The following is a 57,671-nucleotide window of genomic DNA, read 5'->3' on the forward strand; positions in this document are numbered from 1 at the left end:
CGCCGGGCGGCTGGCTGCTCGTCGGGCGGACCGCGCTGACCCTGTTCGACGTACGCGCCGACCCGCCGGCCCGGCTCACCCCCGGCACCCGCGTCCGGCTGGTGTCCGCGTGACCCTCGCCGGCCGGCTGGAGGTGCTCCGCGCCGGGGCGCTCACCACCGTCCAGGACCAGGGCCGGCCCGGCTGGGCACAGCTGGGCGTACCCCGGTCGGGAGCCCTCGACCCGGCGGCCCTGCGGCTGGCCAACCGCCTGGTCGGCAACCCGGAGGCCGCCGCCGGCCTGGAGATCACCCTGACCGGCTGCGTGCTGCGGCTCACCCGGGCCGGCACGGTCGCCGTCACCGGCGCGCAGGCGGACGTGCGGATCGGCGAACGGCCCGGCGACGTGGGCCGCCCCCTCGCCGTGCCGGCCGGTACGGTGCTGCGGATCGGCCCCGCCCGGCGCGGGCTGCGCAACTGGCTCGCGGTGGCCGGCGGGATCGCCGTCGAGCCGGTGCTCGACAGCCGGTCCACCGACACCCTCTCCGGCCTCGGCCCGCCCCCGCTGTCCGACGGCGACACCCTGCCGCTCGGCACCCCGTCCGGCGACCCCGCGCCGGTCGACTTCACCGTCGGGCGGCCCGCCGCGGCGGAACTGCGGTTGGCGCTGCGCCCCGGCCCCCGGCACGACTGGTTCACCCCGGCCGCGCTGGATCTGCTGCTCTCCACCCCGTACACGGTGAGCCCGGTGGGCAACCGGGTCGGCGCGCGACTGACCGGCGCGCCGCTGCACCGCGCGGTGCCCGGGGAACTGCCCAGCGAGGGACTGGTGCTCGGTGCTGTGCAGGTGCCGGCGGACGGTCAGCCCCTGGTCTTCCTCGCCGACCACCCGACCACGGGCGGCTACCCCGTCGTCGGGGTGGTGGACGACGTGACCCCGCTCGCGCAGGCGCGGCCAGGCACTACGGTCAGGTTCCATGGACCTGAACGCTGACCTCGGCGAGGGATTCGGCATCTGGCGCCTCGGCGACGACGAGGCACTGCTCGACGTCGTGACCTCGGCGAACGTCGCCTGCGGCTTCCACGGCGGCGACCCGTCCACCATGCGCCGGGTGTGCGCCGCCGCCGCCGAGCGGGGCGTCGCGATCGGCGCGCAGGTCGGCTACCGCGACCTCGCCGGCTTCGGCCGCCGCCACATCGAGTACGGCTTCACCGAGCTGCGGGACGAGGTGACGTACCAGATCGGCGCGCTCGACGCCTTCTGCCGGATCTTCGGCACCCGGGTCCGCTACCTCAAGCCGCACGGCGCGCTGTACCACGCGGCGGCCGTGGACCAGGCCCAGGCCGCCGCGCTGGTCGCCGCGGTCAACGACTACGACCGCGAGCTGCCGGTGCTCTGCGCGCCCGGCTCGGTCCTCGCCCAGCTCGCCGCCGGCGCGGGCGTACAGGTCGTCGCCGAGGGCTTCGCCGACCGGGGCTACCTGCCGAACGGGTCGCTGGTGCCCCGCACCGCCCTCGGGGCGCTGGTCACCGACCCGGACCAGGTGGCCGAGCGGGCCGTCCGGATGGCCACCGAACAGACGGTGGTGGCCGTGGACGGCACCGTCATCCCCTGCCCGGTCGACTCGATCTGCCTGCACGGGGACACACCCGGCGCGGTGGCCTCCGCCGCCATGGTGCGCGCCGCGCTGCTCGACACGGGAGTGCAGCTGACGCCGTTCGCGTGACCCGGCGCCGGCACGGGCCGGCCGGGCCGGGCGCGGTGGCGGTCAGGCGTCCAGGCCGCGCAGGACCAGCGGAAGCCGCGCGACGGCCCCCTCGACCACCCGGACCGGTACGCCCCAGTCCTGCCGGGTGAGGTGGCAGGCGGCGTGCTCGACGTCGGCGTCGCACGTCGCCGCCTGCGCGGTCACCTGGAGCACCCCGCTCGGCACCGCGCCGTTGAGCACCAGCCGCCGGGACAACTCCGTGCCGGTACCGGCCCCCTCCAGCAGCAGCTCCGGCGGGGACGCGGAGACCACCAGCCGGGTCGACGGCCCGAACGTGTCGTCCAGCTGCTGCCCCGGGGCCGGAGTGAAGACCACGTCCAGCGTGACCTCGCCGGCCGCCACGTCGGTCGGCTTCCGCTCCGTACGGTGCCGGGGGCCGTCCACCGTGCTCGCCCCGGCGGCCGTCAGCGCGCCCGGGGCCAGCCGGGTCAGCCGGTGCGCCGCCGACTCCACCACCAGCACCCCGCCGTCGGCGGTGAGTACCAGGTCGCTCGGCTCGGCCAGCCCGTCGGCGACCGTGCCGACGAGGCCCGTCCCGGGGTCGTAGCGGCGGACGGCGCCGTTGTACGTGTCGGCGATCAGCACCGAGCCGTCCGGCAGCGCGCAGACGCCCAGCGGATGCTGCAGCAGCGCCGTGCCGGCCGGGCCGTCGACGTGGCCGAAGTCGAACAGCCCCTGCCCGACGGCCGTGCCCATGACGCCGTTCTCGACGTACCGGATCGCGCTGGTCTCGCTGTCGGCGACCCAGAGCCGGCTGCCGTCCGCCGAGACGGACAGGCCGGACGGCTGGGCCATCCACGCCTCGGCCAGCGGGCCGTCGCGCAGTGCCTCGACCGTGGTGCCGGCGTACATGCCGGCGGTGCGCTTGATCGGGTCGAACCACCAGAGCTGGTGGATGCCGGCCATCGCGACGACCACCCGGTCGTCGTACCAGGCCAGGTCCCACGGGGAGGAGAGGTCGACCGAGAGGGCGTCGTGGGCGTGGTCGTCGACGGTGGACCGCCACTGCCGACCGGTGCCGGCCACGGTGACCACCTCGCCGGATCCCCGCCGTACGCCCCGCAGCAGGTGGTTGACGGTGTCCGCCACCACCAGGTCGTACCCGGCGATCTCCGCCACGTGCTCCGGGAGCAGGCACACCCCCTGCGGCTCCGAGAAGCCGGCCGTGCCGGCCGGGCCGTCGGCGCGACCCCGGCTGCCCGAGCCGATCCGGCGCAGCACCGTCTCGCCGTCGGGAGCCAGCTCGACCAGCGAGTGCCGGGCCGAGTCGGACACCAGCAGGTTGCCGTCGCGGAGCACGACGGCCTTGCCGGGGAAGCGCAGCGTGGTCTCCGGCTCGGCGGGCGGCACGTACGGGCCGTCGCCCCGGTGCAGGGTGCCCTTCGCCTCGTGGGTGGCGATCAGTTCGTCGATCAGCCGGGCCAGCCCCTCGGCGTGCCCCTCGCCCGCCATGGTGGCCACGACGTAACCCTCGGGGTCGATCACGGCCAGCGTCGGCCAGGCCCGGGCCGCGTACTGCTGCCACATGTCCAGCTCGGGGTCGTCGAGTACGGGGTGGTGCACGCCGTACCGCTCGACGGCGGCGGCGAGGGCGTCGGGGTCCTTCTCGTGCTCGAACTTCGGCGAGTGGACGCCGATCACGACCAGCACGTCGGCGTACTTCTCCTCGAGCGGGCGCAGCTCGTCGAGCACGTGCAGGCAGTTGATGCAGCAAAAGGTCCAGAAATCTAGGATCGTGCAACGACCTTTTAGCGACTCGATCGTCAGGGCCTTACCGCCGGTGTTCAGCCAAGCCCGGCCGCGAAGCTCGGGCGCACGCACGCGAGGAGACATAACCCCATCGTGCCGCACCATCGGCCCCCAGCCGGCCCGACGGGGCTGCGGGAGAGGCGTACGCGACACCGCCTCGCCGAAGGTCAGCACGGCGGACGCCGTCCGATACCGGCCGTCTTGCAGGCGGTAGACCTCTGGAGGGCCGACGGGGCGCGACAGGTCGCCGGTCGCAACTAGCGCGGTGTGGTCGCGGTTGCGGCGCGGCTCGCCGTGCTCGACGCGGCGAACGGTTACGGCCGTGAGGCCGGCTCGGATCACGACAGCCGGGTAGGCGTCGTCGCCGACGACGATCGTTGCGGCCGAGCCGATGGCCGGGTGATCGTCCACGCCAGCAAAGGGCGGGGTGACGGTCCGTCGGCGCACAGAGGAAGCAACGGTGACGGCGGAGGGCATATGGGACAACGTAGTCGGGGGCGCCGACAAGCGTGGGGCGGCGCACGTAGCCCCGTGTACGGCGCATAAAAGGGCCCGCCCCGGGACGTCTCCCGCGCAGGTGGGAGACGTGGCCGGGGACGGGCGTCGAAGAGGCCCTACGCGCGAGCGCGGGCCCAGGTAAGGAAGCGGTCCGTCAGGTCGCCGGGCGGGTCCGCCGGGGTCAGCTCGGACAGTTGCGCGGTTGCCTCTTCCCTCAGTGTCGCGAGGTAAATCAACAGGCCGTGCGGTCCTCGCGGTACTCGGCCAACAGCGACAGCCGCGCGGCGCCACACGGCCAGGTGTGCCCGCAGACGCGGCACAGCCAGATCGGGCGGACGGGTAGGTGAGGGCGGGCGGTACGGCTCATGACGCCCACCGTCCGCCGTTGCCGCGCCGCTCCTGTCCCAGCGTGCGCAGCTCGCCGGCCAGGCCCCACAGGACTTGCGTCGCGATGTCGTTCCGCGGCGGCGCGGGGCGCATCGACGCGTGCTCGGCTTTCGGCTTCGCCGCCCGGCGCTCCCGGCACGGCACACACGCGCAGTGCCGGCCCCGCCGGGACCTGTGGCGCCCTCCTCGGTGTGACATGGGACCCCCTCCGTCGAGTCTGGAAGAGGGGCCGCCCCGCGGTTTGCCGGTACCTGAGGGCGGCCCCTCGACGAACGCGACCGCCGGGTTTCGGGTCCTCCACCGGCCGCGCCGTCCTGGTTCCACCCTCTACCGTGATTGCTTGATGGCGGAAGGTGTCCGACCATGGTGGAGAGTCGTTGGCGGCCCGTCTTTGCCCTGGTGAGGGGCTGTGAGGGCCACGCCGACCCAAACTGAGGGAGGCTTGGGGAAGTGGGCATGACGGCCGCGGAGATCCTGCTAGACGAGCTACGCCACGCCCGAACCTCGCGGGGGCTGAGTCAAGATGAATTCGGGAGGCTCATCAACTACTCAGGCACGCACGTCAGCGCCGTTGAGACAGGCACCCGCCCGCCTACCGCGGACTACGTCGCGGCCATCGACCGGGCCCTTCAGACAGGCGGGATGTTCACTCGACTCCTCGACCGCCTGTCTGACCTCGACGCCGACCCGCCATGGTTGCGCGAGTGGATCACCTATGAGCAGCAAGCGCGGGCGCTGCGCTGGTATGAAGTCGCGTGGATACCCGGCTTGCTTCAGACCGAGGCGTATGCCCGCGCCGTGTTCGGCAGCGACGGGCGACTCAGTGTCGCCGAGGTTGAAACGCGGGTTGCGGCGCGGCTGACGCGACAGAAGATCCTCTCGGGCGACGACCCGCTGCAGCTCGTGGTGATAGTGGACGAAACCGCCCTGCGTCGCCCCGTCGGCGGCGCGGCAGTCATGCGGGAGCAGCTTTTCCACCTGGTGCACCTCAACCAGAGCAGCCGGCGCGTGAGAATCCACGTCGTTCCGCAAGAAGTCGGCGCGTACGCTGGACTTGACGGGCCGTTCGTGATTGCGACCCTGCCGGACCTGACCGACATCGGTTACCTGGACAACCGGCTTCAGGGCCAGATTGTCGAACGGGTCGCGGCGGTGTCAGCGCTGCGGGAGCAGTGGGAAGCCACTCTCGCCGAAGCGCTGACTCTGCAACAGTCCACCGACCTGATATTGGAGTTGGCGAAGTCATGGACCTGACCGGCGCACGTTGGCACAAGAGCACTCGCAGCGGCAGCAACCAGGGGGCCTGTGTGGAGGTCGCCGACAACCTCGCGGCTGCGGTCTACGTCCGCGATACGAAGGACAACGGCGCGGGGCCAGTGCTGGCCTTCCCCCGCGAGTCCTGGCGGACGTTCGTCGCCCAGGTCGCCGAGCGGCGCTGACCGCTGCCGACACCTCGAAGCGCCCGTCTCAACCGTGAGGCGGGCGCTTCGTCGTGGGCGGGACGTGGGCGGGGCTAGGCACGCTACGGGCGGCGGTTGGGGCGTGTTGCGGGCGACGGCTGGGCGTACGCCCGGCCCGCCGCGGGCGTGCGGGCGGCGGTGTGTGGAACTCACGGCGGAGATGGCGACCAGCGCAACCACCCACGGCCGCAAGCTCCGTACGGTCCTCCGGCCATCTCTGTCGAAGATCCCTGCCCGGAGGGCAAACAGTCCTTGCCCGTCTACGACAAAACCGCTCAGTCCTACTGAAGCGGCCGTCGCCCTCGCATCACTCCTGATGTGGGCGTGAAGGCTCACGAACCAACTCAGTCCATGTCCTCTTCGTCCTCATCTTCCTCCGTGCTCTCGTTCCCGGACATGCTCTCGTACCCGGAGTGGACCAGCGCGGAGAAGCTGGGGTACTCCGTCGTGTCGCCGTACTTCGGTGCGAACTCGTAGGCGGCCCACTCGCCGTCCGGCCCGACGTCGGTCGGATCGAGCAGCCAGAAATCCTCTCCCCGGGCGATTTCGATAGACCGGCGAAACAACTGAACAATGTCCTCGTTGCCGGGTGTCGAGTCGTAGATCTCGGTCACGCGCCTGCCGGCCTCGCTGTCCCGCATCCACACGACGCGGCCGCACGGATGGACACCGTCCACCCAGGCATCCAGGCGCGTCCACCCGTCGCTCGCCAGGAAGAATCCCCGCAGGCTCGGTGGGAACCGCACTCCGAGCCGCTCCTCGGATGCCACCAGAGCTTTCTCCCGAGCAGGGGCTTCACCCAACCACGGCTCAACCCGCTCCCCTCGATCCAGAGCCTCCAACTGATCGTCGTCCAGCAGGTCGACCAACTCTTCACCGTCGGCCCGGACCTTCACGTACAGCTCGCCGTATCGCTTCAGAAAGACACGCCACTCCTCCGGCGTGGTCAGAACAGCGGCAACTTTATTCTTTTCGGGATCAGTTGTCTGACTCACGCCGACCATGGTGCCAGGTGGCTATGCCAATGCCGATGGCTGCCGACCGTACCGCGTGCGAGGGCCAGCACGTAGTTGCTGCCTCTGATGCGGGCGTGGCATTTGACGACACCGCCGAGCGTGCGCCCGCAGACTACCGAGCGGTAGACGTTGGCCGGGCTGGCCTGGACGCGGGCGCGCTGGCCAATTGTCGATGCCGGCCGCGGCTTGGATCACCAGACCCGTACGACGGGGGCGGGGCCACGGTGATCCGTGGCCCCGCCCTCACGCGTCGCGTTACTTGCCCGCCGGCTTGAGGCAGAGCACCCGGTCCGCCCCGCTGCCGGGAAGGACGACGTACGGCTGGCCGGGGTCGGCGCACTTGTCCTTGTTGGCGACCCGGGAGACCACCGTGAACGAGCCCGCCTCGCCGCAGGTCGCCGCCGCCGCGGTGTCGCCCGAACGCTTGACGCACGAGCCGACGGCCGGGTTGAAGCCGGCCGGCTTCTCGTCACCGCCGACCTTGCCGAGCAGGAACAGCAGGCCCAGCGGCACGGCGAGGATCAGTACGGCAGCCAGCAGCACCACCGCCAGCACCCGGCCGTTGCGGACCTTCGGCGTCGGCGCCTCGGTCTTCGGCTCGCCGGCCTCCGGCTTGAACGCGTCGAACCGGTTCTGCTCCGGCTCCGCGCCCCAGGCCGGGGCCGCCTGGGGCGGGCCGGAGTGGTGCGGCCCGCCGGGCGGGTACCCGCCGTGGTCCGGCTCACCGAACGGGTTCGGGCCCGGGGCGGGCACCGCGCCGTGCACGGCCGTTCCGCCGCCGGCCGACGGACCGGGGCCACCGAAGTGCTCACCCGGATGCTCGGAACCGCCGTGCGGGCGGGTTCCGTTCATCGGCCGGTTGCTGGGCACCGGGTCCGCGAACGACGGCACGCCGGGCGGGAAGGCGGGCGGGGCCACCCCCGGCCCGTCACCGAAGCCGTGCTGCTGCCCCGGCCCGTCACCGAAGCCGTGCTGCTCCCCGAAGCCCTGCTGCTCCCCGAAGCCGTGCTGCTGCGGCTCGTCGAACCGCTGCGGTCCACGGTCGTCGAACCGCCCCTGGCTGCCCGGGTCGTCGAAACGTCCCGCGCCCGGGTCGTCGTACCGCCCGGGCGTGCCGGCGTCGTCGTAGCGGCCCGGCGCGGCCGGGTCTTCGTACCGCGGCGGGGGCGGGTTGTGGTCCGCGTGGAACCCGTGCTCCTCCACCTGCGCCGGCTCGTCGACCGATTCCGGGCGGGCGGGGCGGCCGTACACCCGGGGCTGGGGCGTGGGCGTGCCGCCCGGGTGGACGGGCTGGTCGGCCGGGGGCATCACCCGGCTGGCCATCGGCACGGAGGCGCTCGCCGAGACGCTCCCGGCGCCGCCGGCGGGCACCTCACCGCCCGATACGGGTACGGCGGCCCGGGCGGCCGCGCCGGACTCCGCCGAGACCCGCGGAGTGGGCACGACCGGACCGGCGGGCGGCTGGGGTTCCTCCGTCCGGCCCCACCCGGCGTCGACGCCGGTCGACTCCGGGCCCGGCTGCTCCGAGCGCGCCGGCGGCTCGCCGGACGGGGTGAACTGGGCCGGCGGCAGGTAGTCGGCCGGCGGGGCGCCGGCCAGGCTGGCGCCCGGTACGCGCTGCTCCTGCGGCGGCAGCGGCACGGCGTTGGCCGGCGAGATGCCGGGTGCCGGGGCCGGCTGGTACAACGGCCGGTCCTCCGGCTGCCCGGGCTCCCAGCCGCCGGCCTGCTGCGGCGCGGCGGGTTCGGCCTCGGTGCGCCCCCACGCCTCACCCGGCGCCCAGGGCTCGACGTCCGGCACGGCGGGCCGTTCCGCGGACCACGGCTGCTGGCTTCCCGGGGCGCCCCAGGCCGGTGGCCCGTCCACGCCGGCGGTCGCGGTGGTCCGGGCCGGCGGCACGGAGGTCGGCTCCGCCGACGCCCAGTCGGGCTTATCCGGGCGGGTGTCCTGCGGCGGCGGCACGGGGGCGCCGCCCCACGCGCCGGTCGGGCCCGGCTCGTCCGCGGCGGGCCAGGCGCTCGTCGTGGGCTGGCCGCCGCCCTGCCCCGCAGGCCAGCCGCCGGAGCGGGCGGGGTCGTCCTGGTTGTTCCAGGCATCCTGGGGCAAGCTGGCCGGGGCGGGGACGCGGGCTGCGCCGCGGACGGCGGGCTCGGCCTGGCCCCACGCGGGCGGAGGCTGCTCGGCCACTCCGGTCCAGGCCGGCGCCGGCTGTTCGGGCTGGGCGGCGCCCCAGGCCGGCTGGGCGGCACCGTTCGCCGCGGGCTGGGCGGTGCCCCAGGCGGGGCCGCCCTGCTCGCCCGGCGCCCACGCCGGCTGGTCGGACTGTGCCCAGGCGGGTTGTGCCGCGGCGGTCGGCTGCGGCCCCCAGGCCCCGGGCTCACCGGGCTGTGGGCCCGGCGTCTGGGCGGCGCCCCAGGCCTGGGTCGGCGGCTGGTCGTTCTGCGGCGGGGCGGCGCCCCAGGCCGCCGTCGGCGGCTGATTCTGCTGTGCCGCCCAGGCTGGCGCGGGCGGGCTCGGCCGGGCGGCGGGCGGCGGGGGCGCCCAGCCCAGATCCGGGTTGGCGACGCCGTACGGCGCCGGTGCGCCGGTGCCCGGCGACACCTCGTCCGGCTGCTGGCCGGGGTGGTGCGGGCCCTCGGACGTCATCGGTGCGCCTCCTCCATGACATGTCGGCCGCCGATGCCGACCGGGTGCGTCGGCGAAGCCGGCGGTACCGGCCGTGCGGGCTCCCCGCACCGTATCCGGTGGCCTCCCGTGGCATCCGGGGAGCACCGGTCGTCACTCCGCGTGGCCGAACGGTGTCGAACAGCTTCTATCGAGCGCGACGGTCCGGATGGGCGGTTGACGACCGAGTCCCCACCGTACCGGGCGCTGTCGTGGTGCGGAATCCCGGTGTCAACCAGTCCGAAACGCCGATGACCCGCCCGGGGTCCACCGGGCGGGTCATCGGACTGGAGGAGGTGAGGAAAGTTTGTGTGGGTCAGCTCATGTGACGCTGGGCGATGGCGAGAAGCTCCTCGCGGACCGCGGGCGAGTTGGCGGAACGCAGCGCGTGCTCGATGGCACGGGCGCGGCGGTTGGCGTCGCGGCGGTTGCGGATTCGCTCGATCATGCTCATCTGGGTCTCTCCTCCTGGCTATTCGGTTGTCGGCCCCGGATGTCTCTATTGAAGCGCATGGCGCCGCGGACTTCCATCGATTATTAGGTGAGCTGAGACACCTGCCTAAGGATCGTAGGCCGTGGAGGCTGCAAGCCGAATTTTTATTCGCCAAATGGACACGGCCGGTGTGCCGGGTGTTCACCCGTGGCACACCGGCCGGTGGCTGGTGGCAGAGACCGTCAGGTCCAGGCCAGCAGTGCCGCCTCCGGGTCGGTCAGGAAGTCCCCGATGTCGCGCAGGAACTTCGAGCCCAGCTCACCGTCGATGATCCGGTGGTCGAAGGAGAGGCCCAGCGTGGTGACCTGGCGCGGGCGGACCTTGCCCTTGTGTACCCAGGGCTGCTCGCGTACCGCACCGAAGGCCAGGATCGCCGACTCGCCCGGAGGCAGGATCGGCGTGCCCGTGTCCACCCCGAACACCCCGACGTTGGTGATCGTCAGGGTGCCGCCGGACATGTCGGCCGGCGAGGTGCGGCCGGCCTTCGCCGTCTGCACCAGGTCGGTCATCGCGTCCGCCAGCTCGCGCAGCGAGAGCCGGCCGGCGTCCTTGATGTTCGGCACGATCAGACCACGCTCGGTGGCCGCCGCGATGCCCAGGTTGACGTACTCCTTCACGACGATCTCGTCGCCGGCCCAGGTCGAGTTGACCATCGGGTGGCGCCTGACCGCCAGCAGCACCGCCTTGGCGACCAGCAGCAGCGGCGAGATCCGGACGTCGCGCCACTCGCGCCGGCCGCGGAGCCGGTCCAGGGCCTTCATCGCCCGGGTCACGTCGACCGTCAGGAACTCCGTCACGTGCGGGGCGGTGAACGCCGAGCGGGACATGTTCTCGGCCGTGAGCTTGCGTACCCCCTTGACCGGGATGCGCCGCTCGCGGTCCGCGCCGAAGCTCGCCGCGGCGGTGGTCGGGGCCGCGGCCGTCAGCGGCTCCGCCGCCGTCGTGGCGGCGCTCGCCGCCCGCTGGACGTCCTCCCGGGTGATCGAGCCCTGCGGGCCCGAGCCGGTCAGCGCGGCCAGGTCGACGCCGAGGTCCTTCGCGAGCTTGCGCACCGGCGGCTTGGCCAGCACCAGCCCGCCGGTTCGGCCGCCGCCGTTCATCGCCGGGGCGGGCGGCGCCGGCGACGCGGGAGCGACCGGAGCCTCCGCTGCCGGCGCCGGCGCCGCCGTGGCCTGGGTCGGGACGCTGCCCTTGCGGGGCCGCCGCTTCGCCGCGGTGGTACGCGGGCCGTAGCCGACCAGCACGGCGGTCCGCCCGCCCGGGGCGGCGCCACCGATCAGACCCGGCTCGACCATGCCCTCGCTCGGAGCCACCTCGACCGCGGCCAGCGAGGCCGCCGACGGGGTGGGCAGCGCGGCGGCCGGGGCGGCGGTGGTCGACGCCTCGATCGGCCCGGCGCCGGGGTCGGTGTCGATCGCGATGATCGGGGTGCCGACCTCGACCGTGCTTCCCTGCGGGTGGAAGATCGCGTGCACCTGGCCGGCCCACTTCGCCGGGATCTCGACGGCGGCCTTCGCCGTCTCCACCTCGACGATGGGCTGGTTCAGCTCGATGACGTCGCCCACCTTCACCAGCCAGGCGAGGATCTCGCCCTCGGTCAGGCCCTCGCCCAGGTCGGGGAGGTTGAACTCCTTGATCCGCGACATTGCGCTCACCAGCCGAAGGTGCGGTCGACGCCGTCGAGCACCCGGTCGAGGTCGGGCAGATACTCCTCCTCCACCCGGGAGGCCGGGTAGGGAATGTCGAAGCCGGTCACCCGCAGCACGGGAGACTCCAGGGAGTAGAAGCACTCCTCGGTGATCCGGGCCGCGATCTCCGCGCCGAGGCCGAGGTTGCTGGGGGCCTCGTGGACGACCACGCAGCGGCCGGTGCGCCGCACCGACTCGTACACGGCCGTCAGGTCCAGCGGGGAGAGCGTGCGCAGGTCGACGACCTCCAGCTCCCGGCCGTCCTCGGCCGCGGCGGTCGCCGCGTCCAGGCAGGTCCGCACCATCGGCCCGTACGCCAGCAGGGTGGCGTCGGTGCCGGGCCGCACGACGCGGGCCGCGTGCAGCGGGTACGCCTCGGACAGCGGGCCGTCCAGCTCGACCGGCCCCTTCTCCCAGTAGCGCCGCTTCGGCTCCAGGAAGACGATCGGGTCGTCCGAGGCGATCGCCTGCTGGATCATCCAGTACGCGTCCTGCGGGTTGCCGCAGCTCACCACCTTCAGGCCGGCCGTGTGCGCGAAGTACGCCTCGGGCGACTCGGAGTGGTGCTCCACCGCGCCGATGCCGCCGCCGTACGGGATGCGGATGACCATCGGGATGTCGAGCATGCCCCGCGAGCGGTAGTGCATCTTCGCCACCTGCGACACGATCTGGTTGTACGCGGGGTACACGAAGCCGTCGAACTGGATCTCGCAGACCGGTCGGAAGCCGCGGATGGCCAGGCCGACCGCGGTGCCGATGATGCCGGACTCGGCCAACGGTGTGTCGATCACCCGCCGGTCGCCGAAGTCCTTCTGGAGCCCGTCGGTGATCCGGAAGACGCCGCCGAGCTTGCCGACGTCCTCGCCCATGATGACGACCTTCGGGTCGTTCTCCAGGGCCCGGCGCAGGCCGGTGTTGAGAGCCTTGCCGAGGGTGAGCGTCTCCGTGGCCATCAGTGGGCGCTCCCCTCGAACGAAGCCAGGTAGGCGGCGAACTGCTCGCGCTGCTGGTCGAGCTCGGGCGAGCCGTTGGGGTAGACGTGGTCGAACATCGTCAGCGGCTCGGGGTCGGGCATGGCCAGCACCCGCTCGCGCAGCTCCACCGACTCGGTGCGGGCCTGCTCGTCGACCTCGGCGAAGAACGACTCGTCGACGATCTGCTGCTTGGTCAGGAACGCCCTCATCCGGGCGATCGGGTCCTTGGCCTGCCAGGACTCGACCTCACTGGCGATCCGGTAGCGGGTCGGGTCGTCCGAGGTGGTGTGGGCGCCCATCCGGTACGTGTACGCCTCGATCAGGCTCGGGCCCTGGCCGTGCCGCGCGTTGTCCAGCGCGTGCCGGGTCACCGCGTACGAGGCGAGCACGTCGTTGCCGTCCACCCGTACGCCGGGGAAGCCGAAACCGCCGGCCCGTCGGTAGAGCGGGACGCGGGTCTGCCGCTCCAGCGGCTCCGAGATGGCGTACTGGTTGTTCTGGCAGAAGAACACCAGGGGAGCGTTGAAGACGCTGGCCCAGACGAAGGACTCGTTCACGTCGCCCTGGCTGGTGGCGCCGTCGCCGAAGTACGCGATCACCGCTTCGCCCTCGTCGCCGCCGGTCTTGCCGTCCATCGCGACGCCCATGGCGTACCCGGTCGCGTGCAGGGTCTGCGCCCCGATCACGATCGTGTACATGTTGAACTTGAACTCGTTCGGGTCCCAGCCGCCCTGGTCGACGCCGCGGAACAGGCCGAGCGGCATGATCGGGTCGATGCCCCGGCAGTAGAGGACGCCGTGCTCCCGGTAGGTCGGGAAGGCCATGTCCTGCGGGCGCAGCGCACGGCCGGAACCGACCTGCGCGGCCTCCTGGCCCAGCAGGCTGGCCCACAGGCCGAGCTCGCCCTGCCGCTGCAACGCGGTGGCCTCGGCGTCGAGCTTGCGGACCAGCACGAGGTCGCGGTACAGCCCGCGGTACTCGTCGTCGGTGAAGTCGACGCGGTACTCCGTCCCGTCGGGGCCGAACGCGCTCTCGATGCGCTCGCCCTCGGGTGTGAGCAGCTGTACGAGCTCCGGGTCACCGGTGCCCGCGGTGGCCTTTGGCTTGGAGCGGGGTGCAGCCCGCCGGCCGCGGGTGGTGACCCCGGGGTCGCCCTTTGCCATCCGTCTCTCCCTGTCGTTTATGCGTCGGCGCCGGGGGTGACCCGTCCGCGCAAGTGGTGGGCCCGCCCGGCCGGGTGCCGGGCGGTTCCTGGCAGCCGCGCCTAGCCCCGGTCGGGGTTGCCGCGCGGCGTGAGCCGGGCTCGGGGGAACCCGGTTCGGGAGCGCCGGCGCTCAGCCGTGCCTGCCGCCGGGGGTGCGCGGAGGTCGCGGCTGCGTTGCCGTCGTGGTCCATATTCGCAGAGGAGGTGAGTCGGCCCACAGTACGCCCGGCCTGCTCACCGGCCGCTGTCAGCTTGGCGGCAGTTCGGAGGTGTTTGTCATATCCCGACACTCGACCTCCAGGGGTGGCGGACAAAATGTGTGTCGACACGCTGTGGCACCTGGTGAACTGAGCGTGACTAGGCCAAGCTGTTTCTGGTCCGGCGAGCGGTTTAGTTGCTTATGTCCGTTTAAGGCTGACTTTGTCAGGCTGCGGTGCCGAGCGGTCAGCGGCCGCCCGCCGGCTGTCGACTGCCAGTGCTCGGCTGTCGGCGGTGGCGGCGGCTGTCAGCGCTCGGCTTCCTGGGCTGTCGGCGCTGTCGGCGCTGTCGGCGGTGGCGGCCGGTGGCGGCGGTGGCGGCGGTGGCGGCCGGTGGCGGCGGTGGCGGCGGCTGTCGGTGCTCGGCCGGCGGCCGAACGAGGAGGAGGGCGCGTGTCCGAGCCAGGTGAGGGTCCTGCCGTTCCGTTCATCGGCCGGCACCGGGCCGCCGGCGGCTACCGCCGGATCGTCGGCGCGCACCGGGCCGCCGGCCCCGGCCCGGGCCGGGGGTACCTCCTCACGGTCGCCCTGCTCGCCGGGACCGCCTCCATGCCGATCCTCGCCGCGATCAGCGCCGGGTCGGCCACCGTCGGCAGCAGCGCTTTGCCGGACAGCGGTACCCCGTTCATCCCGACGCCCTCGGTGGGCCCGGTGGTCGTTCCGTTGCCGGCGACCGGCCAGCCCGCGCCGGCCGCCGCACCCGCCGGGTGGCGGGTCACCACCGTCCCGGCCGGCCCGCACCCCCCGCCGGCCCGCGAGCCGGCCCCTCCCGAGCGCCCCCTTCCGGACGCCGCACGTCCCACTCCGCCCCACACCACCCGGCCGGCGGAGCCGCCGCCGACCCGCCCGCCGCGCCCGACTCCGCCCCCGTCCCCGCCGCCGTCGCCCACCGACCGGCCGACACCAGACCCGTCGCCCACGGCCGACCCGACGAGGAGCCCGTGTCTCCAACTCCCGTTGCCGCTGCCGCTGCCGCTGCCGCTGCCGCTGCCGCTCCGGTCGCCGCTCGGCGTCGGCCTGCCCATGCTCCGGGACTGACCAGGCCGGACGGGTCTCTGGCAGAGATCTTGGACGGTTTCGGCCTTTCCAGAGCCGAAACCGTCCAAGATCTGCGCCGGTGCATAGGCTGTGTCGGTGAGCGAGACGCCGACCGGGGGTCGACGAGGAGCCGTCGTCGCGCCACCCGGGTCCGGTCTGCGGGCCGCCCGGCTGGTCACCGAGCTGACCGCGCCAGCCGTGCTGGTGGCCGTGCTGGCGGTGCTGGTCGGCTGGCACGGCAGCCGGGGCACCGCGCACGGGCTGGCCTGGGGGCTGCTCGTCACCGTCTTCGCCAGCGGCATCCCGTTCGCGTACATCGTCGGCGGCGTGCGGCGCGGCCGGCTCACCGACCATCACGTGGGCGTACGCGAGCAGCGCTGGCGTCCGCTGCTGTTCGGGCTGGCCTCGGTGGCGGCCGGCTGGGTCCTGCTCGCCGCGCTCGGCGCGCCCCGGCCGCTGCAGGCGCTGGTCGCCGCCGGGATGATCGGGCTGGTGGTGGCGGTGACGGTCAGCCACTGGTGGAAGATGTCCATCCACACGGCGGTGGCCACCGGGGCGGTGGTGGTCCTGGTGCTCACGTTCGGCGCGCCGCTGCTGGTCGTCGCCCCGCTGCCGGCGCTGGCGGGCTGGTCCCGGGTACGGCTGCGCGACCACACGGTGCCACAGGTGGTCGTCGGCGGGATCGTGGGCGGCCTGGTCGCCGGCCTGGTCTACCCCGCCCTCACCTGATCCGCCGTTGTAGCTGTCAGCCCCGCTCGGCATCCGGGCGTCCGCCCAGAGCGCCTCGAAGTGCTCCACGTACCGGTCGAAGGGGCCGCCCGCCTCGCGGCGGCGGAAGTGCAGTGTCACCGAGTCCTGGCCCAACACCCCGGCGGCCCGCACCCGCGCTTGACGAGCCGCCAGGGCTCGACGGTCAGGCGCCCTCGTCGGCGAGTCGGTGGCGGTTCGCCTCGATCCAGGCGTCCAGGGCGGCCGGGTCGTCCGGGTCCACCCCGTCGGCCATGAGCTGGGCGACCGCCGCCGTGGCCGGGCTGCGCCGCTCGCCGGTCGAGTAGAGCCGGGCAAACTCCGGGACCATCTCCTCGATCGCCGTGTCGGTCCGGGCCGACGCCGCCGCGGGCAGCCCCTTGCGGCGGGCCGCGTACGCCGCCCAGCCGCGCAGCACCCGGGGGAGCATGGCGGCGTCGTCCATGTCCAGCACCGCCCGCCGGTGGACCCAGTCCAGCAGGAACAGCTCCGCCACGGTGGGGCTCCAGCGCAGCGGGTCGGCGTCCGGGAAGCTCGCCGCGTGGTCCAGCAGCAGGCTGAGGCAGAAGTGCAGCGAGGCCAGCCCGGCGTCGTCGGACGGGTCCAGGGCGAACCGGGCCGCCTCGGGCGAGGCGAGGAAGGCGCGGACCAGCTCCGTCCGTTCGTCCCCGGACAGGGGCCGGGCGTCCCGGACGGTGCCGGGGGCGGGCAGGGGCAGCAGCGCCAGCCGGGCGCCGGCCAGGGCCCGGTCCGTGGCGAGCGACCCCTCGGCGGGCAGCTCGCCCAGGCCGTCGGTGATCGCCAGGTGCCGGCCGACCTCGCCGCGCATCCGCGCCGGGTCCTCCTCCCGGAACCAGGTCAGCTCGTCGGTCGCGACCAGCTCGCGTACCTGCCCGACGATCCGCTCGGCCGGCCCGCCGACGAAGACGTCCTTGGTGATGCCGATGTTGTGGTCCACCAGGGCCACCAGCGCGTGCTCCGGGCCGCCGGCCGCGTCGTCGTAGGCGAAGGTGGCCAGGTAGGAGGTCTGGTCGCCGTACACGTCGCCGTACGACCAGGTGCCCGTGAGGTGCACCCGGCCGAGCTGCTCCGACCAGGCCGGGGCCAGCGTGCCGGGGCGTACCCGGGCGGCCCCCTCCGCGTCCGGCACGAGGGCCGCGAAGACCGAGCGGATGGTCCGGGCCGCGGCGGTGCGGCGGCGGGAGGTGGCGGCCAGGAAGCCGGCGACGAACTCACGGACGGCGGCGTCGCGGTCGGTCTCCGCGACGGCGTAGACGCTGCCGAGCAGCGCCGCGCCGAGCATCTCGGCGTCGAGGGCGGTGTCGAGCCTGGTCACGTCGCGTGCGGCGTGCAGCACCGCGTCGTAGGGGGTCTGAGGCGTGGCCATGCATCGACCCTACGCCGCCGGAGGGGTCCAGGCAGCGAAGGCGAACGCGCCGCGCCACACACCTGGGTCGGGTGGCGGTGAGAAGGCCCCCTCGCTACCGGAAACGTCGGCCGGGGCCCCTTACACCCCCGCGGCGTCGCGCAGCGCCTGCCGCGCCCGCCCGTAGCGGGCCAGCACGGCGTCGGCCGGCGTCACCACGTACTCCCGGCCGACCGCGCCCACCGCGGCGACGAGCCGCCGCTCGGCCCGGCTTCGGGCCCGGCGGGCCGCCCACCGCACCACGGGCCGGGTCAGCGCCGCCAGGAGCAACCCGGCGAGCAGGCCGCCGAGCAGCAGCACGGTCGGCAGCGGGACCACGCCGACGCGCGGGGGCTCCAGGGGCGGCAGGCCGAGCGCGCGCAGCGCGTAGCCGAACGCCAGCCAGCCGAGGCCGGCCACGGCCGCGACGGTGACCAGCCACTGCAACCCGCCGACGATGCGCCACCAGGCGGGCCGGCGGTCCATTCCCAGGTCGGTGCCGGCCACGGCCCGGTCCAGCGCGTCCGGCAGGTCGCCGAGCCGGGAGCGGGCGGCGGCGCTCACCGCGCCCGCCCACGGAGCGGGCAGACCCGCGCCGGCCCGGTCGGCCACCGCCCGGACGGCCAGCCCGAGCGCCGAGCGCTGCGCGGCGGTCGGATCGGGTACGGAGGTCGCGGCCACCAGGCTCTCCGCCGGGTCGCCCGGCTCGGCGTCGGCGGTCGGGCCGGGCAGGTGCAGCCGGCGCAGCGGGTCGGGGCGTAGCCGCCGCCAGCCCCGCACCAGCGGCCAGCCGGTCGCCCCGGCGGCCCGGTGCCGGTAGGCCGCCTCGACCGCGTCCGCCACCGCCGGCACGCCGGACGCCCCGGCCAGCGCCCGGTCCAGGCCGGCAACCGTGTCGGCGGCCGACCCGGCGGCGGGCGCCTCGGCGGCGACCAGCTCGTCCAGGCCGGCGACGACGTCGGCAACGTCGCCCGCGAGGCGGCGCAGCGCGGCCTGCCGCTCGGCGACCGTACGCTCCAGCGCCCCCCGCAGCTCGACGATCCCGGACGGGTCGACGGCGGCGGTGGCCAGCAGCGGCACGCCCTCCAGCCCGTCGGCGTCGAGCAGCCGGCGCAGGTCGGCCAGGACCCGGGGCAGCTCGGCGGGGGGCAGCCGGTCGGCCTGGTTGAGCACGACCAGCGTCACGTCCCGGTGCCGGTGGAACTCGCGCAGGTAGCTGGTGTGGATCACCCGGTCGGCGTACTTCTGCGGGTCGACCACCCAGACCACCAGGTCGACCAGGCCGAGCAGCCGGTCCACCTCCAGCCGGTGCGACCACTGCACCGAGTCGAAGTCGGGCAGGTCGAGCAGGACCAGCCCGTGCAGGTCGCGCTCGTCGTCGCCGTCGAGCACGCTCTCCCGGACGAACCGGTGCCGGGGCAGCACGCCGATCCAGTCGAGCAGCTGGTTGGCCCCGTCGAGCGGGCCCCAGACGCAGGCGTGCGCCACGCCGGTGGTGGGGCGACGCACCCCGACCGGGGACAGGTCCAGCCGGGCGAGCGCGTTGAACAGGCTCGACTTGCCGCTGCCGGTGGACCCGGCGAGGGCCACGACGGTGTGGTCCCGGGACAGCGCGAGCCGGGTGCCGGCCCGCTCGACCAGGGTGTGCGCCGGCACCAACCGGGTGTCCGGCAGTTGGCCGTCCGCCGCGTCGAGGAACCGGCGGACCGCGTCCAGGCGGGCGGCGAGCGCGTCCGCGTCGACCCGCTGGTCGCCCCGGAACGCCTCGCGCATCCGGCCGACGATGCCGGTCATGAGCTCCCGTCCTCCTTCGGCAGCGGCAGGGGCGCCGCGTCCGACCCGGTCAGGCCGCTGTGCTGCCGGGCCGCCTCGACCCGCTCGGCCGTCGCTCGCAGCGTCTCGCCGGTGCCCGCCGCCGGGCGGGCCTCGTCCGTCCGGGCGAGGAAGCGGGCGGCGTCGGCGTGCAGCAGGTCCCGGACCCGCTCCAGCAGGTCACCCCGGGCCTTACTGGCCAGCGTACGCACGGCCTGGTCGCCGAAGATCGCCTGGAGCACCGCCTGCGCGGCGACCGTGGTGCCGGCCCCGGTGGCCACCTCCAGCCCCGTCGGGATGAACGCGGTCGAGGCGAACACGGCGATCATCACGGCCAGCCCGGTGGCGTTCACCGCGTACGCGGCCGTCCGGGCCACGAACCGGCGGTCGCCGCCCTCGGCCCGGACCAGCTCCAGCACCCCGCGCTGCCAGTCGCGGACCAGCCGCTCGGCGCGCTCGGGGAAGTCCTCGGCAGGGTGCGCGAGCGCCGGGTCGAGCAGCGCCGCGCCGGCCGGATGCGCCCGCCACCCGGTGTACGCGTTCTCGGCCGCCTCGGCGGCGACCCCGCGCAGCAGCGTGACGAGCTGGGACTCGATGGCGGTGCGCAGCTCGGCCGCGGGCGCCGGTCGGCCGGTCACCGCCGCCACCACCCGGTCCCGCAGCCGGCCGATCCGCGCCTCCAGGGTGCGGAAGAACTCCCCGGTGCCGACGAACTCCTGCCACCGGGCGAGCACCTCGCCGCGCAGCAGGCGGCCGTCCGAGAGCCCCTGCTCGACGGTCCGCTCCGCCCCCCGGTACGCGGCCCGAACCCGCTCGTCGAGGGCCTCCGCGGCGGTCTCCTGCTCGTCGGCGGCCTCGGCCAGCCCCGCGACGGCGGGGCGCAGGGCGGCCAGCGCCCCGTCGAGGGTCTGCCGGACGACGGCCGCCCGGGCCTCGGCGTCGGCGGCCAGCTCGGCGAACCAGGCGCTCAGCGGCGCGGTGACCTTCTCGGGGAGCAGACCCTGCCCGTCGACGCACGTCTCGGGCAGGACGAACAGCGGGGCCGCGCCGAGGCCCTGGGCGGTGAGCATCTCCGCCAGGTGGGCGGCGACCTCGTCGGCCGCCTCGGCGGGCACCCGGTCGAGCACCATGGCGATCACCACGCCGCGGGCGCGGGCGGTGTGCAGCAGCTCCCAGGGGACGGCGTCGGCGTACCGGGCGGCGGTGGTGACGAAGAGCCAGAGGTCGGCGGCGGCCAGCAGTTGACCGGCGAGCGCCCGGTTGGCGTCGACCACCGAGTCGATGTCGGGGGCGTCGAGGAACGCCAGGCCGGGGGGCAGCGCCGGGGCGGTGACCAGGTGCAGGGTGCCCGGGTCCTCGCTGGGCTCGTTGGTGCGGGTGAGGCCGGGCAGCAGCTCGCCCTGGCGGAACCAGGCGGAGTCGGCGGGGCTGCACACCAGCACCGGGGAGCGGGTGGTCGGCCGGAGCACGCCGGCGGCGCTGACCCGGGCCTGGACCAGGCTGTTGACCAGCGTCGACTTGCCGGCCCCGGTGGAGCCGCCGACCACCACCAGCAGCGGCGCGTCGAGCCGGGCCAGCCGGGGCAGCAGGTAGTCGTCGAGCTGGGCGGTGAGGGCCGCGCCGGCCTGCCGGGCCGGCTCGGCCGAGGGCAGGGCGAGCGGGAACCGGGCCGCGCCGATCGCGGCCCGCAGGCCGGCGAGCGCGGCGGGCAGGCCGTCTCCGGGGGGACCGGACGAATCCTCCCCGGCGTCCCCAGCGCCGGTACGGGCGGCGACGGCGGGCGCACCGGTACGGGCGGTGGGATCCCCCTGCGTCGTCACCGCTAAAGCGTGCCCGACCGACGCAAGTGAAGACAACCGGACTGGCCGTGGCGTGAACTTGCGTCGGGTCCGCTCAACCCGACTTGACGATCGGCGTGGGCGTGGCACTATTGAGTCCGGTTCACTCAACTTGAGGCGAGTGCATGAAGGGTGGCCCCCGCCACCTGGGCCAACGTAAGAAGCGAGGAAGCGAACATGGCACGTGCGGTCGGTATGGACCTCGGCACGACGAACTCCTGCGTCAGCGTTCTCGAGGGCGGTGAGCCCACCGTCATCGCGAACGCTGAGGGCTCGCGGACGACCCCGTCGATCGTCGCGTTCGCCCGCAATGGCGAGGTGCTCGTCGGTGAGGTCGCCAAGCGCCAGGCGGTGACGAACCCGGACCGGACGATCCGGTCGGTCAAGCGGGAGATCGGCACCAACTGGACCGTCGACATCGACGGCAAGAAGTACACCCCGCAGGAGATCTCGGCGCGCACGCTGATGAAGCTCAAGCGGGACGCCGAGGCGTACCTGGGCGAGCAGATCACCGACGCGGTGATCACCGTCCCCGCCTACTTCAACGACGGCCAGCGGCAGGCCACCAAGGAGGCCGGCGAGATCGCCGGCTTCAACGTGCTGCGGATCGTGAACGAGCCGACCGCGGCCGCCCTGGCGTACGGGTTGGACAAGGGCTCCAAGGAGCAGACCGTCCTGGTCTTCGACCTCGGCGGCGGCACCTTCGACGTGTCGCTGCTGGAGTTGGCCGAGGGCGTCATCGAGGTCAAGTCGACCAGCGGTGACAACCACCTCGGCGGCGACGACTGGGACCAGCGGATCATCGACCACCTGGTGAAGACCTTCCGGGGCGAGCACGGCATCGACCTGGGTCAGGACAAGATGGCCCTCCAGCGGCTCCGCGAGGCGGCCGAGAAGGCCAAGATCGAGCTGTCGGCGGCCACCACCACCAACATCAACCTGCCGTACATCACCGCCGGCGCCGCCGGCCCGCTGCACCTCGACGTGACCCTGAGCCGCGCGGAGTTCCAGCGGATGACGCAGGACCTGCTGGACCGCTGCAAGGGCCCGTTCGAGCAGGCCGTGAAGGACGCCGGGATCAAGGTCTCCGACGTCGACCACGTCATCCTGGTCGGCGGCTCGACCCGGATGCCGGCCGTGACCGACCTGGTCAAGCAGCTCACCGGCAAGGAGCCCAACAAGGGCGTCAACCCGGACGAGGTCGTCGCCGTCGGCGCCGCCCTGCAGGCCGGCGTGCTCAAGGGCGAGGTCAAGGACGTCCTGCTGCTCGACGTGACCCCGCTGAGCCTGGGCATCGAGACCAAGGGCGGCATCTTCACCAAGCTCATCGAGCGCAACACCACCATCCCGACCAAGCGCTCCGAAATCTTCACCACGGCGGACGAGAACCAGCCGTCGGTGCTGATCCAGGTGTTCCAGGGCGAGCGGGACATCGCGGCCTACAACAAGAAGCTCGGCACCTTCGAGCTGACCGGCCTGCCCCCGGCCCCGCGCGGCGTGCCGCAGATCGAGGTCACGTTCGACATCGACGCCAACGGCATCGTGAACGTGCACGCCAAGGACATGGGCACCGGCAAGGAGCAGAAGATGACGATCACCGGCGGCTCCTCGCTGCCGAAGGACGACATCGAGCGGATGCGCCGGGACGCCGAGGAGCACGCGGAGGAGGACAAGCGCCGCCGCGAGGAGGCCGAGACCCGCAACCTGGCCGAGGCGCTCCAGTGGCAGACCGAGAAGTTCCTCGCCGAGAGCGGCGACAAGCTGCCCGGCGAGAACCGGGACCAGCTCAACGAGGCCCTCGGCGAGCTGCGCTCCGCGCTCGGCGGCCAGGACATCGAGAAGATCAAGGCGGCCCACGAGAAGCTGGCGCAGGTCTCCCAGCAGGCCGGTTCGCTGCTCTACGCGTCCCAGCAGGCCGAGCAGGGTCAGCAGCCGGGTGCGGCCGGCCGGGCGCCGGCGCGACCGGCGGCGCGCAGGCCGGCGGTGCCGACGACGTGGTCGACGCGGAGATCGTGGACGAGGACAAGAAGTGACGATCCGCCTCGGACGCGCCCGCGGAAGGGATGAGGTGACCGCATGACGGAGAAGCCACGAGCCGCCGACCCGGGCTCCGGGTCGGCGCCGGGTGGCTCCGCGGCCGCCGGGCAGGCCGGCGGCGAAGAGCCGCGGGTCGTCATCCGTGACAATCGCAAGATCAAGTCGGACGGTCCCGCCGCCACCGACGCCGGGGCGGACGTCCCGGCGGAGGGCCTCGTGGAGGAGGCCGAGGTCGTGGTCGACGAGATCAAGGTCGAGTCCACGTCCGTGGAGGGGCCGCCCGTGGTCGACGCCCCGGCCGAGCCGGCCGAGGGCGAGGGCGCTCCGGCCGTCGGCGGGCCGCTCGGCGCCGAGCTGGAGGCGCTGCGGGCCGAGCTCGACGAGCGGACCCGGGACCTGCAGCGGGTGTCGGCGGAGTACGCCAACTACCGCAAGCGGGTGGACCGGGACCGCAGCCTGGTCCAGGAGCAGGCGACCGGCTCGGTGCTGGCCGCGCTGCTGCCGATCCTGGACGACCTCGACCGGGCCCGCGAGCACGGCGACCTGGTGGGGCCGTTCGGCACGGTGGCCGAGCAGCTCACCACGGCGCTCGGCAAGTTCGGCCTGACGGCGTTCGGCGAGCAGGGCGACCCGTTCGACCCGACGCGCCACGAGGCGGTGGCCCACCAGACCTCCGCCGACGTGACCGAGCCGACCTGCGTGCAGGTCATGCGCCGGGGCTACCAGCTCGGCGAGCGGCTGCTGCGACCCGCCATGGTCGCGGTCGCCGACCCGGAGTAAGTGCCGACCCGTGACGTCCCGTCCGCCCCCGCCGGGCGGGCGGGACGACCGGGGTCCGGCCCGTGGAAGGGGGTGGACCGGTGAGTTCCAAGGACTGGCTCGAGAAGGACTACTACGCCACGCTGGGCGTGCAGAAGTCCGCCTCCTCGGACGAGATCAAGAAGTCGTACCGGAAGCTGGCCCGGGAGTCGCACCCGGACCACAACCCCGGCGACCCGAAGGCCGAGGAGCGGTTCAAGGTCGTCTCCGAGGCGTACGCGGTGCTCGGCGACGAGGCCAAGCGCCGCGAGTACGACGAGATGCGCTCGCTGTTCGGCTCGGGCGCGTTCCGGCGCAACGCCCGCGGCGCCGGCGGGCAGCCGTTCGACGTGTCCGACCTGTTCGGCGGCGGGGCCGGCGGCGGCCGCTTCGGTGGCGGTGGTGGTGGCGGCTTCCAGGACCTGTTCAGCTCGATCTTCTCGGGCGGCGGACCCGGCGGCCCGTCCCGCCCGCGCGGCCCGGCCCGGGGCCGGGACGTCGAGACGGAGGTCGCGCTCGACTTCGGTGACGCCGTACGCGGCGTGACCCTTCCGCTGACCCTGCGCGCCCCCGGCATCTGCGACACCTGCCACGGCAGCGGGGCCAAGCCCGGCACCCAGCCCGTGACCTGCCAGGTCTGCCACGGCGCCGGGATGACTACCCGCAACCAGGGGTCGTTCAGCTTCTCCGAGCCGTGCCGCAACTGCCAGGGCGTGGGCACGATCGTCGAGGAGAAGTGCCCGGAGTGCCAGGGCACCGGCGGGGTCACCAAGACCCGCACGCTGAACGTCCGCTTCCCCGCCGGGGTGGCCGACGGTCAGCGGATCCGGCTTGCCGGTCGGGGTGAGCCGGGCGAACGCGGCGGACCGGCAGGCGACCTGTTCGTACAGGTGAAGGTCCGCCCGGACGAGCTGTTCGGGCGTACCGGGGACGACCTGACGCTGACCGTGCCGGTCACCTTCGCCGAGGCCGTGCTCGGCGCCGACCTGCGGGTGCCCACCCTCGACGGCGCGGTGACCCTGCGGGTGCCGCCGGGCACGCCGAGCGGGCGGGTGCTGCGGGCCCGGGGCAAGGGCGTGGTGCGCAAGGACGGCCAGGCCGGCGACCTGCTGGTCACCCTCGACGTGGTGGTCCCCGCGCGGGTGTCCGACGAGGCGCGGGCGGCGCTGGAGGCGTTCGCCGAGCAGACGCCGCCGGCGGGCCGGGAACATCTCGACGCGCGGGTGCGTCGGATCAGTTGAGTTCGCTGGAGTGCGTGCGGAGGTGAGCGGGGATGTCGGGGAACTTCGTCGGCTCGGATGACCCTGCCTACGAGGCCAAGGTGCTGATGATCTCGGTCGCGGCGCGGATGGCGGGAATGCACCCCCAGACGCTGCGCCAGTACGACCGGCTCGGGCTGGTGCAGCCCGGGCGGACCGCCGGCGGCGGGCGGCGCTACAGCGTCCGGGACGTGGTGCTGCTGCGCGAGGTGCAGCGGCTCAGCCAGGACGACGGCATCAACCTGGCCGGGGTCAAGCGCATCATCGGCCTGGAGCGCCTGCTGGAGGAGGCACAGCAGCGCATCGCGCGGCTGGAGGCGGAACTGGACGCCGCGTACCGGCGGGTGGCCGAGCTGGAGTCGCTGGCCCGGTTCCCCGGCCGCGACCTGGTGCCCACCAACCGCACCACCACCGCCCTGGTGGTCTGGCGTCCCCGGCGCGGCGGCGAGCGCGACCGCTGACCGTCCCGCCACTGCTTCCGGCCGCACGCCGGCCCGGCCCGCTTCCCCGGAATCCCGGCGCGGGCCGGGCCGGTTTCGTTAGCCTCTGAACCAAGGTGCCGTCGGCGTGACACGGACCTGTCGCACCGGCGGATCGACCGCACCGGCGAGGGAGAGCCATGTCGGAACCGAGCAAGGAGAAGGTGGCGCAGCAGGCGGAGGAACGACTCGACCAGATCAGCGAGTCGGTCCGGCAGAGGTTCGACGAGATCACCGAACGACGGTTCAACGACAAGATGAGCGACAACCGGTTCGCCGAGAAGATCAAGAATGGCCTCTTCGCCGGCCAGGCCGACCACGGGGCCGACAAGGCGCGAATCGACGCGCGGCGGCGCCAGGAGCAAGTCCGGCAGGGCGGATCGGCCGCCTGACGGTCGGTACGCCGACGTGCGGGCCGGGACCCACGGGGGGTCCCGGCTCGTTCGTCGTCGGGATGCGGGTGAATCGCCGCGCCCGGGCCGGATGACCCACTCCGTATCGCCGACATCGGGGCCTCCGGAGGGCTCGGATATCCCCATGTCGCCGCCATGGAGTCGCTGACTGTGGGACGGGCCACAGCCAGGGCGCGGACCCACCTCGTACGTCCTTCTTGTCCTGCTGGCCGACTTGCTGGCCTGACAGCCCGGATCACACGTCAGCCGGCCCGAATGGTCGAGCCGCCCGGGCGGCCCACTCTGGCAGCATGCCTCCGGCGTGCCGGTTTGCGCGCGACCGGTGGGAGGTGCGACGTGGACGGAGCGACTGGGCAGCGGATCGGTGCGCTCGGGGTCCGCGTACTCGGACCCGTCGAGGTGCGCGTCGGGAACCTGCCGCTCGATCTCGGCGCCGCCCAGCTGCGAACGCTGCTCGCCGCCCTGCTGCTCGACCTCAACCGGGTGGTGCCCGCCGCGGCCCTCGTCGACCGGCTGTGGGCCGACAAGCCGGTGGCGAGCGCCCGGGGCAGCCTCCAGGCGTACGTCTCCCGGCTGCGCCGACTGTTCGACCAGGCCGGCGTACCGGCCGCCGAGGTTCTCGCCACCCGGCCGTCCGGTTACCTGCTGGCCATACCCGAGGCCGCTGTCGACGTGACCGGCTTCGAGCGGGCCGTACGCGCCGCCCACGAGCTGCGCGCCGCCGGCCGGTTCGCCGACGCCCGGCAGACCCTCGACAATGGACTCGCCCTGTGGCGGGGCCCGGCCTACGCCGACATCTCCGTGCCCGCCGTACGCGCGGAGGCGGTGCGCCTGGACGAGGGGCGCTGGTCCGCCCGGGAGTTGGCGGCCGAACTCGACCTCGCCCTCGGCCGGCATGCGCGGCTCGCCGACGAACTGCTCGCCGCCGTGGCCGGGGCTCCCCTGCGGGAGCGGCTGCGCGGCGCGCTCATGCTCGCGCTGTACCGGAGCGGCCGGCAGGCCGACGCGCTCGCGGTCTACGTCGAGGGTCGCACGCTGCTCGCCGACGAGCTCGGCGTCGACCCGGGCCGGGAGTTGCAGCAACTGTACGAACGGATGCTCCGCCAGGACCCGGCACTCGACCTGCCGGTCGCCGCCGTCACCGCGGCTTCGGTCCCCGTTCCGCGCCCCGCCGCGCCGGCCCGGCAGACCCCCGCAACGCCGGCCAGGGCTTCCGTGGTGGGGCGCGACGAGGAACTGGCCCGCCTCGACGCCGCGCTCGCCGCCGCCCGGACCGGCGTCACCACCGTGGTGACGCTGACCGGTGAGGCCGGCATCGGCAAGACCCGGTTGGCCGAGGAGGCCGCGGCACGCGCCGCCGCGGCCGGCGCCCTGGTGGTGTGGGGCCGCTGCTGGGAACACGAGGGCGCGCCGGACCTGTGGCCGTGGACGCAGGCGCTGCGCGAGATCGTCGAGGACGGCCCGGACGGGCGGGAGCTGCTGTCCGGTCGGGCCGCCCCGGTGGCGCTGCTGCTGCCGGAACCGGACAGCCGCGGCGCGAGCCTCGACACGACCAGCCCGGCCCAGGCCCGCGCCCAGCTCGTCGACGCCGTCGTGGCGCTGCTCGCCGCAGCGGCCCGCAGCCGGCCGCTGCTCGTCGTGCTCGAGGATCTGCACTGGGCCGACCAGGAGTCGTTGCACCTGCTCGAACTTGTCGCCGCTCACCTGCGCGACGCGCCCGTCGCCATCGTGGCCACGGTACGGCTGCCCAACGACGTCACCGAGGACCCGAGCGGGCACCTGCTCGCGGGTCTCGCCCGGATCGGCGCTCACCGGGTCACCCTCCACGGCCTCGGCGTCGACGACGTACGCACGTACATCACCGAGACCACCGGCCGGCCCGTGTCGCCGGAGGTGGCGAGCGCGGTGGCGGCGCGTACGGACGGCAACCCCTTCTTCATCACGCAGGTGGTGCGCCTCGGCGGCCCGGACGCGGTCCTCGACGGCCGCGTCGTGCCCCGGGGAGTCCGGGAGGCGGTGGCCCGGCGATTGCGCCGGGTCGAGCCGGCGGACCGGGCGGTGCTGGAGGCGGCCGCCGTGGCCGGGCGGGTCTTCGACCTGCCGCTGCTGGAGGCGGTCTCCGGGGTACCCGCGCCGACCATCGACGCCGCCGTGGACCGGGCCCTGCGCTCGGGCCTGCTCGGCGAGGAGCAGGCGGCGGTGCCGCGGTTCCGCTTCGCGCACGCGCTGGTCCAGGAGACGCTGCTCGCCGAGGTGCCCCGGGCCCGCCGCGCCCGGCTGCACGACCGCGCCGCCGCCGCGATCGAGGCCCGGTACCCGGACAGCCTGCCGGAGCACGCGGCCGTGCTCGCCCACCACCTGGCCGCCAGCGGCAGCGACCCGCAGCGGTGCGTCGCGTACACGCTGCTTGCCGCCGAGCACGCCCGCGGTCGCTGGGCCTTCGACGAGGCGGAGCGCCACCTGCGGGCCGCGCTGGACCGGATCGTCCTGGTGCCCGGCCAACCGGGCCGGGAACTGGAGTTGCGGGCCCGGACCGCCCTCGGTTCCCTGCTCACCCTCTCCCTGGGCTACGACGCGCCGGCCGTCGCCGAGCAGCGCCGCCTCGCGCTCGCGCTCTCCCGCGCGGCGGGCTCGGTGGACGACCTGCTCTCGGCGCTCTGGGGAATCTGGGGAACCGCGCTGGTCAGCGGGCGGATCGGGGACGCCGACCTGGCGGTGGCGGAGCTGGACCTGGCCGCCGCCGAGCGCGACGACGCCATGCTGCGCATCGCCGCGCTGCACGCCAGGGGGCAGGTCCGCTGGCACCAGGGCCGGCTCGCCGAGGCACGGGCGGAACTGGAGGCGTGCGTGCCGCTCGCCGACCGGCACGCCGCGGCCGTCCGGCTGGACATCTTCCTCCAGCACCCGGCCGCCACGAGCCGGGGCTGGCTCTCCATCGTGCTGGCGATGCTCGGCCTGCCCGACGAGTCGGCGCGGACGGCCGCGGCGGCCCGCCGCCGCGGCGAGGAGCTGGGTGATCCGTACACGAAGGCGTACCTGCAGGTGCTGGAGTCCTGGCGGCGGCTGTGGCTCGACGACGCGGCGGGGGCGTTCGACGCCGCGGCCGAGGGCCTCGCGATCTGCCGGGAACGGGGCTTCGCCCAGCTCGAAGCGTTCTCCCTGGGGCCGCTCGGCTGGGGTCGCGTCCGCGGTGGCGACCCGGCCGGGATCGACGAGATCCGCGCCGCGGTCGAGGTGTTCGCCGGCGCCGGCGCGATGTTCAGCCACCTGCTGCTCGGCGTGCTCGGCGAGTTGGAACTGCTCGCCGGCCGCCCCGAGCAGGCGCTGGCCGCGATCGACCGGGGCATCGCCGCGTCGGACCGTAACGGCGAGGAGTTCTTCCTGGTCGAGCTGTACCGGCTGCGCGCCCGGACGCTCGAACGGCTGGGCGACCGCGAGGCGGCGTCGGCGGCGGTGCGGCGCGGGCTGGAGATCGGCCAGCAGCAGGGCGCGGCCCTCTTCGTGGACCGGCTGCGCGGCCCCCGTCCGCTGTACTCGGTGGACCGGCCCGCCTGAGGGCACGGCGAGACGCATGGTTCGGCGCTAGCGCCGCGCAAGCGTGCCGCAAGCGCCGGCTGACAGGGTCCGCATGTTGCCTCACCATGCCCGGAGACCCGCATGCCCATCACCCTGTCCGCCCGCCGACGCCTCGCCGCGCTACTCGCCGGCGTGGTGGCCGCGCCCCTGCTCGGGGTGGTCGCGGCGCCGCCACAAGCGGTCGCCGCCCCCACCACCCCCACCGTCACGATCGTCGACCTCGGCGTCATGGGGCGGCTCAACGACGTCAGCACGGCCGTCGGCGAGCTGAACGACGCCGGGCTCGTCGCCGCCGGCCGGTGGATCGAGGGCGTCGACTCGCACACCAGCGCCCTGCTGCTCCAGGCCGGAAAGCCCGCCGTCGACCTGCATCCCCTCATTCCCGGCGCCGGTGGCAGCACCACCCGGGACGTGAACGACGCCGGCGACGCGGTCGGCTTCTGGACCGGCTCCGGCGAGAGCGCGGGCTCGTTCCTCTACCGCGACGGCGCGGTCACCAGGCTCGACCTGCTGAGCGCGGAGGCGATCAGCGACACCGGCTTCGTCGCCGGTGGCGACTGGGTCCGGGACCCGCAGGGCAAGGTGCTGCGCCTGGGCAGCCTCGGCGGCGGGCAGACCCACGCCGACGGGGTCAACGACGAGGGTGTGGTCGTCGGCGTCTCCGACACCGACCCGGCGCCGGACGTGCTGTCGCCCCGCGCCTTCCGCACCAGGCCCGGCAAGTCGATCTCGGCCGACGACGCCCTGGGCTCCCCGCTCGGTGGGCGCTCGCAGGCCTTCGACGTCAACGACGCCGGTCAGGTCGCCGGCTGGGGCGGCGAGCCCGGCAGTGGCGGCCACCAGCCGGTCGTCTGGCAGGCCAACGGCCTTCCGGTCCTCTACCGCACCAGCTACGGCGGGGAGGTCAACGCGCTCAACGAGGCCGGTTCCGGCGTCGGCGCGATCCGGATGCAGAACCTCACGTACGACCACGCGGCGCTGTTCCAGGACGGCGCGGTCACCGACCTCAACACCCTGCTGCCCGAGGGAAGCGACTGGGAACTCGTGGCGGCCACCGGCATCAACGACGCCGGGCAGATCAGCGGCTACGGCCGCCGCAACGGCGACTGGGCCCGGCACGCGTTCGTCATGACCCTGGGCGAGGGGCCGGTGCTCGACAGCGTTCGCGTCGAGCACCAGGAGTACCCGAGCGGCACGTGGGTGGACGCCACCCGCAACGGCACCACCGACGGCAACACGGTCCGGGTGACCGTTCGGTTCACCAACCGCAGCAAGCTGGCCAGCATCACCGCCATCGAGCTGGTCGACGCCGAGACCGGCGAGGTGGTGGAGAACGGCAAGCGGCTCGACGTCCTCGACCCGGGGGAGAGCCTGACCCGCCAGTTCCGCTGGGACACCGTGGGCCTGGCGTGGAACCGGGACGGCAGCGCCCACCCCGACCCGCGGCGCCTGATCGTCCGGCTGCGCGTGTCGGACCGGGTCCGCGACGCCAGGGAGATCCCGCTGCTGGTGAAGCCTCGGCCGGTGATCCTGGTCCACGGCTACAAGAGCAACGCCACGTCGTCGTGGGGCAAGTACCAGCCGTTCCTCGAATCGGCGCACCCGCTGCTGCACGGCTGGGCGGTCGGCGACAACCAGGAGGTGGGGGTGCTCCGGACCGGCTCGCTGGACGCGCCGTTCGAGCGTACGAACACGATCTCGGAGAACGCGCGGCAGGAGGCGGCGTACATCGAGGGCGTCCGGGCGCGGACCGACGCCTGGCACGTCGACGTCGTCGCCCACTCGATGGGCGGCCTGATCTCCCGCTGGTACGTGCAGGAGCTGATGCCGGAGTCGAAGGACGCCCGCCCGGTGGTCAACCGGCTGATCATGATGGGTACGCCCAACATGGGCTCGCCCTGCGCGGACCTGGTCCTGGACACCGCGGCGATCGCCGGTGAGGAAGCCCCGCTGATGCCCGCCACCCAGCAGCTCAGCACCGCCTACGTGGCGACCTCGTTCAACCCGAACATCACCGACCGGCGCGGCGTGACCTTCTCCAACATGGTCGGGGTGGGGCACGTGGTGCCGTGCTACTTCCACGGGGTGGGCGACGGCGTCGTCACCCGGGACAGCGCCCGGTACGTCTTCGAGGACGTGCCGGAGTCCGACACGTTCCACACCTCGATGACCGAGGAGCTCTCCGACTTCACCTCGTACGTCCTGCCCCGCCTGGCCCGCGATCCCCGGCAGAACGACACCCCGGACCGCACCAATCTCGTATCCGGGGAGGAGCGGGCCCCGATCGTGGCCCCGCAGGGTATCGGCGCCGCCGTTCCGGCCGTCCCGGCCGGCGCGACGGTCGACGTACCGCTCGACGTGCCCACCGGCGAGCAGGCCGGCGTGGTCGCCATGGCGCCGCCGTCGGTCGGCCTCACCCTGCTCGACTCCTCCGGTGCCGAGCGCGGCAGCGCCCCGGCGGCTGCCGACGCCGACCAGCCCTTCCGCGGCCTCGTCGTCGACGATCCCGCCGCCGGTCGCTGGACGCTCCGGCTGACGAACACGGGCACCGGCGAGGCCCGGGTGCCGCTGAGCGCCTGGATCGCGGGCAACCCGCTCACCGTCGAGGTGACGGCGGCTCAGGTCGCCCCGGACGGCACCGTGCGGGTGTCCGCCCGGCTCGACGACGACGGCACGGCCGTGCCGGGGGCCGACGTCGACGCGGTGGTGCTCGGTGAGCGGGGCGACCGCGCCGAGCTGGCCCTGCACGACGACGGCGGCCACGACGACGGCGCCGCCGGTGACGGGGTGTACGCCGGCACGACCGTGCTGGGCGCCGGCGCGCACTCGGTCGTCGTCACGGCGAGGTCCGACCGGGGCACCCGGGTGGGCCGTACCGCCGTGGAGGTCGAGCCGGTCGACACGGGCTCGTACACCCTGTCGGCCGAGGCGGGGCCCGGCGGTCAGGTGACCGTCGAGCCGCGGCAGGACGCGTACCCGGCCGGCACGGAGGTGACCCTGCACGCCGCGCCGAAGCCCGGCTTCCTGCTCCAGGGCTGGACCGTGGACGGCAAGCCCGCGGGCGCGACCCGGGACCTGAAGGTGAAGATGGACCGGGACCACGCGGTGGTCGCCCGCTTCCTGACCTACGCCATCACCGACCTGGGCAGCCTCTCCCCGGATCCGCAGGACTCGGTCGAGGGCGTCGCGCTCAACGACAGGGGCCAGGTCGTCGGCCGGACGATCGTGGTACGCCGGGACGGCAGCAAGACCGCCCGCGCCTTCCTCTGGGAGGACGGGACGATGCGCAACCTCGGCACCCTGCCCTGCACCACCAGCACCGGCGCGGACGGGCAGTGCGTCAGCTTCGCCGGCGACATCAACAACGACGGCGTCGTGGTCGGCACCAGCGAGGAGGTCGACCGCGGCAGCGACCACAAGGGCGGCTGGCACGCCTTCCGCTGGGCGGACGGCCGGATGACCGCGCTGCCCGCCATGCCGGACGCGGTCGGCGACGGCTTCGCCAGCGCGTACGGCGTCAACGACGACGGTGAGATCGTCGGGTACTCGATGGAGCAGGACCCCGACTGGGACTACCGGTGGTGGGCGGTCCGCTGGAACGCCTCGGGCGAGCGGGTGGACGCCACCCAGGACATCGCCTTCGAGACCGCCCCGACCAGGGCCGGCATCAACGCCTCCGGGGCGGTGGTCGGGCACGAGTACGTGCCGGACGGCTGGCGGGCGGCTGTCTGGGCCGACGGCGAGGTCAGCCCCGTCGCCGTCCCGACCGCCTGCACGAACGGCAGCCGGGCGCACGACATCGCCGACGACGGCACCGTGGTCGGGGAGTTCTGCACCCTGGAGGTCTTCGGCCAGAAGAACGCCTTCGTCTCGCGGAACGGCAGGACCACCGACCTCGGGCGCGGCATCGCGTACGCGGTGAACGAGTCCGGCCTGGTGGTCGGCACGGGGCAGACCCTGTCGTGGGACTCGACCGGCCGGGCCGTGCTCTGGCAGGACGGCGTCAAGTACGAGCTGGCCAGCCTGGCCGGCGGCGCCTGCCAGGGCGAGGGCGAGGAGGTCTACAGCTCGCCCTGCGTGGGGCTGACCTCGGCCGTCGACGTCAACGAGCGCGGACAGATCCTGGTGAACGGATCGGTGACCACCCGCAAGCCCGGTGATCCGAAGACGGTGCTGCGGGTGGCTCGGCCCCTGCTGCTGACGCCGGTCACGGCGACCGCCGACCTCGACGTCGAGCAGGCCGTCTCGGCGACCGCCACCGCCCCGGGCGCCCCGGTCACGTGGACGACCACCGTGACGAACGCCGGGCCCGACACCGCCACGGCCGTGCACCTGGAGACGCTCCTGCCCGACGGGGTCACCGTCACCGGTTGCACCGTGAGTACCGGGGAGGCCTGCGACGCCGACGCCACCCTGCGCTCGGTGGTCCTGCCCGAGCTGGCAAACGGCGAGTCGGTGACCCTCACGGTGCGCGGAACGGTGACGGCCGGGCCGGGCGCCACGCTGACCGCGACGGCCCGGGCCTGGTCCCGACCGGTGCCGGACCTGAGCCGCGACAACGACTCCGCGACCGCCACGACGACCGTGGTCCAGTTGCTCGACAAGACCGCGCTGAAGTTCTGGGACCAGCGGCTGGGCTCCACCAGCAGCCCGTCCACGGTCACGCTGACCAACCGGACCAGCGTGCCGCTGCCGGTGACCGGGGTGTCCGCGACGGGCGACTTCGCCGCGTCGACCGGCTGCCCCGCCGTCCTGGCGCCCGGAGCGTCGTGCCCGGTGCAGGTGATGTTCACGCCGACCACGCTGGGGACGCGGACCGGCACCGTGAAGATCACCACGGAGGTGGGCACGCTGACCGTGGCGGTCGACGGCAACGGCATCGCCGCGAACGCCCGGCCCGTCGTGACGAGCCCCGCCCCGGTGACCGTGCCGGAGGGCTCCGAGGTCGTCCTCACGGTGCCGTTCACCGACGCGGACACCGCGGACACCCACACCGCGCAGGTGGTCTGGCCCCGCCAGCCGATGCCGGGACCGGTCCCCGCGAAGGTGGTCGAGCGGGACGGCAGCGGCACGGTGACGGCGACCTGGACGTACACCGACAACTTCTCGGACACGGCGGCCGTGATCGTGACGGACAGCAAGGGTGAGGTGGGCTTCGCCCCGGCGCCGTTCACCGTGGTGAACGTCGCGCCGACCGTCTCGGCCGGGCCGGACGCGACCCTGGAGCCGGGCGGCACGCTGACCCGGAACGGCTCGGTCACCGACCCGAGTGCGGTGGACGCCGTGACCGCGACGGTGGACTACGGCGACGGCACCGGCGCGCAGCCGTTGCCGCTCGGTGCGGACCGCGCCTTCGCGCTCTCGCACGGCTACGCCGCCGCCGGCACGTACACCGTGACCGTGACCGCCCGTGACGACGACGGCGGGGTCGGCACGGCGCGCTTCACCGTCACCGTCCGGGCCCGCAACGAGGCGCCCCACCTGGAGTGGATGCCGCCGGCCGCCACGCCGGCCGAGGGCGAGCCGCTGTCGATGCCGGGCTCGGTCACCGACCCGGACGGCGACCCCGTGACCGTGACGGTGGACTACGGCGACGGTACGGATCCGGGGCCGGTCGAGGTGCGGGACGGCCGGTTCGTCCTCGACCACACCTACGCCGAGGACGGCGAGCACATCGTCACGCTGCGCGCGGACGACGGCCGCGGGGGCACGGACAGCGGCACCGTCCGGGTCGTCGTGCTCAACGCCGCGCCGCGGGTACGCATCGACGCGCCCACCTCGGGCCTGGTCGTGCCCGTCGGCACGGAGGTGCGGCTGGCCGGGTCCTTCACCGACGCCGGCCGGAAGGACACCCACACGGCGCGGTGGCTGGTGGACGGCGCGGCGGTGCCGGGCGTGGTCGACGAGCGGGACGGGTCGGGCACGGTGACGGCCATTCGGAGGTTCACGGAGCCGGGGGTGTATCCGCTGCAACTGACCGTAACCGACGACGAGGGCGGCAGCGGGAGCACGGTCGACGTGGGGGACGCCGAGGCGTACGTGGTCGTGTACGACCCGGACGGCGGCTTCGTGACCGGCGGTGTCCGCCTGACCGTGGGCGACCAGAAGGCGTCCCTGGGCTTCGTCGCCCGGTACGCGAAGGACGCGACCACGCCCGGCGGGGAGACGCAGCTGGCGGTGCGGGCCGCCGGGCTGGACCTGCACAGCACCAGCTACGAGTGGCTGACCGTCGGGTCGGGCCGGGCGCAGTACCGGGGCGCCGGAACGCTCGGCGGGCGCAGCGGCTACGCCTTCCTGGTCAGCGTGGTCGACGGCGCGGTGGTCGGCGGCCCGGACCGGATCCGGGTGAGGGTGTGGGAGGTCGCCACCGGGACCGTCGTGTACGACACCCAACCCGGTGCCCCGCTGACCGCGGATCCGACCACCGCGATCGACGGCGGGAACCTGGTCGTGCACCCGTAGCGGGGTGTGCGACGGACTGGCGGGGCGCACCGGAGGGGGGTGCGCCCCGCCAGTCGTTACGTACTAGGCGTGTGGTTGACCGGTGCGGACATGGCCAGGGCACAGGCCAGTGGCAAGCCGACCCGGACCGGTGTCCCGGACTGTAAGCAGCGAAAACCAACGACAACGCTGGCCAGAGCGGGGTGCCGCACGGCAGTGCTCGTGCCGGAACCGGTTGGCCAGTGTTGTCGTTGGTGTTGGGCTCTGGAAGCTACGGCTGGGTCTACGGGCAGGGCGTCGTGAACTGCACGCCGTCCAGGAAGTTCCCGACCGCCGGGTTGTTACCCGCCGCCGACACGGATTCGAAGGCGAGTCGTGTGGTGGTCTGTCCCGGTGGGACGACGTATACGCCGGTGTAGTAGCCCCAGGCGGTGTTGTCGTCGGAGATGTCCGGGGAGGTGGCCCCGATCGGGGTTCGCGGCGTGGTCGCGCCTGGCGCGCCGATGAGCACGTGCATCACGTCGGTGCCCAGGCGGCCGCGGTGGTAGAACGACCAGGTCATCACTGTGCCCGGAACGGTGGGCAGGTCCTGGTAGAGCGTGGAGGGCTGGTTGGCGTTGAGTTCGGCGAACTGTTGCCCGTGGGCCGATGGAACACCAGAAGCACCGCCGCGCCAGAACTCCAGCAGCCCGTCGCTGGCGGTGGTGTGCCAGCCGACGCTCGGGTTGGTGGAGGCGTCGGGGATGTTCCAGTCGAGCGTGGCGACGGGTGGCGTTTCGAAGCTGCCGTTGACCAGGTTGACGGGTGTGGGGTCACAGGCGACGGTGACGGTGACCGTGGCGGTGCTGGTTCCGCAGGCGGTGGTGATGGTGTAGGCGAAGGTGTCGGTGCCGGCGAAGCCTGGGGCGGGCGTGTAGACGATGTTGCCGCCGGAGACCGTCGCGGTGCCGTTGCTGGGCGTGGTGACGTTGCTGAGCGTCGGTGAGGTCGCGACGTCGTTGGCCAGGACGGGCACGCTGACGGCCTTGTTCTGGATGGTGGTGGCAGTGTCGTTGACGGCTCTGGTTGGTGAGATGGACTGCCCGTCGACGATCCGGATCGGCGGGGCGGGTGTGCTGTTTCCGAGCTCGCCAGGAGCGGAGATGACGCTGCTGATCCCGGTTGGCCGGATGGTCATGCTTCCCCCGATGGTGCCTTGCCTGACCCGGAAGGTGATGACCTTCGTAGACGGGTCGGTCTTGACGCCAGGCGAGGTGATCGACAGGGTGTTGCCGCTGATGGTGCCGGCTCCCGACTGGCTGACGACATCAGCGTAGGCCAGCAGTGAGGACACGTCCCAGGTCGTGGTGTACGTGGTGACCAGCAACGGCCACTGGGTCGTCCGGTGGGTCAGCGTGACGGTAAAGGTGCTGCCCGGCGCGATCTGCCCGCCCCACAAGGGTGGGACGGTATCGACTGAGACCGACCCGCTGCCCAGCCGCGTCCCCAGTATGTTTTTCCAGTAGTAGCTGACGGGGTAGGTTGCCTGCCCCTGCTGGACACAGGGCGGTTCGGCAGCTTTCGGGGCGGCGGCGTGCGCACCGGTACTGACCAGCATCTGCATCCCCAGTGCGGCCAGCACGGTCGACACGGCGCAAGCGAGCCGCCGTGTAGCCAGCCGGGTTTTGGATCGATGTGACATCAACGATGAACCCTCCGTTCCGGACAGGGCGAGGGCGGCGGCCCGCCCGAGGGCGATGCGTCGCATCCGCATGAGCAACCTCCATAGAGGGGTGTTAATGGGTCGAGTGTGAGGTTGCCACTGGCGACGAAGTCATGTGTTAACGCCGCGTGTCGACGCGTGTCCGGAAAGTGACGGACAAGGTAAGCCGCGGCGCCTGTGGAGACGGGTGGGGAGCCGTCAGCGGTGCACGATGCCTTCTACCGTGAGTCGTCGTCGCTCGGCACTGGATCGGCAGGCCGTCGGGGCAGGCGTCGGATCAGCCACCAGCCGTATCCGACGAAGAACAGCGCAACGGCTGCCTGCCACCACAGTGGGGCTGCGCCCGGGCTGCGGAGCTGGACGAGATTGTCGGAGGCGTGCAGCACGACCAGCGGCCATATCGTGCCGAGGTGCCAGCGCAAGGCTGCTAGCCCGAACCCGTAGGCGGTGGTGCTGATCACCTGTGCGACCGTGTCGTCCCAGGGACGTTCGAACCACAGGCCGCTCAGGGCGTGCCCGAGTCCGAACAGCACGCCCACCCAGACAGCCGCGCGCGTTGCGCCGAGCGAGGCCAGCACATGCTGGTTGATACCCCGGCTGAGCGACTCTTCGGCGACGCCGACGGCCAGCATGGTCACGGCGGTACTGATGAATGCGTTCGTCGGCCCGGTGAGGCCTGGAGTGGCGTAGGACACGGTGACGGCTACGACCGGCAGGCAGTACCACCACGAACGATTGGGACGCGGCCAGCCCAAGGCGGCATCGCGCCACCAGCCCATCGATGCGGCGAACGCGAGCGTCGCAGCTGCGGCGCCAACGTTGACCAGTGCGGAGCCCAGGTCCGGAAACCAGGAGGCGGAAAGGCCACCGACAAGCTCCGCCAAGGCGAACAGCACGACGTGCCATGCCAGCGTCAGCTCGGCCGCGACAACCACCGGAATCCGGCACGCCCGCTGCTCGATGCGTCCACGCACGCGCAGACCATACGGCAGCGGGTCGCGGTGGATCGATGCGGTCGGTGGCGCTCGGTGTGGTGGCCACTGTGGCCACCAGTTGCCGAATTGGCCTCTATGGGATCAAGGCGGCCCGCGCGGGCGGGCCGCTCGTGCCCGCTCGTCAGGGGCGCGTGGCCCGGCCGCTCCGCTCGCGCTCCACGCCGGCCACGTCTCCCCCCACGACGGGCACGAGGACCAGGAACTGCGTCCCACAGGCCCACCCGACTGGTGAGGTCTCCTAATCAACTGTCGCCGGTCCGCTGGTGAAACGGGTCATCGGAATTTCGGTTGGCTACTTTCCGCGTGGTCGCCTCGGGCGTAGTTGGACCAGGTGGTGCCGGCCTCGGTGGCGAGACGGGCGGTGGTGGCGTGGTGGTAGCCGAGCGCGGTCGCGACGATCGGGGCGGGCATGGTCAGGACGTGCTGGCGGATCGCGGCGGCGCGGCCAGCGGTGGTCGGGACGTTAAGGGAGTGGACCAGCGCGGCGAGGGTGCTGGGGTGCAGTGGCTGGCCGGCACGGCGGCCGGGAAAGAGCCAGCGTGAGTCTTGGTTGGTGGCGGTGGACGGGTTGGCGCGGGGCGTCCGGGCCGTGTCGAGTGGTCCCGCCGGAGGTTCGGCGGGACCACTCGTGCCGGCATCAGGGCAGCCGGATGGTCCTGGTGTTGGGGAAGCTGCCGGGGCAGGATGTCGACGAGCCCGTGCCGACCACGACGTATCCCGGTGGGATCGGCGAAACCGAGCAGATGACCGTCGTGCCAGAGGCCGCCGGAGTGCGGATGGTCCAGGTGTTGGGGAAGCTGCCGGGGCAGGATGTCGACGAGCCCTCGGCGATGATGACGAACCCGCTCGGGACGGCGGAGACCTTGCACATCACGGTGGTTCCGGTGGTGGACGGGGTGGTGATCGTCCAGGTGTTGGGGAAGCTGCCGGGGCAGGATGTCGACGAGCCCTCGGCGATGATGACGAACCCGCTCGGGACGGCGGAGACCTTGCACATCACGGTGGTTCCGGTGGTGGACGGGGTGGTGATCGTCCAGGTGTTGGGGAAGCTGCCCGGGCAGGATGTCGACGAGCCCTCGGCGATGATGACCTGCCCGGCGGGTATGGGGGAACTCTTGCAGATGGTCGTTGTCGCCGCGCTGGCTGGCGTCGCGACCGTCACCGCCGAGATGATCCCGAGAGTGATGGCGGCCACCGCGACCGCCCCGAGGCGGCGCAGCGCCTTCGCAACCCGTCCACCTGTTTGCGAACGTCGCGGCAGCCGCCGGACCCGTTCCGGTCGAGTCATGCTGGTCCCTTCGATAGATCCCATGGCAGCGGAAGGTGCTGTTGCTATTACTCGATGCGATCATGGGCTGAGTGCCCCGGGCTTCGCAATAGCTACCGTGATGGATGAACAAACGAAGTCGGCGCGGGCCGACGCACGGCTCTGACCTCCATCAACGCGATCCGGGACTAGCAACCACTCGTCAACAAACGTCCGCGACGTGCGCGGGCATGTTCCTGACCGGGCACGCAGTGTGTCGATGGCGTGAAGCTCTCAAGCTCACTTACCGATACCCGTCCGGAGACGACGCCCCAGCGCCCCGTTACCTAATGAGCCCGAACGGCCCGCCGAGGTCCGCGGAATCTGCGGAGCAATAGTCAAGACCCGCGCCTGGGACCGGTTGCACCCACGGTTGACCCACCGATCCGCCTGGGTCGACGCGGCGAAGGTGTTGCCGGTCATTGAGGGAACTGTCTTCCGTTTGGAGGTCGAGCACCTGCCCAGCGGCGCGACCCCGAAGCCGGTGTGGCTGTGGTGGTCCGGCGTCGACGCCACCCCGGCTGACGTCGACCGGCTCTGGCAGACGTTCCTGCGCCGCTTCGACATCGAGCACACGTTCCGCCTGTTCAAGCAGACCCTCGGCTGGACCTGTCCGAAGATCCGCACCCCGTAGGCCGCCGACCGGTGGACCTGGCTGATCCTGGCCGCCTACACGCAACTGCGTCTAGAGGCGGCGGTTCTCCCGCACCAGGCCGCCCTCGCACCAGTCCCGGTAGTCGAAGAGGCCCGGCCGGGCCAGCAGCACGCGGCTGTTGTACGCCCAGGTCCGCATCAGCTGGTCACCGTCGCGCTCGGCCTGCTCGACCAGCTTCCGGAAGCGCCGCTTGGGGTGGGCGCGGAAGTTCGTCCGGATACCGTCGGCGGCGTAGATGTAGAGGCAGTGCAGGGCGAACCGGCGGGCCGGGCAGGCCGGGTCCATTGCCAGCCCGAAGAGGGTCTGCACCAGGTGGTCCCCGGCGACCAGCAGGTCCCAGTCCGGGGGCATCGAGGCCAGCGGCACCGAATCGGGCTGGTACGCCCACGCCCGCAGCTCCGCCGGGGACGGGTCCACGGGGTTGGCGAAGCCGTGGAACGTCGACTCCTGCACGCGCACCGGCCAACCTTCCGCTCGCGCCCGCGGGGGACCGACCACCCGCGGACCCTGGCTGTTGGGGCGAAACCGTAACCCGGGTTGCCGAGCGCTGGAAGGGTTGAACACATTCGGTGACCCGACGGACAGGGCCGGGCCGACCGTACGGTCGACCCGGCCCTGTGCGGTCCGGCGGCCCGGCGTCAGTCGGTGGTGGCGGTGACCGCCGCCTCCATCCGCTGGCGGGCGGCCCGCTGCCGCAGCCACTGCTTGAACCAGGCGAAGTCCGGCAGCCGGGCCAGCATCGGCCCGGTCACCACGGTGATCAGCACGTACGCCGTCGCCAGCGCCGCCAGCCTGGGCTCGACGCTGCCGGCGGCCACGGCGAGCCCCGCGATGACGATGGAGAACTCCCCGCGCGGCACCAGGGCCAGGCCGGCCCGCCACCGGCCGGGTTCCTTGATGCCCACGCGCCGGGCGGCCAGGTAGCCGGTCAGCGTCTTCGTGCCCATGGTCACCACGGCCAGCCCGAGCGCCGGCAGCAGCACCGGCGGGATGTCCCGCGGGTCGGTGACCAGCCCGAAGAAGAGGAAGAAGACCGCGGCGAAGAGGTCCCGCAGCGGGGAGAGCATCTCGGTCGCGTGGTGCGCGACCGGCCCCGAGAGGGCGATGCCGACGAGGAACGCGCCGACCGCCGCCGACACCTGGAGCTTGGCCGCGACACCGGCGACCAGCAGGGTCAGCCCGAGCACGCCGAGCAGCAGCGCCTCCGGGTCCTTGGCCGACAGGGCCGAGGAGATCAGGTGGCCGTACCGGATCGCGACCACCAGCACGAGCAGCACCGTGCCGACCGCCACGGCGAGCGCGATGCCGCCGCCCAGCAGGCCGGTGCCGGCGAGCACGGCGGTGAGCAGCGGCAGGTACAGCGCCATCGCCAGGTCCTCGATGACCAGCACCGACAGGACGACCGGGGTCTCCCGGTTACCCAGCCGGCCCAGGTCGGCCAGCACCTTGGCGATCACCCCGGACGAGGAGACCCAGGTGATGCCGGCCAGTACGACGGCGGCCACCCAGTTCCAGCCGAGCAGCAGGGCGAAGGCCGCGCCGGGCAGCGCGTTGAGCACCCCGTCGATCAGCCCGGCGGGTGCCGCCGAGCGGAGGTTGCCGACCAGCTCACCGGCCGAGTACTCCAGGCCGAGCATGACCAGCAGCAGGATCACGCCGATCTCGGCGCCGACGGCGAAGAACTCCTCGCTGGCGGCGAGCGGCAACACACCGCCGTGCCCGAAGACGAGCCCGGCGAGCAGGTAGAGCGGAATGGGCGAGAGGCCGATCCGGCGGCCGAGCCGGCCGAGGAGCCCCAGCAGGAACAGCAGGGCCCCGACCTCGATGAGCAGTGTTGTGGTCTCGTGCATCCGCGCCTCAGCCGTCCGGGTCGCTGTCGGCGAGGATCTCGCTCACGCCGTCGAGCCCCTGGCGGGTGCCGACCACGACCACGACGTCACCGGCGTCGAAGCGGAAGGTGGGGTCCGGCGAGACGATCACCTCGCCGCGGCGGAGCACGGCCACGATCGAGGCGCTGGTGCGGGTGCGCGCCTTGGTGTCGCCCAGCCGCCGGTTGACGTACTTCGAGCCGGCCGGGATGGCGATCTGCTCGGTGAGCAGCCCGGCCGCCTGCTCGCGCAGGCCGGAGAGCTGACCGAGCATCAGCGACGCGCCGAGGATGTCGGCCAGCGCCTCCGCCTCGTCGTCGGTGAGGGGTATGTCGGCCTGACATGAGTCGGGATCGTCCGGGTCGTACAGGACAAGATCGCGGCGGCCATTGCGGTGGGAGACCACGCCTAGCCGGTGCCCGGATTCCGTCACCAGGTCGTGACGCATTCCGATCCCGGGTAGGGCAGTCTGTTCGACACGTACTCGCACGTGGCAAGGCTACCGAGTGAGGTAAAGGTCGATGGTCGGTCGGGTTCCGCTCCGGGTGGTCGCGCTACTGGTCGTACCGCTGCTGGCCGGTTGTTCGGTCGGCGACGTCCGCCGCCGGCCGCCGGACCGGTCGGCGCCCTCGTCCGCGCCGTCCGCGCCGGCGCCGTCCCCCACGGCCGCCGCCGTCGAGGTACGCGAGGTCCGGGTCGCCGTCGGCCGGCGGTACGACCCGCCGTTCGTTGATTTCGTCACCGCCGACCGCGGGTACGCCCTCTTTGCCGCCTGCGACCACCGCCCGCCGGGCCGGGACTGCCCGGCGCAGCTCTACTCCACCGTCGACGGCGGGCGCTCCTGGCGGCACCTGCGGCATCCCCACCCGGTCGCCGACAACCACCAGCTCTACACAGCCGGAAACCTGCTGCTCGTGCTGGCCGGCGACGGCGACTGGTACACCTCCACCAACGGCGGCGGCACCTTCGCCCACACCCGCGGAGAGCAGGCGCCGGCCTCGTGGCGGGCGGCCCAGGGCCGCTTCCAGATCGACGAGAGCGACGGCCGGGTGGTCCGGTGGGCCGGCCAGCGGGCGGAGCCCCTGCCCGCCCAGCCGCCCCTGCCCGGGCTGAACACGGTCGGCGAAGCCGGCGGCCTGCTGGTCGCCGCCGGCGTCCAGGACGGCCGGCCGCGCGCCGCGATCTCCCTCGACGGGGGCCGGACGTGGAGTGACACGCCCGTGCCCGGGTCGGCCACCGACCTGCACGTGCTGTTCGTCCGGTCCAGCCCGGACGGCGAGGCGTGGCTGGTCGGTGACCGCCCGGACCGGGGCGGCTTCCCCTCGGTCTGGCGGTTCCAGGGCGAGTGGGTGCCGGTGCGCGCCGACGGGCATCCCGAGGAGATCACCTCCGTCGCGCCGATCGGCGGGGGCCTGCTCGCCGTCAACGGGCCGGCCGGCTGCGGCGTGGTCGCCGAGGGCAGGTACCACGCGCTCGGCTGGCCGCCCGGGCGCGACCACTACCTGATGGTCCTGCCCGACGGCACCCTCGCGGCTCGTGGCCCGGCGGACGTCCTGCTGGCCACCGGCCGGTACGCGGACCGCCGCTGGGTGCGCGTGCTGCTGGAGGCGGCCGATAAGTGACTCAGGTCACACCTCCAGGGTTGAGCGGAATAGGCTCAAGTCTGGTTGTGTCGTTTCCCAGTGGACACGCCGATCCGGGGGAGCCCATGAACACGGAACGTCTCACCACCAAGAGCCGCGAAACGATCACCGGTGCCGTCGCCCTGGCGAACCAGCGCGGTCACGCCACCGTGGAGCCCTGGCACCTGCTGCTGTCGCTGCTGGGCACCGAGGGCTCGACTGCCGCCGGCCTGCTGCGCGCCGTCGGCGCCGACTCCGCCGAGCTGCGCCGGGTCGCCCAGCGCACGGTCGACGCCCTGCCCGCCGCGCGCGGCTCCAGCATCGCCGAGCCCACCCTGGCCCGGGAGTTCGTCAACGCCATCGGTGCCGCCGAGCAGATCGCCCGCCCGCTGGGCGACGAGTACACCTCGACCGAGCACCTGCTCGCCGGCCTGGCCCGGGTCGGCGGCGCGGTCTCCGTCGCGCTGCGCAACGCCGGCGCGACCGAGGAGAACCTGGTGGCCGCCTTCCCGACCGTCCGGGGCGGGGACCGGCGGGTCACCAGCGCCGACCCCGAGCAGACCTACCAGGCCCTGGCCAAGTACGGCGTCGACCTGACCGCCAGCGCCCGCGCGGGGAAGGTCGACCCGGTGATCGGCCGGGACGCCGAGATCCGCCGGGTCATCCAGGTGCTGTCCCGGCGTACCAAGAACAACCCGGTGCTGATCGGCGAGCCCGGCGTCGGCAAGACCGCGATCGTCGAGGGCCTGGCCCAGCGCATCGTGGCCGGCGACGTGCCCGAGTCGCTGCGGGACAAGAAGCTGGTCTCGCTCGACCTCGGCGCGATGGTGGCCGGCGCGCAGTACCGCGGCCAGTTCGAGGAGCGGCTGAAGTCCGTCCTGGAGGAGATCAAGAACTCCGACGGTCAGGTCATCACGTTCCTCGACGAGTTGCACACCGTGGTCGGCGCCGGCAAGGGCGAGGGCTCGATGGACGCCGGCAACATGCTCAAGCCGATGCTCGCGCGCGGCGAGCTGCGCATGGTCGGCGCGACCACGCTGGACGAGTACCGCGAGCACATCGAGAAGGATCCGGCGCTGGAGCGCCGCTTCCAGCCGGTGCTGGTCGGCGAGCCGACGATCGAGGACACCATCGGCATCCTGCGCGGACTCAAGGAACGCTACGAGGTGCACCACGGCGTGCGGATCACCGACGCCGCGCTGGTCGCTGCCGCCGCCCTGTCCGACCGCTACATCACCGACCGGTTCCTGCCCGACAAGGCGATCGACCTGGTCGACGAGTCGGCGTCCCGGCTGCGCATGGAGATCGACTCCCGCCCGGTCGAGGTGGACGAGATCGAGCGGGCCGTGCGCCGCCTGGAGATCGAGGAGATGGCGCTGGCGAAGGAGCCGGACGCCGCCTCCGCCGAGCGGCTGGAGCGGCTGCGCAAGGAGCTGGCCGACAAGCGCGAGCAGCTCACGGCGCTGTCCGACCGCTGGAAGCTGGAGAAGGACCACATCACCAAGCTCTCCACCACCAAGGAGGAGCTGGAGCGGCTCGGCGGCGAGGCCGAGCGGGCCGAGCGCGACGGCGAGCTGGAGCGGGCCGCCGAGCTGCGGTACGGCCGCATTCCCGCGCTCAAGGCGGAGCTGAAGCAGGCCGAGGAGGAACTGGCCCGGCTCCAGGCCGACGGAGCGATGCTGAAGGAGGAGGTCGGCGCGGACGACATCGCGGCCGTCGTCGCCTCCTGGACCGGCATCCCCGCCGGCCGGCTGCTCGAAGGCGAGACGGCGAAGCTGCTCCGGATGGAGGAGTCGCTGGGCGGCCGCGTGGTCGGCCAGTCCGAGGCGGTGTCGGCCGTCTCCGACGCGGTCCGCCGCGCCCGGGCCGGCGTCGCCGACCCGGACCGCCCGACCGGCAGCTTCCTCTTCCTCGGGCCGACCGGCGTGGGCAAGACCGAGCTGGCCAAGGCCCTGGCCGAGTTCCTGTTCGACGACGAGCGGGCCATGGTCCGCATCGACATGAGCGAGTACGGCGAGAAGCACTCCGTCGCCCGCCTGGTCGGCGCCCCGCCCGGGTACGTCGGCTACGAGGAGGGCGGCCAGCTCACGGAGGCGGTGCGCCGCCGGCCGTACTCGGTGGTGCTGCTGGACGAGGTGGAGAAGGCCCACCCGGACGTCTTCGACGTGCTGCTCCAGGTGCTCGACGACGGCCGGCTCACCGACGGCCAGGGGCGTACCGTCGACTTCCGCAACTCGATCCTGATTCTCACCTCCAACCTGGGGTCGTCGGTGATCAGCGACCTGACGATGGCCGAGGAGCAGCGCCGCGAGGGGGTGCTGGCGGTCGTGCGTTCGCACTTCAAGCCGGAGTTCCTCAACCGCCTCGACGACATCGTGGTCTTCGCCGGCCTGCGGGGCGACGACCTGCGCGCCATCGTGGACATCCAGCTCGACCGGATGCGGCGGCGGCTCGCCGACCGCCGGCTCGGCCTGGAGATCACCGAGGCGGCCCGGGGCTGGCTCGCCGAGCACGGGTACGACCCGATCTACGGCGCCCGCCCGCTGCGCCGGCTGGTGCAGTCCGCCATCGGCGACCAGCTCGCCAGGGCGCTGCTCTCGGGTACGGTCCGCGACGGCGACACGGTCAGGGTCGACCTGACCGACAACAAGGACGGCCTGACGGTCACCGCCGCCTGAGCCGTACCGACCCGCCCGCCCGGCCGGCCCTTCGCGTGGGCCGTCCGGGCGGCCCCGTCTCCGGTGATCAAGAAGTTTGCGTCGTGGAGCCGCGCGTCGGTGACGCAAACTTCTTGGTCAACAGGGTCAGGCAGGGCGTGAGCGGGCAGTAGGGAGGCATGGTGGGGATCGGGCGGAAGGACCGGGAGCTGGACGCGGCCGTCGAGGAGCTCGCCGAGGCGGACACGCTGGCGTTCGGCGGGGTGGGGATCGCGGGCACGCTGCTGCCCGCGACCGAGGCGTACCGGTACCTGGAGCGGGCGCTCGACGAGCGTCCCGAGGCCGCCCGGGAAAAGATCGACTGGCTGCTCGGGCACGGGTCGCCCGCCGGGAAGGCGTACGCCGCCACGCTGCTGGACGCGGTCGACGCGGGGGCGGGCCGGGCGGCGTGGCAGCGGCTCCGCGAGGACGGGGGCGAGTTCACCACGTTCAGCGGATGCCTGATGGGGCGGGCGACGCTGGGCGAGTACGCCGCCGCCCAGCTCGCGGGAAGCTGATCAACCAGCCAGGGGCACGCTGGCCGATCGGGGCTGCCGCCCGTGGAACGCGGGCCGTACCGTCCAGGGCCATGACCGTACCCGTGCCCGTCCCGGTCCGCCCGCCCCGACCGACCTCGGTGACCGTCGCCGGCTGGCTCCAGGTCGTCACGGTGGCGGTGCTGCTCGGGCTGGCCGGGATGGTGGCGTTCGAGGCGGTGTGGTTCGACGGTCAGATCGACGAGGTGACCCGGCTGGTGCCGGACGCCGACCCGGCCGAGGTGCGGGACGAGCGGACGGGCAACGTCGTCGGGGCTCTCGTCCTCGGCGTGCCCGCCCTGCTGCTCGCCGGCTGGCTGGCCGGCACGGCCCTGCCGCTGCTCCGGGGCCGGAACACGGCGCGCATCCTGGTCTACGTCTCCAGCGGCGCGCAGCTGCTGCTCTGCCTCGCCCAGGCGTGCTCCGGGGCGCTGGTGATCCCGTTCGTCCTCGCGCTCGGCTTCGAGGAGGGGATGGACGCCGAGCCGGCGCCGTTTCCCGACGACGTCCCGTGGCAGGAGTCGAGGTTCCTCGAGACCCTGTACGACCGGCAGCAGGCCCACGACGACGTGATCTTCCCGGTCGGCGGGATCGGCGTGCTGACCGTCTTCCTGCTCACCGCGACCGTGGTGCTGCTGCTCTCCCTGCCGGCCGCGAACCGGTACTTCCGGCCCCGCGCCGAGCAGTGGCCGGTCGGACCGGTGCCGTACGCCGGCTGGCCTGGACCGCATCCGATGGTGGCGCCGTATCCGATGATGGCGCCGTATCCGATGGGGCCGGCGGTTCCGCAGCCCGGCGCCTGGGTACCGGCCGGTTGTCCGGTCCCGCCGGGCTACCTGATCTGCCCCGACCCGGCTGTGCACGTGGCCTGCGCGCCGGCCCCCGCCGAGCCGCCCGGCACCGACCGCCCCGAGACTCTGGGTAGCTGAGCCTTCACTCAGTCATACGAAGGTTTCCCGCCGTGTGCGGGGTTGTTACCGTCACCGCCGACGCGACTGGGGGAGGCGATCGGGGTGAACGGTTCGGTGGCGTACGTGGTGACGGCGCTGGGGTGCCTCGTCGGGGTGGCCGGTGTCGTGATCGCCGTGGTGGCGCTGCGCAGGTCCCGCACCGGGCGCCGCCCGCAGGCACCCGGTGATCCGTTCCGCGACCGGGACGCCGACGCGCTGCGCGGTGACCCGCGACGGCTGCGCCCCGGCGACATCGTCGAGGTCCGCGGCGTGTCGTACGCGGTGCGCGGCTCGGTGCGGCTCGACGAGGGCGGATGGAGTTGGTCCGAGCATCTGCTCGACGACGCCGCGGGCGGCCGGCGCTGGCTCTCCGTGGAGGAGGACCCGGACCTGGAGCTGGTGCTCTGGACGGCGGAGCCGAGCGCCACGCTGGCCCCGGGCGCCCCGACCGTCGACTTCGACGGGCGCCGGTTCGCCAGCCACGAGTCCGGCTCCGCGCGCTTCACCGCCACCGGGACGACGGGCCTCGACCCGGCCGGCACCATGCGCTACCACGACTACCGCTCCCCGGACGGCGCCCGGCTCTCCTTCGAGGCGTACGGCAACGCGGGGTGGGAGGTCGCCCGGGGTGAGCTGCTGCACCGCGCCGAGGTGATGGTGTATCCGCAGGGCGACCCGGGCAAGGTGGACTGACTGTGCTGGTCACCCTGGACGCCCCGTACGTCGACACCCGCGCCGCCGACCTCAGCCTCGCCCTCGGTGACGCCGAGCGCCCCGCGCTGCACGTGCTCGACCTCGACCTGCCCGCCGGGCTCCGGCTGCGCCTGCGCCTGCTCGGTGCCTCGCATCAGGTGGTGCTCCGCGCGGTGGGCGCCGAGCTGACCGAGACCGTCGCGTGCCTGCCCGGCCGGCCGCCGGAGCTGCCCGCCACGCTGCTCGACGCGGCGAACGGCTACCGGTTCGCCGCGACCGTGCTCCGCCCGCCGCCCGGAGAACTGCGCGACCGGGTCGGCGCCCTCCGCGCGGAGCTGGCCGGCGACCCGTATGCGCTGGTCGGGGTCTTCCCCGGCGACGTCGACGCGGTGACCGCGCTCGCGGTGCGGCCCGACCCGCCCGGCGGGACAGTCGGCTGGCACACCTGGCACGCGTACCCCCAGACCAACGAGCTGGTCCTGACCGAAACGGCGGTGGTCCTGTGAGCGCGAGGAGTGAGCGGGGTTTGCGAGCCCCGCAGTCGCGAACCGAGGTGGTCCTGTGAGCGCGAGGAGTGAGCGGGGTTTGCGAGCCCCGCAGTCGCGAACCGAGGTGGTCCTGTGAGCGCGAGGAGTGAGCGGGGTTTGCGAGCCCCGCAGTCGCGAACCGAGGTGATCCTGTGACGTACCGACGGTGGTTCGTGGTCGGAGCGGCGTTCGCCGTCATCGGCGCGCTGATCGCCGCCTTCGCGATCTTCTACGGCAACTTCTCCCCCCGCGGCTACGTCGAGGACCGCTACACCCGGGCCGTCAGCCGGGACATCGGCGCCGACGCGGTCGCGTACACGTCGGCGAAGGCGCCGAGCCAGGTCGCCGAGGAGGTGACCGACGCCTGGCAGCCGGCCGACCAGTACGTCGACGGCAGCGGCGTCTACCTGCGCTACGACGACGACTCGGTGGTGATCCTGCCGATCGCCGCCGGCTCACTGATCCTGCTGGAACGGCTGACCACCGCCTACCCGCGTTACCACAGCACGGTGGGCAACCACTGGGGCTGGGGGCGGGGCAGCACGGTCCGCGGCGGTGGCCCCGGCTCCGGCAAGTGACCGACCCCTCCCACCCCGACGAATCCTGGAGTCCCCTGTGCAGTCCCTGGTCACCGACCTGCTGGTCACGCTCGCCTACGGCGTGGTCGGCGTCGTCCTGATGGGCATCGGCTACGTCCTGGTCGACGTCGCCACCCCCGGCAAGCTCCACGAGCTGATCTGGACCGAGCGCAACCGCAACGCCGCGCTGCTGCTCGCCTCGAACCTGGCCGGGGTCGGCACCATCGTGGTCGCCGCGATCGCCGCCAGCGCGGACGACTTCGTCCTCGGCCTGGTCGGCGCGGCCGCGTACGGGATCGTCGGCCTGGTCATCATGGCGGCGGCGTTCGTGCTGCTCGACGTGGCCACCCCGGGCCGGCTCGGGAAGATCCTGGTCGACCCCGAGCCGCACCCGGCGGTCTGGGTGTCCGCGGTGGTGCACCTGGCCACCGGCGCGATCATCGCGGCGGCGATCAGCTGATGGCTGCGGGGAAGCAGCCCGACGGCGGGCGGCCGGGGAAGCCGGCGACGAGGGACGCCGGCGGCCGGCTCGTCCGGATCTCCACGGTGGTCGTGGCCTCCACCTGCATCGGGTTCGGCGTGGCCGGCTGCGACTCCGGCGGCGCGGACGTGCCCGCCCCGACCGCGGTCGAACGCGGCGACACCGTGCCGATCCTCCAGCGCTCCTTCGCCAGCCAGGGCATCTGCTACGGCTGGCAGCTCGAGGACAGCGGCGAGGTCGTCAGCGTCGGCTCCAACCTGGGCGGCGGGGTGTCGGCGTCGACCGAGGACAGCCGCTGCCCGCGCTGGGTGGAGGTGATCGCCGACATCAGGTACACCAGCGAGAGCAGCGAGGCGAACGACTGGGCGACCGTCTACCTCAATGGCTCCTCCGACTTCCGGCCCCGGGATCTGACGACCATCCAACTGAACCTGGGCCGGTTCGGGCTGACCAACGACGTCTTCCTCGACGATCCGGGCTGGGCGATCACCCGGGCGGCGGTGACCGTTCCGCTGCTGATGGCCGAGGCCGGCTTGACCCAGCCCGCGGCGGTGCCCGCCGCCTCGCCCGTCGCCTCGGTGGCCCCGCTGCCCGACGCCGGCACCGACCTGTGGCGGGACCGTCGGGCCTACCTGATCGCCACCGGCGCCCTGCTGCTGGTCACCGCGCTGTTCGTCACCGTGGGCCTGGTGCAGCGCCGCCGGCAGCTCCGGGCGGCCGTGCCCGCGCAGCGCCCCGAGGCGGACCGGGCGAGGTCGCGTACCCGGGAGAGCGCGTGACCGTCGACGCCCCGGCGGCGACGGACGGCGGCCGGGTCGCGGGACGCCGTTGGCGGCTGTCCCGCGCGGCGGTGCTGGTCGCGGTGTTCGTCTGCGCGGCCTGCGGCCTGGTGTACGAGCTGGCCCTGGTCGCGCTCGGCAGCTACCTGATCGGCGACACCGTCGGGCAGGCGTCGATCGTGCTCGGCGTGATGGTCTTCGCGATGGGCGTCGGCGCGCTCGCCGCCAAGCCGTGGCAGTCGCGGGCCGCCGCCGCGTTCGCCGCGATCGAGCTGACCCTCGCCCTGCTCGGCGGGCTCTCCGTGCTCGGCCTGTACGCCGCGTTCGCCTGGCTCGACCTGTACGGGCCGGCCCTCGTCGGCACCGCGTTCGTGCTCGGTCTGCTGATCGGCGCGGAGATTCCGCTGCTCATGGTGCTGCTGCAACGCATCCGCGAGCAGTCCGCCGGCAGCGCCGTGGCGGACCTCTTCGCCGCCGACTACGTCGGCGCGCTGCTGGGTGGGCTGGCCTTCCCGTTCCTGCTGATGCCGGTCTTCGGGCAGCTCAAGGGCGCGCTCGTGGTCGGGGCGGTGAACGCGGTGGCCGGCGTCGCGCTGGTCTTCACGGTCTTCCGGGCGGAGCTGGGCCGCCGGGCGCGCGTCGCGCTCACCGCCGGCTCCGTCGTGGTCGCCCTCTGCCTGTCGTACGCCTGGATCACCGCCCGCGACTTCGAGGTGACCGCCCGGCAGCAGCTCTACCGGGACCCGGTGGTGCACGCCGAGCGCAGCCGATACCAGGAGATCGTGCTGACCCGCTCCGTGCGCGAGGCCGGCCACGCCGACACCGACCTGCGGCTCTACCTCAACGGAGACCTCCAGTTCAGCTCGGTCGACGAGTACCGCTACCACGAGGCACTGGCGCACCCGGCGCTGAACGGCCCGCGGGGTGAGGTGCTGGTGCTCGGGGCGGGGGACGGGCTGGTCGTCCGGGAGATCCTGCGGTACGGCGACGTGCGCCGGATCACGGTCGTCGACCTCGACCCGGCGGTGGTGCGGCTCGCCCGCACCGAGCCGCAGCTACGCCGCCTCAACGGCGACGCGTTCGCCGATCCCCGGGTGCGGGTGGTCAACGTCGACGCGTTCGGCTGGCTGCGCGCCGCGACGGAGCGGTTCGACGTGGTGGTGGCCGACCTGCCCGACCCGGACGAGACGGCCACGGCCAAGCTCTACACCGTCGAGTTCTACGCGCTGGTCAGGTCGGTGCTCGCCGAGGGCGGCCGGCTGGTGGTGCAGTCCGGGTCGCCGTACTTCGCGCCCCGGTCGTACTGGTCGATCGAGGCGTCGGTGCGCGAGGCCGGCTTCGCCACCGTGCCGTACCACGTGGACGTGCCGAGCTTCGGCGACTGGGGCTTCGTGCTCGCCGCGTCGGGGGACGTGCCGCCTGCCCTGGCGCTGCCGGCCGACGCCCCCCGGCTGCGCTTCCTGGACGCCGGGACGCTGCGCTCGGCCGCGAACTTCCCCGCCGACCGGGGTCGGCTGGACGTGCCCGCGTCCACCCTGTTGCAGCCCCGGGTCCTGGAGTACGCCCGGACGGAGTGGCGCGGCTACTGACGTGTGACCGCCCGCCCGTGACGTGTGACCGCCCGCCCGCCGCCCACCGGCCGGCGCGCCCGGGTGTCGCCTCCCGTGCCGCGCTGGCCAGCAGTCGATACGGTGTGGGCGCGATCTAGGGAAGGAGAACCGTGGTCGACCCCCACAGCCCACCGGCCCGGACACGTCCGGCCGTCGTCACCGTTTCCAGCTACCTGTTGATGTTCTTCGGCGTGATCCAGGTGATCAACCTGATCCTGACGCTGGCGTTCATCGGTAAGACCCGCGACGTGCTGCGGGACGCCTACTCCGGCACCTCCGCCAACGGGGCGGAGGGGCTGGCGGACGTCGCGTTCGCGGTCGGCATCGGCGGCGCCGTCCTCGTGCTGCTGCTCGCGGTCGGGCTGGTGGTCCTCGCCGTACTGAACAACCGGGGCAAGAACGGCTCCCGGATCACCACCTGGGTCCTCGGCGGCATCCTGGCCTGCTGCACGGGCACGAACCTGATCAGCGGCCTGGCCGGCGGCCTCGCCGGCGCCGGCGGCCAGAGCTCCGGCGACCTGCCCAGCTCCGAGGAGATCCAGCGCCGGCTGGAGGAGGCGCTGCCGTCCTGGCTCGGCCCGGCCGGCGTCGCGCTGAACCTGATCGCCCTGCTGGCCCTGCTGGCCGCGCTCATCCTGCTGGCCCTGCCGGCGGCGAACGAGTTCTTCCGCAAGCCGCAGCAGGGCTGGGAGCCGCCGGTCCCGGGCGCCGCCTACCCGGCGTATCCGCAGACCCCCGGCTACCCCCAGGCCCCGGGCTACCCCCAGGCCCCGGTCAGCCTCAGGCCCCTGGCTACCCGCCGGTCTCCGGCCAGCCCACCTCGCCGTACGCGCCCCCGTCGTCCGCCCCGCCGGCCGCCGGCCCGGCGCAACCGGGGCAGCCGCCCGCCGGCGGCGGAACCCGCCGACCGACCGCCCGGGCGGCGAGCCGCCCGCCGCGAGCTGACGTACGGGCGGCGCCGCGACGCGGGTCGACCCGGCGCGGTGGGCACCGGATAACAGCGACACCGACGGTCCCTCCGAGTAGGTTCCTTCCGGACGCCTACCGGAGGGATCTGTCGTGTCGTACCCCGATCAGGTGCCGGCCCGCCGGCCCGCGGTGGTGGGGCTGGCGGCCGCCGTGCTGCTGCTGATGGCCGTCGGCGCCCTGGCCTACGCGATCGTCGGCCTGGTCGCCCTCGGCGGCACCGTCGACCGGCTCCGCGCCACGGCGCGCGGCACGGCCGCCGGGCCGGAGGAGGTCGACGGGGTGGTCACGCTGCTGCGATCCGTCGTCGTCGCGTCGGCGGTGCTGACCGTGCTGGTCGGGGCCCTGCTCGTCGGCCTGGCGCTCGGGCTGCTCGCCCGGCGCAACGGCGCCCGGGTGGGCGCCTGGGTCGTCTGCGGGCTGGGGCTGCTCGCCGGCTGCTGCGGCCTGGCGGCGCTGGTCGGCCAGCGGGCCGCGCCGCTGCGGCTGGGCGGCGGCGAGCCGGCCACGGCCGAGCTGCTCGGCCTGCTCGGCGACGCGTACCCGTCGTGGTGGGTCCCGGTCAACGCGGCGCTTTCGGTCGGCCAGGCACTCGGTTACGTTGTGGTGGCCGCGCTGCTGGCCCTGCCGGCGGCGAACGCCTGGTTCCGTCGTCCCCGGCCCGCGCCGGTCCCGGTCGGGTTCCCGCCGGCCGGGCCCCCGTACCCGACCCGCTGAGGACGGCCGGTGGCAGAGCAGGTACCCGCCGAGCGCCGCGCGCTGGTCACCGGGGCGACCAGCGGCATCGGCGCGGAGTTCGCCCGCCGGCTGGCCGCCGACGGATGGGCCCTCGTGCTGGTGGCCCGCGACGCCGCCCGGCTGGCCCAGGTCGCCGCCGAGCTGACCGACCAGCACGGTCACCTCGTCGAGGTCCTCCCGGCGGACCTGTCCACCGACGACGGTTGCGCCGCCGTGGAGTCCCGGCTGCGCGACGGCTCCCCGGTCGAGTTGCTGGTCAACAACGCCGGCATCAGCCTCAACCAGCCGTTCCTGCGCTCGTCCGTTTCGGACGAGGAGCGCCTGCTGCGGCTCAACGTGCACGCCGTGCTGCGGCTGACCCTGGCGGCGGTCGGCCCGATGACCCGGCGCGGGCACGGGGCAGTGATAAATGTCTCTTCGGTTGCGGGCTTCGCCCCGGTCATGCCCGGTTCGACGTACCCGGCGAGCAAGGCTTGGGTGACCGCCTTCAGCGAGTCCGTCGACCTCACCACTCGCCGCCGCGGGGTCCGGGTGATGGCGCTCTGCCCCGGCTACACCCGTACGGGTGCGCACGAGCGTGTCGGCATCGACACCTCCGCGATGCCGGGATTCCTGTGGCTGCAGCCGGCGCAGGTCGTCGACGAGGCCCTGCGTGACCTGGGAAAAGGCCGCTCGGTGAGCGTCCCCTCGGGGCGGTACAAGCTGGCCGTGGCCGGCATGCGGTACGCGCCCCGGAGTCTGCTGCGCCGGTTCGCCCGGGACACCCGCGGTCGCGGCGAGCGTCGTTCGGGCTGAGCTGCCGCACAGCATCGCGCCATCAGGCGGCCTCGGCCGCCCGCCGCGGTCGCACAGAGTAGCCGGACATCGCCACCCGTCGGTCGCCCGCAGGGCTGAGTGAGGTGGACCCGGCAGACGGCTTCCAGAGTTGCGGCGTACCCTCTATCGCCATGGAGGACCACGACGACCTGCGTAAATTCATCACCGACCTGGCCGTGGTCCACGGGCGGGTGGTGCTCTCCTCCGGCCGGGAGGCGGACTGGTACGTGGACCTGCGGCGCGTCACGCTCCATCACGGGGCGGCGCCGTTGGTCGGTCGGGCGCTGCTCGACCTGACCTCCGACTGGGAGTACGAGGCGGTCGGCGGTCTGACCCTGGGCGCCGACCCGGTGGCGCTCGCCATGCTGCACGCCGCGTCGGCGATCGATCGCCCGCTCGACGCGTTCGTGGTCCGCAAAGCGGGAAAGACACATGGACTGCAACGTCGCATCGAGGGACCTGACGTGGCCGGACGACGGGTATTGGCGGTCGAAGATACGTCTACGACGGGTGGCAGCGTGCTGACCGCGGTGGAGGCACTGCGTGAGGCCGGGGCCGAGGTCGTGGGCGTGGCGGTTATTGTTGATCGCGGCGCCGGGGACGCGGTACGAGCCGCCGGACTGCCCTATCGGGCGGCCTTTACGTTGGCTGACCTCGGCCTTGTGGCCTAAAAGTTTGCCGATTCGGATCTGCTGATATGCAGGCGGATCGATGCTGCTGGTGGAAGGATGGAATACGTGGGAACTGCGTTGGCTGAAATGACCATGCCTCAGATCTCGCCGCTTGCCGGCGAGCCGATCGAACGTGCCGACGCCGAGCGTCTGGCGGGGGTCCTCAAGGCCCTCGCCGATCCCGCCCGGCTGCGGCTGCTCAGCCTGATCCAGTCGGCCCCCGAGGGCGAGGCCTGCGTGTGCGACCTGACCGCACCGCTCGGCCTGTCCCAGCCGACGGTCAGCCACCATCTGCGTATCCTCACCGAGGCCGGCTTGCTGGAGCGGGAGAAGCGCGGTGTGTGGGCGTACTACCGGCTGGTGCCGACCGCGATCGCCACGATCGCGGATCTGCTGACCCCGCCGCGCAAGCGGGGCACCAAGAAGGCCCGCTGAGGCTCTGCGCCGAGCCGTCCCGTATGCGGGACGGTGCCGGGTGGCGTGTCAGGGGTGGCGCCACCGGGCGGTGACGCCTGCCCGTCACCAGCAGCTGTCTCTCCGAGTCGGCCGGAGCCTGCCCGGCCGCGGCACGACGACGGCCGGTCCCTTTGGCGGGGACCGGCCGTCGTCGTGCCGTTCGCCGGTTCCGACCCGTCGATACGGGGTCAGCGGCTCTCGCCCTGCTCCGGCCACCGCCCCCCGCCCTGCGGCGGGTACGGCGGCTGCTGCGGCTGCCCGTGCGGGTGCTGCTGGTACGGCTGCTGCGGCTGGTCGTTGCGTCGGTGCTCGGCGGCGTCCCGGACGGCCTCGGCAGCGCCGGCGGCCGTCGCCGCGGCGACCACCGTCACGGCCTCGCCCCGCTTGCGCGCGCGCCGGTCGCGGAGGAACTCGAAGAAGATCGGCAGCACCGAGATCACGATGATCACCGCCACCACCGGCAGGATGTACCGGTCGATCTTGTCGCCGATGGCGTTGTAGATCTGGTCGGCGAGCAGGTAGCCGATCAGCAGGATGCCGTCCACCCAGAGGATCGCGCCGACGACGTTCCAGAGGAGGAACTGCTTGGCCGGCATGCCGAGCACCCCGGCCACCGGGTTGAGGAAGGTGCGAACGATCGGGATGAACCGGGCAAGCACCACGGCCTTGGCCGGGCCGAACTTCTGGAAGTAGTACTCGGCCTTCTCCACGTACTCCCGCTTGAACAGCCGGGAGTTGGGCTTGTCGAACATCCGCCGGCCGTACCGGGCGCCGAGCCAGTGCCCGAGCTGGGCGCCGACGATCGCGCAGACCGGCCCGCCGATCAGCAGCCCGGCGAGCGAAATCCGGGTGCCGCTGCCGAAGATCGCGTCGGCCACCGGCGAGGCGGCGACGCCGGCCAGGAACAGCAGTGAGTCGCCCGGGAAGAAGAACCCGACCAGCAGACCCGTCTCCGCGAACAGGATCACCCAGACACCCACCAGCCCGAAGGTGTGAATCAGGTCCTTCGGGTCGAGGGGGTTCAGGGCGACGCTCTCGGAGACCA

General features: G+C 73.4%; 48 protein-coding genes and 2 pseudogenes (2 of these 50 running past the window's edge). 32 read left to right on the forward strand and 18 right to left on the reverse strand.

Going from position 1 to position 57,671, the window contains the following annotated elements; translation table 11 throughout:
* The 3 genes in view from JD77_RS12605 to JD77_RS12615 are tightly spaced (each overlapping or abutting the next) and all read left to right on the forward strand, a layout consistent with a single transcriptional unit that may run on beyond the window.
* Positions 1-113: the end of a 5-oxoprolinase subunit B family protein gene (locus JD77_RS12605; protein ID WP_145774569.1), read on the forward strand. Its footprint begins 499 nt before the window's first position; only the last 113 of its 612 coding nucleotides appear in the window; the start codon falls outside the window, past its left edge; the stop codon is at positions 111-113.
* Positions 110-973: a 5-oxoprolinase subunit C family protein gene (locus tag JD77_RS12610; RefSeq protein ID WP_145774570.1), complete on the forward strand. Its 864-nt coding sequence runs from the start codon at positions 110-112 to the stop codon at positions 971-973. Before JD77_RS12605 ends, JD77_RS12610 begins: the two co-directional genes overlap by 4 nt.
* Positions 957-1,706 carry a LamB/YcsF family protein gene (locus JD77_RS12615; protein WP_145774571.1) on the forward strand — a complete coding sequence of 250 codons (750 nt, stop codon included), beginning with the start codon at positions 957-959 and terminating at the stop codon, positions 1,704-1,706. The genes JD77_RS12610 and JD77_RS12615 overlap by 17 nt, the downstream gene beginning before the upstream one ends.
* 42 nt (positions 1,707-1,748) lie before the next feature.
* Here the strand turns inward: JD77_RS12615 and JD77_RS12620 are convergent, their stop codons facing one another.
* Complete coding sequence (locus tag JD77_RS12620; RefSeq protein ID WP_145777557.1) at positions 1,749-3,581, reverse strand: NHL domain-containing thioredoxin family protein; 1,833 nt, start codon at positions 3,579-3,581, stop codon at positions 1,749-1,751.
* A 646-nt stretch (positions 3,582-4,227) separates the two neighbouring features.
* The gene (locus JD77_RS35135; RefSeq protein WP_342799646.1) at positions 4,228-4,362 is read right to left on the reverse strand and encodes a hypothetical protein; all 135 of its coding nucleotides are present in this window, start codon (positions 4,360-4,362) and stop codon (positions 4,228-4,230) included.
* Between the two features lie 476 nt (positions 4,363-4,838).
* Here JD77_RS35135 and JD77_RS12630 point away from each other — a divergent pair, with 476 nt between their 5' ends.
* Positions 4,839-5,636 (forward strand): helix-turn-helix domain-containing protein, encoded by a 798-nt coding sequence (locus JD77_RS12630; protein ID WP_145774572.1) that lies wholly within the window; start codon positions 4,839-4,841, stop codon positions 5,634-5,636.
* Positions 5,627-5,821: a DUF397 domain-containing protein gene (locus JD77_RS12635; protein WP_145774573.1), complete on the forward strand. Its 195-nt coding sequence runs from the start codon at positions 5,627-5,629 to the stop codon at positions 5,819-5,821. The genes JD77_RS12630 and JD77_RS12635 overlap by 10 nt, the downstream gene beginning before the upstream one ends.
* A 365-nt stretch (positions 5,822-6,186) precedes the next feature.
* Here JD77_RS12635 and JD77_RS12640 read toward each other — a convergent pair whose 3' ends face one another.
* The 6 genes from JD77_RS12640 to pdhA all read right to left on the reverse strand — a co-directional run bounded on the left by JD77_RS12640 (position 6,187) and on the right by pdhA (position 13,840).
* Positions 6,187-6,837, reverse strand: coding sequence for an SMI1/KNR4 family protein (locus JD77_RS12640; RefSeq protein WP_211372546.1), 651 nt, complete (start codon positions 6,835-6,837; stop codon positions 6,187-6,189).
* Between the two features lie 276 nt (positions 6,838-7,113).
* A complete protein-coding gene (locus tag JD77_RS12645) occupies positions 7,114-9,504 on the reverse strand; it encodes an LppU/SCO3897 family protein (RefSeq protein ID WP_145774575.1) in 2,391 nt (796 codons plus the stop codon).
* 334 nt (positions 9,505-9,838) lie between these two features.
* Positions 9,839-9,976, reverse strand: a complete 138-nt coding sequence (locus JD77_RS32050; protein ID WP_165823299.1) for a hypothetical protein — start codon at positions 9,974-9,976, stop codon at positions 9,839-9,841.
* Between the two features lie 221 nt (positions 9,977-10,197).
* Positions 10,198-11,661, reverse strand: coding sequence for a dihydrolipoamide acetyltransferase family protein (locus JD77_RS12650; RefSeq protein WP_145777558.1), 1,464 nt, complete (start codon positions 11,659-11,661; stop codon positions 10,198-10,200).
* A 5-nt stretch (positions 11,662-11,666) separates the two neighbouring features.
* A complete protein-coding gene (locus JD77_RS12655) occupies positions 11,667-12,656 on the reverse strand; it encodes an alpha-ketoacid dehydrogenase subunit beta (protein ID WP_145774576.1) in 990 nt (329 codons plus the stop codon).
* Positions 12,656-13,840: a pyruvate dehydrogenase (acetyl-transferring) E1 component subunit alpha gene (gene pdhA, locus JD77_RS12660; RefSeq protein ID WP_145774577.1), complete on the reverse strand. Its 1,185-nt coding sequence runs from the start codon at positions 13,838-13,840 to the stop codon at positions 12,656-12,658. The genes JD77_RS12655 and pdhA overlap by 1 nt, the downstream gene beginning before the upstream one ends.
* Positions 13,841-14,531: 691 nt before the next feature.
* Between pdhA and JD77_RS12665 the strand changes: the two genes are divergently transcribed.
* Together JD77_RS12665 and JD77_RS12670 are read left to right on the forward strand one after the other, a co-directional pair.
* Positions 14,532-15,176: a hypothetical protein gene (locus tag JD77_RS12665; protein WP_145774578.1), complete on the forward strand. Its 645-nt coding sequence runs from the start codon at positions 14,532-14,534 to the stop codon at positions 15,174-15,176.
* 96 nt (positions 15,177-15,272) lie between these two features.
* Entirely contained in the window at positions 15,273-15,905 is a 633-nt protein-coding gene (locus tag JD77_RS12670) for a phosphoesterase PA-phosphatase (RefSeq protein ID WP_387225766.1), read from the forward strand.
* Positions 15,906-16,089: 184 nt separating this feature from the next.
* On the opposite strand, the gene JD77_RS12675 is transcribed toward JD77_RS12670, so the two are convergent.
* The 3 genes from JD77_RS12675 to JD77_RS12685 all read right to left on the reverse strand — a co-directional run bounded on the left by JD77_RS12675 (position 16,090) and on the right by JD77_RS12685 (position 20,960).
* On the reverse strand, positions 16,090-17,310 hold the full coding sequence (locus JD77_RS12675) for a hypothetical protein (protein WP_145774579.1): 1,221 nt from the start codon (positions 17,308-17,310) through the stop codon (positions 16,090-16,092).
* A gap of 120 nt (positions 17,311-17,430) precedes the next feature.
* Positions 17,431-19,122 carry a GTPase gene (locus JD77_RS12680; protein WP_145774580.1) on the reverse strand — a complete coding sequence of 564 codons (1,692 nt, stop codon included), beginning with the start codon at positions 19,120-19,122 and terminating at the stop codon, positions 17,431-17,433.
* Positions 19,119-20,960, reverse strand: coding sequence for a GTPase domain-containing protein (locus JD77_RS12685; RefSeq protein WP_145774581.1), 1,842 nt, complete (start codon positions 20,958-20,960; stop codon positions 19,119-19,121). Before JD77_RS12685 ends, JD77_RS12680 begins: the two co-directional genes overlap by 4 nt.
* 195 nt (positions 20,961-21,155) lie before the next feature.
* On the opposite strand from JD77_RS12685, the pseudogene dnaK reads away from it, so the two are divergent.
* The 7 genes and pseudogenes from dnaK (at position 21,156) to JD77_RS12720 (ending at position 36,002) form a co-directional block, all read left to right on the forward strand.
* Positions 21,156-23,011, forward strand: a pseudogene (dnaK, locus tag JD77_RS12690) (molecular chaperone DnaK).
* Positions 23,012-23,054: 43 nt separating this feature from the next.
* A complete protein-coding gene (gene grpE / locus JD77_RS12695) occupies positions 23,055-23,795 on the forward strand; it encodes a nucleotide exchange factor GrpE (RefSeq protein ID WP_145774582.1) in 741 nt (246 codons plus the stop codon).
* 80 nt (positions 23,796-23,875) lie between these two features.
* Positions 23,876-25,054 (forward strand): molecular chaperone DnaJ, encoded by a 1,179-nt coding sequence (dnaJ, locus tag JD77_RS12700; RefSeq protein ID WP_145774583.1) that lies wholly within the window; start codon positions 23,876-23,878, stop codon positions 25,052-25,054.
* Between the two features lie 32 nt (positions 25,055-25,086).
* Entirely contained in the window at positions 25,087-25,533 is a 447-nt protein-coding gene (locus tag JD77_RS12705; protein WP_145774584.1) for a heat shock protein transcriptional repressor HspR, read from the forward strand.
* Positions 25,534-25,691: 158 nt separating this feature from the next.
* A complete protein-coding gene (locus JD77_RS12710; protein ID WP_145774585.1) occupies positions 25,692-25,943 on the forward strand; it encodes a hypothetical protein in 252 nt (83 codons plus the stop codon).
* Positions 25,944-26,300: 357 nt separating this feature from the next.
* The gene (locus JD77_RS12715; protein ID WP_170286436.1) at positions 26,301-29,519 is read left to right on the forward strand and encodes an ATP-binding protein; all 3,219 of its coding nucleotides are present in this window, start codon (positions 26,301-26,303) and stop codon (positions 29,517-29,519) included.
* Between the two features lie 102 nt (positions 29,520-29,621).
* Positions 29,622-36,002, forward strand: a complete 6,381-nt coding sequence (locus JD77_RS12720; RefSeq protein WP_145774587.1) for a PKD domain-containing protein — start codon at positions 29,622-29,624, stop codon at positions 36,000-36,002.
* Between the two features lie 262 nt (positions 36,003-36,264).
* Here the strand turns inward: JD77_RS12720 and JD77_RS12725 are convergent, their stop codons facing one another.
* From JD77_RS12725 to JD77_RS33570, 3 genes are all read right to left on the reverse strand, one after another.
* Positions 36,265-37,419, reverse strand: a complete 1,155-nt coding sequence (locus JD77_RS12725) for an Ig-like domain-containing protein (RefSeq protein ID WP_145774588.1) — start codon at positions 37,417-37,419, stop codon at positions 36,265-36,267.
* 482 nt (positions 37,420-37,901) lie between these two features.
* Positions 37,902-38,657: a CPBP family intramembrane glutamic endopeptidase gene (locus JD77_RS12730; RefSeq protein ID WP_145774589.1), complete on the reverse strand. Its 756-nt coding sequence runs from the start codon at positions 38,655-38,657 to the stop codon at positions 37,902-37,904.
* Between the two features lie 294 nt (positions 38,658-38,951).
* Positions 38,952-39,089: a hypothetical protein gene (locus JD77_RS33570; RefSeq protein WP_246140647.1), complete on the reverse strand. Its 138-nt coding sequence runs from the start codon at positions 39,087-39,089 to the stop codon at positions 38,952-38,954.
* Between the two features lie 9 nt (positions 39,090-39,098).
* Between JD77_RS33570 and JD77_RS34725 the strand changes: the two genes are divergently transcribed.
* From JD77_RS34725 to JD77_RS12745, 3 genes and pseudogenes are all read left to right on the forward strand, one after another.
* Positions 39,099-39,221 (forward strand): hypothetical protein, encoded by a 123-nt coding sequence (locus JD77_RS34725; RefSeq protein WP_281292100.1) that lies wholly within the window; start codon positions 39,099-39,101, stop codon positions 39,219-39,221.
* Positions 39,222-39,328: 107 nt separating this feature from the next.
* Positions 39,329-40,111 (forward strand): hypothetical protein, encoded by a 783-nt coding sequence (locus JD77_RS12740; RefSeq protein WP_145774590.1) that lies wholly within the window; start codon positions 39,329-39,331, stop codon positions 40,109-40,111.
* Between the two features lie 213 nt (positions 40,112-40,324).
* Positions 40,325-40,615, forward strand: a pseudogene (locus JD77_RS12745) (NF041680 family putative transposase); the annotation flags it as partial.
* Between the two features lie 54 nt (positions 40,616-40,669).
* On the opposite strand, the gene JD77_RS12750 reads toward JD77_RS12745, so the two are convergent.
* The 3 genes from JD77_RS12750 to JD77_RS12760 all read right to left on the reverse strand — a co-directional run bounded on the left by JD77_RS12750 (position 40,670) and on the right by JD77_RS12760 (position 42,997).
* Entirely contained in the window at positions 40,670-41,098 is a 429-nt protein-coding gene (locus JD77_RS12750; RefSeq protein WP_145774591.1) for a hypothetical protein, read from the reverse strand.
* 179 nt (positions 41,099-41,277) lie between these two features.
* The gene (locus JD77_RS12755) at positions 41,278-42,489 is read right to left on the reverse strand and encodes a cation:proton antiporter (RefSeq protein WP_145774592.1); all 1,212 of its coding nucleotides are present in this window, start codon (positions 42,487-42,489) and stop codon (positions 41,278-41,280) included.
* A gap of 7 nt (positions 42,490-42,496) precedes the next feature.
* Positions 42,497-42,997, reverse strand: coding sequence for a cation:proton antiporter regulatory subunit (locus JD77_RS12760; protein WP_145774593.1), 501 nt, complete (start codon positions 42,995-42,997; stop codon positions 42,497-42,499).
* A gap of 31 nt (positions 42,998-43,028) precedes the next feature.
* Here JD77_RS12760 and JD77_RS12765 point away from each other — a divergent pair, with 31 nt between their 5' ends.
* From JD77_RS12765 to JD77_RS12835, 15 genes are all read left to right on the forward strand, one after another.
* Positions 43,029-44,129: a hypothetical protein gene (locus JD77_RS12765; protein WP_145774594.1), complete on the forward strand. Its 1,101-nt coding sequence runs from the start codon at positions 43,029-43,031 to the stop codon at positions 44,127-44,129.
* A gap of 86 nt (positions 44,130-44,215) precedes the next feature.
* Positions 44,216-46,807: an ATP-dependent chaperone ClpB gene (gene clpB, locus JD77_RS12770; RefSeq protein ID WP_145774595.1), complete on the forward strand. Its 2,592-nt coding sequence runs from the start codon at positions 44,216-44,218 to the stop codon at positions 46,805-46,807.
* Between the two features lie 161 nt (positions 46,808-46,968).
* Positions 46,969-47,343 (forward strand): hypothetical protein, encoded by a 375-nt coding sequence (locus JD77_RS12775; RefSeq protein WP_387225748.1) that lies wholly within the window; start codon positions 46,969-46,971, stop codon positions 47,341-47,343.
* 71 nt (positions 47,344-47,414) lie between these two features.
* Complete coding sequence (locus JD77_RS12780; protein WP_145774597.1) at positions 47,415-48,290, forward strand: hypothetical protein; 876 nt, start codon at positions 47,415-47,417, stop codon at positions 48,288-48,290.
* 84 nt (positions 48,291-48,374) lie between these two features.
* Complete coding sequence (locus JD77_RS12785; protein WP_145774598.1) at positions 48,375-49,004, forward strand: DUF4178 domain-containing protein; 630 nt, start codon at positions 48,375-48,377, stop codon at positions 49,002-49,004.
* A gap of 2 nt (positions 49,005-49,006) precedes the next feature.
* Positions 49,007-49,510, forward strand: coding sequence for a DUF2617 family protein (locus JD77_RS12790; protein WP_145774599.1), 504 nt, complete (start codon positions 49,007-49,009; stop codon positions 49,508-49,510).
* 173 nt (positions 49,511-49,683) lie between these two features.
* A complete protein-coding gene (locus JD77_RS12795) occupies positions 49,684-50,109 on the forward strand; it encodes a DUF4247 domain-containing protein (RefSeq protein WP_145774600.1) in 426 nt (141 codons plus the stop codon).
* A 37-nt stretch (positions 50,110-50,146) separates the two neighbouring features.
* Positions 50,147-50,569 (forward strand): DUF350 domain-containing protein, encoded by a 423-nt coding sequence (locus tag JD77_RS12800; protein ID WP_145774601.1) that lies wholly within the window; start codon positions 50,147-50,149, stop codon positions 50,567-50,569.
* Positions 50,569-51,369, forward strand: a complete 801-nt coding sequence (locus tag JD77_RS12805) for a hypothetical protein (protein ID WP_145774602.1) — start codon at positions 50,569-50,571, stop codon at positions 51,367-51,369. The genes JD77_RS12800 and JD77_RS12805 overlap by 1 nt, the downstream gene beginning before the upstream one ends.
* Entirely contained in the window at positions 51,366-52,958 is a 1,593-nt protein-coding gene (locus JD77_RS12810) for a polyamine aminopropyltransferase (protein WP_145774603.1), read from the forward strand. The genes JD77_RS12805 and JD77_RS12810 overlap by 4 nt, the downstream gene beginning before the upstream one ends.
* 131 nt (positions 52,959-53,089) lie before the next feature.
* Positions 53,090-53,977 (forward strand): hypothetical protein, encoded by an 888-nt coding sequence (locus tag JD77_RS12815; protein WP_145774604.1) that lies wholly within the window; start codon positions 53,090-53,092, stop codon positions 53,975-53,977.
* Positions 53,978-54,038: 61 nt separating this feature from the next.
* Positions 54,039-54,662, forward strand: coding sequence for a hypothetical protein (locus JD77_RS12820; RefSeq protein WP_145774605.1), 624 nt, complete (start codon positions 54,039-54,041; stop codon positions 54,660-54,662).
* 9 nt (positions 54,663-54,671) lie between these two features.
* Positions 54,672-55,478 carry an SDR family NAD(P)-dependent oxidoreductase gene (locus tag JD77_RS12825; protein WP_145774606.1) on the forward strand — a complete coding sequence of 269 codons (807 nt, stop codon included), beginning with the start codon at positions 54,672-54,674 and terminating at the stop codon, positions 55,476-55,478.
* Positions 55,479-55,630: 152 nt separating this feature from the next.
* Positions 55,631-56,170, forward strand: coding sequence for an orotate phosphoribosyltransferase (gene pyrE, locus JD77_RS12830; protein ID WP_145774607.1), 540 nt, complete (start codon positions 55,631-55,633; stop codon positions 56,168-56,170).
* 57 nt (positions 56,171-56,227) lie between these two features.
* On the forward strand, positions 56,228-56,605 hold the full coding sequence (locus tag JD77_RS12835; protein ID WP_145774608.1) for an ArsR/SmtB family transcription factor: 378 nt from the start codon (positions 56,228-56,230) through the stop codon (positions 56,603-56,605).
* 209 nt (positions 56,606-56,814) lie between these two features.
* Here the strand turns inward: JD77_RS12835 and JD77_RS12840 are convergent, their stop codons facing one another.
* Positions 56,815-57,671, reverse strand: partial view of a DedA family protein gene (locus tag JD77_RS12840; protein WP_145774609.1) — the 3' portion only. 31 nt of this gene lie beyond the right edge of the window; only the last 857 of its 888 coding nucleotides appear in the window; its start codon lies off the right edge, out of view; its stop codon occupies positions 56,815-56,817.

The sequence above is a fragment of the Micromonospora olivasterospora genome, assembly GCF_007830265.1.
GTDB lineage: Bacteria > Actinomycetota > Actinomycetes > Mycobacteriales > Micromonosporaceae > Micromonospora > Micromonospora olivasterospora.

Bases quoted from the DNA above. Each gene is read 5' to 3' on its own strand.
- JD77_RS12705 (WP_145774584.1), top strand. From the start codon at position 25,087: ATGTCGGGGAACTTCGTCGGCTCGGATGACCCTGCCTACGAGGCCAAG.
- JD77_RS12680 (WP_145774580.1), bottom strand. From the start codon at position 19,122: ATGACCGGCATCGTCGGCCGGATGCGCGAGGCGTTCCGGGGCGACCAG.
- JD77_RS12620 (WP_145777557.1), bottom strand. From the start codon at position 3,581: ATGTCTCCTCGCGTGCGTGCGCCCGAGCTTCGCGGCCGGGCTTGGCTG.
- pyrE (WP_145774607.1), top strand. From the start codon at position 55,631: ATGGAGGACCACGACGACCTGCGTAAATTCATCACCGACCTGGCCGTG.
- JD77_RS12780 (WP_145774597.1), top strand. From the start codon at position 47,415: ATGACCGTACCCGTGCCCGTCCCGGTCCGCCCGCCCCGACCGACCTCG.
- JD77_RS12630 (WP_145774572.1), top strand. From the start codon at position 4,839: ATGACGGCCGCGGAGATCCTGCTAGACGAGCTACGCCACGCCCGAACC.
- JD77_RS12650 (WP_145777558.1), bottom strand. From the start codon at position 11,661: ATGTCGCGGATCAAGGAGTTCAACCTCCCCGACCTGGGCGAGGGCCTG.
- JD77_RS12615 (WP_145774571.1), top strand. From the start codon at position 957: ATGGACCTGAACGCTGACCTCGGCGAGGGATTCGGCATCTGGCGCCTC.
- JD77_RS12740 (WP_145774590.1), top strand. From the start codon at position 39,329: ATGGTCCTGGTGTTGGGGAAGCTGCCGGGGCAGGATGTCGACGAGCCC.
- JD77_RS12720 (WP_145774587.1), top strand. From the start codon at position 29,622: ATGCCCATCACCCTGTCCGCCCGCCGACGCCTCGCCGCGCTACTCGCC.
- JD77_RS12655 (WP_145774576.1), bottom strand. From the start codon at position 12,656: ATGGCCACGGAGACGCTCACCCTCGGCAAGGCTCTCAACACCGGCCTG.
- JD77_RS32050 (WP_165823299.1), bottom strand. From the start codon at position 9,976: ATGAGCATGATCGAGCGAATCCGCAACCGCCGCGACGCCAACCGCCGC.
- JD77_RS12710 (WP_145774585.1), top strand. From the start codon at position 25,692: ATGTCGGAACCGAGCAAGGAGAAGGTGGCGCAGCAGGCGGAGGAACGA.
- clpB (WP_145774595.1), top strand. From the start codon at position 44,216: ATGAACACGGAACGTCTCACCACCAAGAGCCGCGAAACGATCACCGGT.
- JD77_RS33570 (WP_246140647.1), bottom strand. From the start codon at position 39,089: ATGCCCGCCCCGATCGTCGCGACCGCGCTCGGCTACCACCACGCCACC.
- JD77_RS12765 (WP_145774594.1), top strand. From the start codon at position 43,029: ATGGTCGGTCGGGTTCCGCTCCGGGTGGTCGCGCTACTGGTCGTACCG.
- JD77_RS12675 (WP_145774579.1), bottom strand. From the start codon at position 17,310: ATGGCCACGCCTCAGACCCCCTACGACGCGGTGCTGCACGCCGCACGC.
- JD77_RS12635 (WP_145774573.1), top strand. From the start codon at position 5,627: ATGGACCTGACCGGCGCACGTTGGCACAAGAGCACTCGCAGCGGCAGC.
- JD77_RS12645 (WP_145774575.1), bottom strand. From the start codon at position 9,504: ATGACGTCCGAGGGCCCGCACCACCCCGGCCAGCAGCCGGACGAGGTG.
- JD77_RS35135 (WP_342799646.1), bottom strand. From the start codon at position 4,362: ATGAGCCGTACCGCCCGCCCTCACCTACCCGTCCGCCCGATCTGGCTG.
- JD77_RS12805 (WP_145774602.1), top strand. From the start codon at position 50,569: ATGGCTGCGGGGAAGCAGCCCGACGGCGGGCGGCCGGGGAAGCCGGCG.
- pdhA (WP_145774577.1), bottom strand. From the start codon at position 13,840: ATGGCAAAGGGCGACCCCGGGGTCACCACCCGCGGCCGGCGGGCTGCA.
- grpE (WP_145774582.1), top strand. From the start codon at position 23,055: ATGACGGAGAAGCCACGAGCCGCCGACCCGGGCTCCGGGTCGGCGCCG.
- JD77_RS12755 (WP_145774592.1), bottom strand. From the start codon at position 42,489: ATGCACGAGACCACAACACTGCTCATCGAGGTCGGGGCCCTGCTGTTC.
- JD77_RS12835 (WP_145774608.1), top strand. From the start codon at position 56,228: ATGGAATACGTGGGAACTGCGTTGGCTGAAATGACCATGCCTCAGATC.